We start from the raw sequence: 55939 nt of genomic DNA on the forward strand, positions 1-55939 counted from the left end.
CCGTGGCCGCGCATGTCCCACAGGATCAGCTTGTGCCGCGCCGAAAGCGGCCCGACCTGCCCGGCCCACATCGCCGAGGTGGCGGAATAGCCGTGGCTGAGGAGGAGGGCGGGGCCATGACCCTGTGCCGGGCCGTGGACTTCGTAGTGGAGCTTCATGCCGTCGGGGCGGGTGAGTTGGGGCATCACGCCACCGCCCGGCCGTTGCGGAGCAGCTTGCCGGGCAAGGCGCCCCTGGGATCGACGGCATCCCGGTTGTGCTGACGCAGCGAAGTGCCGTTGACGATCACCGCATCGATGCCGGTCGCGATATGGGAATCGGCCGAAATCAGGCTGCCTGCGAGCACGAGCGTCTCCTCCGCATCACTTCCCTTGTGACGGCCCACCATCCGGCCGGCGTGCTTGGCGCCAGCATAGGGCAGGCAAGCGCCTGCGACCACGCGCGATGCGGCGCCGAACGGGCCAAGGGGCAAGGCCCGAGGTCGCTACAGCCACGGCAGCGCGAGGCCCCAGGCCAGCAGGGCGATGCCGGCGGCGCGGCCGAGCCAGTGGCCGAGCGGCACCATCTTCTCCAGCAGTACGAAGGCGGTCAGGCCGACGATCCAGTACAGGTTCATCACGCCGCCGAAGAACAGCAGCGCCATCAGGAACCAGCAGCAACCGAGGCAGTAGGCGCCGTGCTCCAACCCCATGCGCAGCGCGCCGCCGCGGCCCTGGCGCCAGTTGCCCATCAGGAAGCCGAGCGGGGTTTGGCAGTGCCGCAGGCAGACGGTCTTCAGCGGCGTGAGCTGCCACAGGCCCGCGACGATCAGGATCGCGGCGCCGAGCCGGACATTGCCGGCCTCCAGCATCGGCGACAGCAGGCGTGCCGCCTCCAGCGCCCATTGCAGTCCCGTGGCCACGGCCGAGAAACCGCCCCAGGCGAGCAGGTAGCCGAGCGCGAACATCGTGGTCGGCGCGAACGGCGCGCCGGCTGCCGGATCCTGCCGGGTGACGCGCGCGAACAGCAGCAGCATCGGCGCCGCGCCGGGCAGCATCATCGCCACCATCATCACCCACCACATCGAGAAGATCAGCGCGGCATAGCCGGTCGACCACGCCGCCGGCGTCATCAGCCAGCCATCCATGCCGGCCATCCGCGTCATCTCGATCGCGGTCATGTCCATGCCGGCGCCGAGCAGCAACCAGGCCCAGGCCAGCGTCACCACCACCGCCAGCCCGCCGAGCAACACCGCCCGGTCGCGCCGCAGCACGGCCTCGAGCATGGCGGCGGCGGAGGCGGGCATGGCTACGGCCGCCCGAGCTTCCGCTGGCACGCGGCGCGGCCGTGCAGCGGGCCCTTCGGCCTCCAGGCCTTGGCCGAACGCCACCCTGAACGCCACGCGCGCGGCGCCGCTGCGGCGGAACGGCCCGGCGCCGCCAAGCTAGCCGGCCCAGCTGAACGGCGCGAAATGGCCGTTATTGCCCTTGCCGACGAGGCTGTCCCCGATCCCGAAACCCAGCGCTGTCATCTTGCTGGCCCGCGCAAGCGCGAGCCGCGCATTCGCCGGATGCGAGGTGTTGTCGATGTACATCGGCTCGCCCGGCTTGATACGCGGCTGGACTCCCTCGATCGCGAACGACAGCACCTCCGGAATGTTCACCCAGCGTTTCAGGCCGTCGATGCCGAATTCGATGGGTTTGTAGGCGATGCCGCGATAGTCGGCGACCAGGCCGTCGCGAATGCGCTGGGGAATGCCGCCGGCCTCGCCGGCCACGATCTTCGCCAGCGTGGTGCGCGGCGCTCCCTCGGGGGCATCGACCGCGTTGGCAAAGGTCCAGTTGCCGTCCGCCATCACCGGCCCGGTCTTGATCAGGAAGGCGAACTTGCAACCGGCGAGGTCGACGCCGTCGGCCTGGCCCTCGTCGATGCGGAACGCCATCAGCGCGGTGCAGTGGTCGTGCGTGGCCCGGCCCTGCGGGTTGGTGTAGATGCAGGGGCACAGGTAGTCGCAATTGCAGCTTTCCATGTACTGGCCGCTGATCTTCCACGCCATGGCCGCACCTCCGTTGACCCCGGCATTCCCCGGATGAACGCCGCTTCCGGCCCGCATCGTAGCCAGTCGGCCCCTCGACGACCATTTCGGCGTTGATCGGCCAGGACGGAACGCCGCATCCACCTGGCGGGCCGATTCCGGCGGCGCTCCGGTTCCGCGGGCCGCCCTTTTCCGTGGGCCGCCCTGTCGCCGACCGCCGCCGCGGCGGAATAAGCGTGCGGGTCGTCCGGGCTGTCGCTCGCGCCGTGGCCGCGCATGTCCCACAGGATCAGCTTGTGCCGCGCCGAAAGCGGCCCGACCTGCCCGGCCCACATCGCCGAGGTGGCGGAATAGCCGTGGCTGAGGAGGAGGGCGGGGCCATTCCCCTGCGCCGGGCCGTGGACCTCGTAGTGGAGCTTCACGCCGTCGGGGCGGGTGAGTTGGGGCATGGTGCGGTTCCTCCGGAAGTTCTGTTAGACCGAGAGGAGGGAGCGTGGCGGAATGTCGAGAGGCCAAGCGTGAACGGTCGGCACTGTAGCTGGCAAGCACGAGGCGGTCTTCGGTGGAGCGTCATCCCTCTGGATCGTTCGACGAGATGAGCACGACGTTGGATACGCTGGCTCAACGCAGTTTGAGCGGTTAAGTTGTGATGTGAATCAAATTGGGGGGGCCGCGTGGGCGCGGAGCAGAAGCCGTTCAGGGTAAGCACGGGATTGAAGGATCTCATTGGGCGGGATCTGATTACCGATGATTTCGTCGCTGTATTCGAGTTGGTTAAGAACTCATTCGACGCTCACGCGAGGAGTGTCCGCATCTTCTTTGATCAAGATAGAATCGTGATCTCTGATGATGGGAAGGGCATGTCGCGGGCGGACCTTCTGAACAAGTGGTTATTCGTCGCATATTCAGCGAAACGAGAGGGGACGGAAGACAGCGATTACCGAGACCGAATTGGTGAGCGTAGCAAACCATTTGCAGGAGCCAAAGGCGTGGGCCGGTTTTCTTGTGACCGGTTGGGCGCCGAACTGACCCTGAGCTCGCGGGCTACGCGACAACAAGTGCAGATCTTAGAAATCGATTGGACGCTATACGAGGCGGACCCCAAGAAGGAGTTTGGCGACATCCGCGTGAGACTTTCGGAGGCTCCAGATTTTCCGGATTCGACCCTCAAGCCTCGCGGCGCAACCGGTACGGTATTAGAGATTCGCAAGCTGCGTTCGGATTGGGGTCGTGAGAAACTCCAAGAGTTGAAACGAGAACTAACGAAGCTCATCGATCCTTTTGCCGTTGGCCCACCCAAGTTTCAGATTGAAATTATTGCTCCGGTCGAGCGAGCCTCCGACGAACTTGATGCGCAATACAACTCGAGTCGACGGGAGGACCAACCAGCTAAGCTACTGGTCAACGGCAAGATCGAGAACCCCATCCTTGAGGTTCTGGCCCAACGAACTACTGCCATAAAAATTCGGCTGATCGAAAATGGCGCAACGATCGAGTCTGTGCTTGAGGACCGCGGTGAAACGATCTACCGCATCAGAGAAGCCAATCCGTATCCAGGGCTTCAAGAGACGGAACTCAATGCCGACGTATACTTCTTAAATCGCGGCGCGAAAGTTCTCTTTGCGCACAGGATGGGCCTACCCTCCGTGCAGTTTGGCTCGATCTTTCTCTTCCGCAATGGGTTTCGAGTTTTTCCTATCGGGGCGGAGGATGACGATTTTTTTGGTTTGAATCGGCGGAAGCAGCAGGGCCAACGAAGGTTTTTAGGGGGGCGCGACCTAATAGGCCGTGTCGACATCAAGGGGGTCAAGGGATTCGATGAGGCAACAAGTCGGAATCAGGGTTTAATTCGCACGCCTCAGGTCGATGAGCTGATCAACTGTGTCCGCGACAAATGCGTTCGCCGACTAGAGCGGTACGTGGTCGACATCACCTGGCGCGACAAATTTGACCAGCACGTGGGCGACACGTCGCGCATGAAGCTGGATGAAAGCAGCGCCTTGGTTGCGCAGCTCGTTTCACGCCTTGCCGCAACTGAGGGCGTGGAGCTCGTCGAGTACAATCCGCACTTGGTAAGGATCGTCGACGAAAAGTCTGCGGCGTTCGAATCATCGCTTAAGGCACTCGAGCTGCTTGCTGATCAGACGGGCGACAAGGCGTTGCTCGCTCGTGTTGCTGATGCGAAGGCGCGCATTAAGGCACTTCAATTAGCTGAGGCTGAGGCACGTGAGGCGGAGCGACGAGCCGAGTCCCGCGCTGCCGCAGCTGAGAGCGCCGCGCATGCGGCGCGCGTCAAGTACGGAGAGGAGAGGGAGCGCAATCAGTTTCTCGTCGCTGCGGCATCGCTAGATCAGGACACGATCCTGAACCTGCACCATCAAATCATGATCCACGCATCCGATGTTCATCACGGCGTGAAGCGGATGATGGGCAAGCTGCGTGCTGGCGCGGCAGTTCGGAAGGATGAATGGATCGATTTCCTTGAGCGTGTTTCATATAGAAATAGCCAGATCCTAACGGCCGCTCGCTTTGCAACGAAAGGCGGCTACAAGCAACAATCCGCGGAGGTCAAAGCTGACCTCGCAGTCTATGTGCGTGACTATATTGAGACGATTTCATCGCTTTGGGCTCCGCGCGGGGTGAACCTCCACGTTGAAAGCGACGGCAAGAAGCTGGAGCGCCGGTTTCGACCAATTGAGATTGGAATAGTCATCGACAACCTTGTCTCGAACGCGGTGAAAGCTCGCGCGACCAAAATCGGCTTCTTTCTAGAGATAGCGAAGGGAGCAAAGCCGGTACTCGTCGTGACCATAGCGGATGATGGCGCAGGCTGGCCGCCAACTCTGGATCCGATAGAGCGCGTGTTCGAAAAGGGTGTCACAACAACCGACGGCTCGGGACTCGGGCTCTACCACGTGAAGCAGGTCGTCGAGGGACTAGGCGGCGTCATTGAAGCGCATCGTGAACCTTATTCGAGCACCCTCGATGGCGCTCATCTGACAATGCGGGTGCCGGCGTGAAGCTCGAATTCATGCTCCTCATCGTAGATGACCTTCCCGAAAGTATCGAAGGTGCGCTTAGCATTCTCTCCGACCATCTTGAGGCGAAAGGATTTTCGCTTAAGAGTAAGATCGCACCAGATCTTTCAGAGAGGGGATTGCGAGATCTGGCCCGGAATTCCGGGAAGGAATACGACCTCGTCATGGTGGACTACAACCTCGGCCGCGACGACACTAACGGTGCCGTAGCTGCTCGCAGGATGAGGCATGAGTTGCGATACACGGACATGGTGTTTTATTCGTCTGACCTATCGCTCAATTTATTCGCTGAGTTGGCGAAAGAGCAGGTGGCCGGCGTCTTTGTTGCAGATCGACGGGAACTTAGTGACGCACTAAAGGGTCTAGCCGACACAGTAATTGGCAAGGCCGTCGACCTCAATCATATGCGTGGAATTGCGATGGCCGAGGTCGCAGAGATGGATGTGCTAATGGAGGAAACGCTGGAACGCGTTTTCGAATCCACCGATCGGCAGATGATCGCTAAGGCAGGCGAGACTTTACAGAAGCTGCAGCGCAGCGCAGAGGAAGGACTTGCGCAACTTGCGCCACTCGTGGCGGAAGGCCGCATATTGGAAGTAGTGACTGACAGCCGCTTGTTCTCTTCGGCCCAAAAGTTCATGGCGATGAGAAGAGTGTCTAAAGTGTTGGCAAACAAGCCGCGGGACGCATTGGCGATTCTCGCCACCTATGAGCAAGATATCATACTCAGTCGAAATACGCTGGCTCATGCCAAGGAGGAGGTTGCCGCTGATGGAACGGTGACGCTTCGCTCATTCAAGAGGGGCCAGGCTGCGGTGACCATTGACGACAATTGGATGGTGGAGTTCCGCGGGAAGCTTAAGACGCATAGGCTCGCCCTCAGTACGGTCTGCGACGCGTTGGGGCATCATGTTCGACCTCATGTGGCGGATCGCGATCTGACGAAGAAGTAGCCCGATCTGTTCAGCGAGAAGTGGCGGTACAGCATTTGCCACCTGCGTGAAGCGAGGGACTTCCTTACGACGGAGGTCACCGCCTGTGGTGTACTTGCCCCGAAACACGAACCAGTCCGGAAATGATTGCAGACGTGCATTCTCGCGGACAGTGAGGGTACGAGGTTCGGCATAGTGCAGGAGATCGTCGGGAAGACTGGTGATCGTCGGCGATGCATTTAGCGGATCGAGAACTCTGATCGCCATTTTTTTCAGATTGTGCGCCTTGCGAGTCTCTGCGGAGATCGTGACACTGAGACGTCCTTCCTCACGGCAGGCTCTGATGATCGCGGCAAAGCGGTCTCGAATGTCCGGCCTATGACGCGCTAGTCGCGTATCTGATGGCGGTCCGTCCTGCCCGTCACGCATGACTTCTTGATAGGACGTGCGCGGGCCCCGGTATGCTATTGCATCGAAACCCTCGGTATCAGTGCATGGAACTGTACCATTCCACAGTACTTCTAGATCGCTGATGGCGTCTCGAGCAGTTGGCGTGCGCGATAAACGGCGCTTGCTAAGGAAGCCACCCGCCCCGCGTTCTAGGTCGGAAAAGAATGTTGCGATTCGTTCCCCAGCACCAAGCTGTCGTAGTGCACCAACTAGGAAGAATCTAGGGCGGACCTGCGGTATGCCGAAGTCACTTGCTCGGATGACTGCGCTTGCGATGTCGTAGCGTTCACTAAGCTGATGTTGAAGCGCGACTGCAAAATTCTCAACGATGCCTTCATCTGGTGTTGCGAAGTCTGACTTGAAGCCTCGCACATTCTCAACGAGCACAAAGCGAGGGCGGAGGAGATCGACAAGCTCCAGATACGCTTCTAAGAGCCGATTGCGAGGATCGTCGGCGCGGCGTCGCCCGGCATGCGAGAATCCTTGACAGGGAGGCCCACCCGCAAGCAGGTCGACTCTGTCAACGAGTTCTATCAAGGCGTCGCGACGTTCTGTGAGGAGTTCGCGGATGTCCCACGCCCTTCGTTCAATCGCGACTGGCCAGTCGTAACCGAAGCGATTGCAGCCGGGGGGGAAGTTCGCCGACAATGTGTCGAATGCGAAAGAATCCTTTTCGATGGCGAAAAGGCCTTTCCATCCTGCCCGCTTCAAGCCGAGGCTGAGTCCCCCGCATCCGGCGAAAGCGTCGACGAATAATGGCGCCGACTTTCCGCGGGGGAACGACTTGGGCCCACCAACTCGCTGTTGTTCATTCCGCGGCATACTGCTCGCCTTATGATAGCTCCGTTGCCTTTATGGCAAATTTTGATTCTTTCCGCCAGGCGTCAGCGCTACCTAGTCGGTGTTTGGATTAAGTAAGGTGTTGAGGTGAGCAAGAGCCTTCGAAAGTCGCGTCCACGCGGAATTCAACTATGCGACGACTCCTCTGCGCGCTCGCGAATCATGCGCTCCATACCCCAACGAAACACCAGACCGGAGCTGTTGGTTCGTCGTACGCTGCACGCCTTGGGTGCTCGGTTCCGCCTTCATCGCCGTGACCTACCGGGTTCGCCAGACATAGTGCTGCCCCGATACAAGGCGGCGATACTCGTGCATGGCTGCTTTTGGCATCAGCACGGATGCAAGCTTTCCAACGTTCCCCGCTCGCGTACTGATTACTGGTTGCCGAAGCTTTCCCGCAACGTTGAGCGTGATCTCGAAGCCGTGGCGGCCCTCACGTCCCTTGGCTGGCGTGTTCTTGTCCTGTGGGAATGCCAACTCGGTGATGGCGTCTGGCTAAGCAGCCGGCTCGCGAATTTCTTGTGGGGCTCCAGATAGCCCTTGTGCGTTGCATGGCCTCTTCCCTTTGAAGCAACGCGCCCTTCTGGGGATGCATGGGGCGCGTCGGCGGCGCTGGCACACGCTGCGCATTTGTGTTATAGTACAAATGAAGGTTCCGTGGCCCGATCTTTTAACGTGTGAATACAGTCGAGTGGCCGCAGGACACATGTCTGCGGAAGCGCCTTTCTATTGGCTAAATACGGGTCGGAACGGGCGTACGAGTGGTTTGAAGTGATCCCCGGGTTCAGCCCGAAATCGGAAGTCCTGTAAAACCAGCGGCTTACGTGCCCGATGCGCTCCCCGCCATTGGCTCCCATAGGACACCATAGGCAATCATTGGCTCCCATAGGAAATCATAGGCCGCCATAGGCTCCCGTTGGCTGCCATAGGACGCCATAGGCAGCCATAGGCTTGCCTTCGCCTCGCGGGGCGCGCTCACGCACTCAAGCATCCGGCCACGATCGAAGAGCTGGAAGCGGGGATCGAGACGTCGGAGTGAGGTGTCACGGCCGGCGCTGGGATCGAATGGCGGAACAGAAGCGCCGCCTCTGCCCGTCCGAACCGGAAGGGCGCCGAGGAACTAATGCCCTGCATCCGCCGGATGGACCATGCGGAACAGATACGCCGCCGCTTCCTCATTCCAACTGGAACGGCGCGGAGGAACAGATGCGCCGCCGCATCTGTGCCGGGGCGCCAAGCGGCACCGCCCCCACCCAAACCCTCCCCCACGCTGCGCGCGAGGGAGGGCTTCAGGTGGCGCTACCCGCGCTCGCGGCGCTTCCCCTCAAGCCGTCTTCGCCGCCGTCACCCCGAGCTGCTTCATCATCTCCTCCCGCATGACGAACTTCTGGATCTTGCCGGTGATCGTCATCGGGAACTGGTCGACGAAGCGGATGTAGCGGGGGATCTTGTAATGCGCGATCTGGCCCTTGCAGAATTCGCGGATCTCCTCCTCGCTCGCGCGCTCGCCCTCGCGCAGCTTGATCCAGGCGCACACCTCCTCGCCGTATTTCGGGTCCGGCACGCCGATCACCTGCACGTCCTGCACCTTGGGATGGCGATACAGGAATTCCTCGATCTCGCGCGGATACACGTTCTCGCCGCCGCGGATCACCATGTCCTTCAGCCGGCCGACGATGTTGACATAGCCGGCGTCGTCCATGGTGGCGAGGTCGCCGGTATGCATCCACCCGGCCGTGTCGATCGCCTCGTTCGTCTTCTCCGCGTCGCCCCAATAGCCCCGCATCACCGAATAGCCGCGGGTGCAGAACTCGCCGGTCTCGCCGCGGTTCACGATGCGGCCCTCGGTGTCGACGATCTTGATCTCGATATGCGGCTGCACGCGGCCCACGGTGGAGACGCGCCGCTCCATGCTGTCCTCGGTGGAGCTCTGGGTGGAGACCGGCGAGGTCTCGGTCATGCCATAGGCGATGGTCACTTCCTTCATGTTCATCTTGTCGATCACCCGCTTCATCACCTCGATCGGGCAGGGGCTACCCGCCATGATGCCGGTGCGCAGCCGCGACAGGTCGAACCTGGCAAAGTCCGGGTGGTCCAGCTCGGCGATGAACATGGTGGGCACGCCGTGCAGCGCGGTGCATTTCTCCGCCTGCACGGTTTCGAGGACGCTGAGCGGATCGAACGCCTCCGCCGGATAGACCATCGTGGAGCCATGCGTCAGGCAGGCCAGGTTGCCCAGCACCATGCCGAAGCAGTGATAGAGCGGCACCGGGATGCAGAGCCGATCGTCCGGCGTCAGCTTCATCGCCTCGCCGATGAACCAGCCGTTGTTCAGGATGTTGTGGTGGCTGAGCGTGGCGCCCTTGGGGAAGCCGGTGGTGCCGCTGGTGAACTGGATGTTGATCGCGTCGTCGAATTGCAGGGTGCCGGCGAGCTGCTTCAGGCGCTCGTGCTGGCTGTTGGTGGCACGCGGGGCGACCTCGTCGAAGTTCAGCATGCCCGGCGTCTTGTCCTTGCCGAGGCGGATCACCCAGCGCAGATGCGGCAGCGCTTTCGAGTTGAGTTCGCCCGGCTTGGACGTCTTCAGCTCCGGCGCCAGGTCGTTGATGATCTCCAGATAGTCGGAGGTCTTCAGCGCAGGCGAGGTGATCAGCGCCTTGCAGCCCACCTTGTTCAGCGCGTAGTCCAGCTCGCTCCGCCGATAGGCCGGGTTGATGTTGACCAGCACCAGCCCCGCCTTCGCGGTGGCGAACTGGGTCAGCACCCATTCCGAGTTGTTCTGCGACCAGATGCCGATCCGGTCGCCCGGCTCCAGCCCCAGCGCCAGCAGCCCGGCGGCCAGCGCATCGACCTTGGCCGCCAGCTCGCCCCACGTCCAGCGGATGCCCTGGTGCCGCACCACCAGCGCCTCGCGCTCGCGGTACTTGGCGACGGCCTCGTCGAAGAAATTCCCGATCGTCGCCCCGATCAGCGGCGTGGTCGAAGTCCCATGGTCATAAGAAAGCCGCGAACCCGACATGCACTCCTCCCGTGTTCCGGCCATCGTAATCAAAATTCCTCCCCCGTGGCGAAGCCGCGGGGGAGCCACCCAAATCTCCTCCCCTGCGCTTGCGCGGGGGAGGGTAGGGAGGGGGTCTTTGTGTTTTTCGTCTCCACCCGCACCCCGCCGACGAAAAACACAAAAACCCCCACCCATCCTCCCCCAACTGCGTTGGGAGAGGAGCTATCCCTCCGCTATAACCGCCCCGCCATGAGCCTGACCCGCCGCCTTCTCCTCCTCGCCGCCCTGCTGCTCGCTGCAGTCCCCGCGCTGGCCCAGCCGCAGACCGGCCTGCCGGTCACCGAGATCGTGATCCAGACCGCGACCGGAAAGCACAAGTTCCAGGTCGAGCTGGCGACGACGCCGGACCAGATGCAGCGCGGGTTGATGTACCGGCGCGAGATGGCGGCCGATCACGGCATGCTGTTCGATTACGGCTCGGATCAGGCCGGCATCGCGATGTGGATGAAGAACACCTTCATCCCGCTCGACATGCTGTTCGTGAAGGCGGACGGCGCGGTGCTCAACATCGCCGAGCGCACGGTACCCGGGTCGCTCGTCTCGGTGCCGGCGGCCGGCCCGGTGCGCGCGGTGATCGAGCTCAACGGCGGCACCGCATCCCGCCTCAAGATCAAGCCGGGCGACAAGGTGCTGCACCCGATCTTCGGCAGCAAGCCATGAAACCTATCCCGGAGGGCTTCGAGCTCGTCCCGCCGCGCGGCGGCTTCACCCCCGGCATCGCCGATCTCTACGTCAAGCGCGAGGGGGAGGGGATCGTGCGCGGCGTGCGGGTGGAGCCGCGCCATCTCAACGTGGCGGGGATCGCCCATGGCGGCTTCCTGGCCACCATGATGGATTCGACCTTCGGCAATTCCTTGAGCCATACCGGACGGCGCGGCTTCACCGTGCGCCTCGTCACCGACTATCTCAGCCCGGCCAAGCGCGGCGACTGGCTGGAGGGCCGCGCCCGCATCACCCGCGCCACCCAGACGCTCGCCTTCCTGGAGGGCGAGCTGACGGTCGAGGGCCGCGTCGTCATCAAGGGCCAGGCCGTCTTCGCGCTCCGCCAAAAGAAAGGGCCCGCGGATCGGTGGATCCAGGGGCCCGGAAGTCAGAGTGGAGCAACAACTGAAGCATAAGTTAACACATTCGCGGGCCGCGTCGGTGACCGCGGTCACGTTCGGTTGTTTCGGGGGGCCGCTTGCGGTAAACGCTCGGGCCACTCACCGATGCGGGAAGCGGGGCGTAGCGCAGCCTGGTAGCGCGGCTGCCTTGGGCGCAGCAGGTCGCTGGTTCAAATCCAGTCGCCCCGACCACCGCCAGGTTGCAGAGGAGCATAGGTAGCGAGCCATGCCGCCCGTCGCCCGCATCCACAAGCCGGCCAAGACCGCCATGCAGTCCGGCCGCGGCAATACCCACGACTGGGTGCTGGAATTCGAGGCCGAGGGGGCCCGCTTCGTCGAGCCATTGATGGGCTGGACCGGCAGCCGCACCACGCTCGGCCAGCTCCGTATGAGCTTCCCGACCCGGGAAGCCGCGATCGCCTTTGCCGAGAAGCACGGCATTCCCTACGAGGTCGAGGCGCCGAAATCGCGGGTCATCCCGCGCCGGGCCTATGCGGATAATTTCAGCTACCATCGCGTGCGCTGATTTGCCTGATGATTCGCGCCCTTAGCTCAGTCGGATAGAGCACGCGCCTTCTAAGCGCGGGGTCGCTGGTTCGAATCCAGCAGGGCGCGCCATTTCCGGCCCCTCGCAACCGGCCGCGACTCGTGGGAAATCCTGGCGTTTTGCCGGGCGACAGGCGCGCGGTGGCGAGCGTTCATCGCCGTCTGCGACCTTACGTTGTATCCGGGCTCTGCAAGATGTGGTGCGGTCGCCGGACGCCGCCACGCGATCTGGGCCGCGTCCTGGCCTGCTGTGACCAATTATAGCCAAGCTGCTGTGTTGCTTGACTTCTTTCCCCCATGGCGGTGGCCTTGGCGAGCATGGGGCGCGCGTGGCGGCGCCCCCACAAGGTCGCGAGGGGGATGTCATGCGTAAGTTCGGTTTCGCGTCGCTGACGGTGGCGATGATGGCGGCTGGCCTGCAAGGCGGACCGGCCGCGGCGGCCATGTACCAGTTCATCCCGATGGGCAGTAACCCGACCGGCCTGCCGGTACAGGTCCAGATCGAATTCGCCGGCAGCGCCCTGCCGTCGAGCGGCAGCAAGTTCGACAACGATATCGGCGGCATCGTCAGCTTCCTGTTCCGGGTGGGCAGTTTCGAAGCCGATCTGGCGGACCTTCTGGCGGTCCAGGCCGATTGCGCCAATCCGGGCTCGGCCACCTGCGGCGGATCGCAGCTGGACTACGCCTTCGCGCCCGACAAGGGATCGATCCGCTTCAACAACACCTCCAGCGATTTCGAGTTCGGCTATAACGGCGGCCTCGCCGTCGGGGCGTTCAGCACCGATTTCCTGGGCCCCGCGGAATGCCGCGATGGCGGCGAGTGCGATTTCCGCGGCCTGTGGACCGAGGTCGGCGAGCCGATCGCGGCGCTGTTTCTGATCGGCGGCATCGCCTTCGCCGGCCTGGCGCGCCGCCGCCCGGCCTGAGGCTGCCAGCCCGCCCCAGGCCTGATCGTCTCGACCTTTGCCTGAGATTCCCGCGCCGCCCGCTGCGGGTGTAGGCTCGGGCGTCAGACGGCTGGGAGGAAGCGCGATGACGGCACGGCGGCGCCTCAGGGCGATGCTGCGGGAAGGGCCCATGGTGGTGGCGCCCGGCGCCTGGGACTGCATCACCGCGCGGCTGATCGAACAGGCGGGCTTCCCCGCAATCTACATGACCGGCGCCGGCACCGCGGCAACCCTCGGCTATCCCGATTACGGCCTGATCGGCTTGACGGAAATGGCCGACAATGCCGGCCGCATCGCCGCCGCGGTCGGCGTGCCGGTGATCGCCGACGCCGATACCGGCTATGGCAACGAGCTCAACGTGACCCGCACGGTGCGGGAGTACGAGCGCCGCGGCGTGGCCGGCCTGCATATCGAGGACCAGGGCTTCCCGAAAAAGTGCGGCCATCTCGACAACAAGGAAGTGATCCCGGCGGCGCAGTTCGCCGCCAAGATCCGCGCCGCCGCCGAGGCGCGCACCGATCCCGATTTCCTGATCATCGCCCGCACCGATGCCCGCGCCGCGCTCGGCCTGGACGAGGCGGTCGCACGCGCCAATGCAGCGCTTTCCGCCGGTGCCGACATGGCCTTCGTCGAGGCGCCGCAGAGTGCGGAGGAGATCGCCGCGGTGCCGAAGCGGGTGAACGGGCCCTGCCTGCTCAACGTGGTGCGCGGCGGCAAGACGCCGCCGCTCGATCTCGCCGAGGCCGACCGCCAGGGCTATCGGCTCGCCATCCTGCCGGGCGTGCTGCTCGCCAACGTGGTCGCCGTCTGCGACGACACGCTGGCCGCCATCAAGGCCCAGGGCCGGCATCCCGACCCGATGGGCCGGCAGAGCCTGAAGCAGCTGTTCGGCCGCTTCGGCGCCGACGAATGGGACAAGATTCGCGCGGCCTACGACATGCCGCCGTCGCGCGCGGCGGAATAGGGAGGCGTTATGGCAGAAGCCCTCAGCCTGTTCGAGAAGATCTGGCGCCGCCACGTGGTGATCGCGCGGCCGGACGGCTACACGCTGCTCCATGTCGACCGCCAGCTGCTGCATGACGGCTCCTGGCAGGCCTTCGAGAAGCTCGCCGCCCGCGGCATCAAGATGAGGCGACCCGACCGCCACTTCGCGACACCAGACCACTTCACCTCCACCGCGGCGGAATCGATCGACGCGATCGACGACCCGATCCGCCGCCGCGTGGTGGATGCCATCGTCGCCAACACGGCGCGCGAGGGCGTGCAGCTGTTCGGCCTCGGCGATCCTCGCCGCGGCATCGTGCACGTGGTCGGACCGGAGCAGGGCATCACCCAGCCGGGGCTCCTGATGGTCTGCGGCGACAGCCACACCGCGACGCATGGCGCGCTCGGCGCGCTCGCTTTCGGCATCGGCGCCTCCGAGGTCGCGCATGTCATGGCGACGCAGGCGATCTGGCAGAAGAAGCCGAAGACCATGCGCATCACGGTCGACGGCAGGCTCGGCCCCGGCATCGTGGCCAAGGACGTGATCCTCGCCATCATCGCCAGGATCGGCGCCGGCGGCGGCGTCGGCCATGTGCTCGAATATGCCGGAGCCGCGATCCGCGGTCTCTCCATCGAAGGCCGCCTCACCCTCTGCAACATGTCGATCGAGGCCGGCGCCCGCGCCGGCATGGTGGCGCCGGACGAGAAGACTTTCGCCTATCTCGAAGGTCGGCCTTTCGCGCCGAAGGGTGATGAGTGGCGCAAGGCAATGGACTTCTGGCGCGGCCTGCCGAGCGATCCGGGGGCCATGTTCGATGCCGAGGTGACCCTGGACGGCGATGCCATCGCGCCGATGGTGACCTGGGGCACCAGTCCGGAAGACGCGGCGCCGGTGACCGCCACGGTGCCGGATCCGTCGTCCTACAGCGATGCGGTGAAGCAGGAAGGCGTGCGCCGCGCCCTCGACTATATGGGCCTCAAGGCCGGCCAGAAGCTGACCGATATCGCTGTCGATCGCGTCTTCATCGGCTCCTGTACCAATGCCCGCATCGAGGACCTGCGCGCCGCCGCCGCGGTGGCGAAGGGCCGGCGCGCCGTGGTGCGCGCCTGGGCCGTGCCGGGCTCCGGCCTGGTCAAGCGCCAGGCCGAGGCGGAAGGGCTCGACCGCATCTTCCGCGATGCCGGCTTCGAATGGCGCGAGCCCGGCTGCTCCATGTGCGTCGGCATGAACGGCGACACGGTGGATGCCGGCCAGCGCTGCGCCTCGACCTCGAACCGCAACTTCGTCGGCCGCCAGGGACCCGGCGCCCGCACGCATCTGATGAGCCCGGCCATGGCCGCGGCCGCGGCGGTCACCGGCCGGTTCACCGACGTGCGCAAGCTGGGAGCCGCCTGATGGAGCCCTTCACCAAGTTGACCGCCGTCGCGGTGCCGATCGACATGTCGAATGTCGATACTGACCAGATCATCCCGGCGCGCTTCCTGGCGCTGCCGCGCGAGCAGGCGAAGCTCGGCCTGTTCCACGACATCCGGCGCGACGCGGCGAAGCAGCTCAAGCCGGACTTTCCGCCGAACCGGCCCGAATATGCCGGCGCCGCCATCCTGGTGGCGGCGCGCAATTTCGGCTGCGGCTCGTCGCGCGAGCACGCCGTCTCGGTGCTCAAGGACAACGGCTTCCGCGCTTTCGTGGCGCCGAGCTTCGGTGATATCTTCCACAACAACTGCTATCAGAACGGTGTGCTGCCGATCGTGGTGGGGGAGGAGCGCGCGGCGACGCTGCGGGCACTGCTGGCGGCGCAGCCCGGCGCGACAATGACGGTCGACCTCGCCGCCCAGACGCTGGCCGGCCCCGACGGCATCGTAGACAAGTTCCCGATCGACAGCTTCCGCAAGGATTGCCTGCTGCGTGGCCAGGACGACATCAGCTTCACGCTCGGCCATGCGGCCGAGATCGCGGCATTCGAGGCCGCGCATGGCCGGGAGCTCAGCTGGCTGTAGACGCATGCAGGCGATGCAGCTGGACTGGCCCGGCACGCCGCTGGTGCTGCGCGACCTGCCGGTGCCGCAGCCGGGCCCGGGCGAGATCCTGATCCGCGTGCATTGCTGCGCCGTCTGCCGCACCGACCTGCACGTGGTCGACGGCGAGCTGCCCGACCCGAAGCTGCCGCTCATCCCCGGGCACGAGATCGTCGGCAAAGTGGCGGCGCTCGGCCCCGGCGTCGACCGCTTCGCCGTCGGTGCCCGCGTCGGCGTGCCCTGGCTCGGCCGCGCCTGCGGCACGTGCACCTTCTGCCGCGGTGGCCGCGAGAACCTGTGCGATGCACCCGGGTTTACGGGATACACCATCGACGGCGGCTATGCCGAATGGACCGTCGCGGATGCGCGCTTCTGCTTCGCCATTCCCGACCGGTACGACGACGTCGCCGCCGCGCCGCTGCTCTGCGCCGGCCTGATCGGCTACCGCGCGCTACGCAAGGCCGGCGACGCGCGGCGCCTGGGACTCTACGGCTTCGGCGCCGCCGCCCATATCGTGGCGCAGATCGCCCGCGCCGAGGGGCGCGAGGTCTATGCCTTCGTGCGGCCGGGTGATGCCGCGGCGGCGGATTTTGCGCTCTCGCTCGGCGCCGTCTGGGCCGGCCCGTCGGATGCGCCGGCGCCGGACCCGCTCGATGCCGCGATCCTGTTCGCGCCGGTGGGCGCGCTGGTGCCGGCGGCCTTGCGCGCGGTCGCCAAAGGCGGCCGCGTCGTCGCCGCCGGCATCCATATGAGTGACATCCCGAGCTTTCCGTATTCGATCCTGTGGCAGGAGCGCGAGATCGTCTCGGTCGCCAACCTGACGCGCGCCGATGGCGAAGGCTTCTTCGCGCTGGCCGAGCACGTGCCGATCCGCACCGAGACCGAGCGCGTGCCGCTGGCGCAGGCGAACGCGGCACTCGACCGCTTGCGCGCCGGCCGGCTCACCGGCGCCGCGGTGCTGACCATGCCCGGATTCTGAACCGAGCTGCTTCCGATCAGATCAGCTTCAGCTCGCGATGCGGCTGCGCGGTGCCGTCGGCCAGCAGGTGGATCACTTCGACGCCGCGTTCCGCCAGCGCCGGCGCGACGAGATGCGTACGATGGCAGTCGAGCGGCGCGCGCTCGGCGCACATCATCGCGAGCGGTGCTTCCGTCGCCAGGTCGACGATCGTGTCGAGGCCGTCGCGGAACGATGCCGAGGCGGCGATCTTCGGGTAATCAGGCTTGCCCGCGCGGAGCAGGGCCGGGTCCTTCGGCTTGCCGCCAAGGCGGTCGCCGAGCCAGACATAGTCGATGCCGGCCGCGCCGAGCGACGCCGCCAGCGCCTTGCCGTTGAATTGCGGGCAGAAGCGCGAAGCGGGCACCGAGCGGATATCGGCCAGCCGGCGAATCCCGGCCGCCTGCAGCAGGCCAATGAACCGTTCGATCGGATGGTTGGAATGGCCGATGCTGTGGATCGTGGTCACCGGCAACACGCAAGCGTCGGGCCGCGGGATTGTCGGCACGGTCCGCAAGAGGTTAACAGCAGCATCTTTCGGCCTTTCCGGGGGTGGCGCCGGTGATAGTGTGGCAGGCGGTGATTATCGATCAATGTGAAGTCGAGCGATGCGCGACAGCCATTGGCCGATGACAGGGCGCCGCGGGCCGCCGCTCGGCTTGATGCGGACCTTTGTCGGCGCGGTGCTGCTTTGCGTCGCGTTGGGCGCCGGTTGCGGCATTTTCCTGTGGTTCACCTATCAGGCGGCGATTGCCGAGGGCGAGCGCCTGTCGCGCGTGCTTGCCCGCGTCCTGGCCGACGATACCGACACCGCCTTCGACGAGATTCTCACCGCGATGACCGATGCTGCCGACTTCTCCCGGCGGCTTGACCCGGGGCTGGCCGGCGGCGCCACGGCGGTGGACGGCTATCTTGCCACCGTGGCGAAGTCGCTCGCCAATGTCCGCGGCCTCATGGTGATCGACCGGTCGGGCCGGGTGCGTTACGGCGCGCCGCCGCCGGTGGCCGGAGCGCTGGTCGGCGACCAGCCGTACTTTCTCGCCCTGGTCGGCGGGGCGGCGCGCGAAGTGCATATCGAACCGCCGCCGCCCGTCGCGACGCTCGACGACCGTCCCGCGATCCGCATCGCCATGCCGATCCGCGCGGAGACCGGCGAATTCCTGGGAGCCATCGCAACCGAAGTGGATCCGGCGCTGCTCACCGGCTTTCACAACGCGCTGGAATACGACGACCCCACCATCGTCGGCCTGATCGACATCCGCAGCGCCCGCGTGCTGTCGCGCGTGCCCGGCCTGATCGACACGCTCGGCCGCGAGGTCAGGCCTTCGCCGGTGATCGAGGCGGCTCGCGCCGGCAAGGAGAGCGGCACCTTCGACATCGTGAGCAGCCTGGACGGCGAGCGGCGCGTGCTGAGCTTCCAGCGCCTGCGCACATTGCCGGCGCTCATCACCATCGGGCTCGGCCGCGATTCGGTGCTGGCCGGCTGGTACCGCCAGGCCGCGGTCACCGTCCTGCTCGCCATTGTGCTGATCGTGGCCGGCGTGATCATCGCCCGCAAGGTGCGGGAGACCGCCTGGTCGGTCGAGGCGATGCGCGCGAGCGAGGACCGCTTTCGCCAGCTGTTCGACAACAACCCGAATCCGATGTGGGTGTACGACGTCGAGAGCCTGCGCTTCCTCGAGGTCAACCGCCGCGCCGTCGAGGTCTACGGCTACACGCCCGACCAGTTCCTGCGCATGCGCGTCGTCGATCTTGCGCTGGCGGAGGATGCACGGCGTATGGTCCACACGATCGAGGCGCATCGCGGCACCGGCCACCGCGAGAGCGAATGGCGCCTGCGCACCCGCGGGGGCCGGGTGCTCGACGTGCTGACCGCGACGCATGACATCCGCTTCGACGGCCGGCCCGCCATCCTGGTGGCGACGCTCGACATCACCGGCTGGCGCGCCGCCGAGGCGCAGCTTCTGCAGGCGCAGAAGATGGAGGCGATCGGCCTCCTCACCGGCGGCATCGCGCATGATTTCAACAACCTGCTCACCGTCATCATCGGCAGCAACGACAAGCTGCAGCGGCGCCTGCAGCCGGGCACGCTCGACCATCAGCTGGCCGAGATGGCGCGCTCGGCGGGCGACCGCGCGGCCGAGCTGGTGCGCGACCTGCTCGCCGTAGCGCAGCGCCAGGCGCTGCGTCCGGTCGCCATCGACGTCAATCGGCTGGTCGGCGGCATGATGGGCCTGCTGCAGCGGACCATCGGCGAGGATATCGACATCCAGACCGTACCGGTGGCGGAGCCGTGGCCGATCTTCGTCGACCGGTCGCAGCTCGAAAGCGCCATCCTCAACCTGGTGCTGAATGCGCGCGACGCCATGCCGGAAGGCGGCCGCCTGACCATCGAGACGGCCAACCTGATGGTCGATGCCGCCTTCGCGCGCCGGCATCCCGATCTCGCGGTCGGCGCCTATGTCATGCTGGCGGTGACCGATACCGGCCACGGCATGCCGCCCGAGATCGTGGCGCACGCCTTCGAGCCGTTCTTCACCACCAAGGAGCCGGGCAAGGGGAGCGGGCTCGGCCTCGCCATGGTGTTCGGCTTCGTCAAGCAGAGCAGCGGCCATGCCGAGATCGTGAGCGAGGTCGGCCGCGGCACGTCGGTGCGGCTCTATCTGCCGCGACATACGGCGGAGGCCGCGCCGGAACCGGCCACGCCCGAGCCCGGCCAGGTCGAGGGCGGGGCCGAGCGGATCCTGCTGGTCGAGGACGACGACATGGTGCGCGGCTTCGCGGCGACCCAGCTGCGCGAGCTCGGCTATCACGTCACCCTGGCCGAGAACGGCGTCATCGCCCGCGGCATCCTGCGCGCCGGCCAGCGTTTCGATCTTGTGGTCACCGACGTGGTGATGCCGGGCGGCGTCGGCGGGCGCGAGGTGGCGGAGATCGCCGCGCAGCAGCAGCCGGACGTCAAGGTGCTGTTCATCTCGGGCTATACGCGCGACGCGATCCTGCAGCACGGCCGGGTTGATCCCGGCCTGCGGCTGCTGTCGAAGCCGTTCACCCGCGCCGGGCTCGCGCGCGCGGTGCGCGAGGCGCTTGCCGTGCCGGCGCCCGCCGGCCTGACCTGAGCAGAGCGAACCGCACATGACGATGAGCCGCGCCGATCTTGCCCGCCTGGACGCCGACGATCCGCTGGCCGCGCGCCGCGCCGATTTCGCGCTGCCGGACGGCGTGATCTATCTCGACGGCAACTCGCTCGGCGCGCTGCCGCGGGCGACCGGCCGACGCCTTGCCGAGGTGGTCGGCCATGAATGGGGCGAGGGGCTGATCCGCAGCTGGAACCAGGCCGGCTGGATCGATCTCGGGGTGCGTGTCGCGACGAAGATCGGGCACCTGATCGGTGCCGCCGCCGGGGAAGTGGCGGTCGCGGATTCCACCTCGATCAATCTCTACAAGCTGCTCGCCGCTGCGATCGGGCTGCGTCCGGGCCGGCGAACCGTTCTGACCGAGGAAGGCAACTTCCCGACCGACATCTACATCGCCGAAGGCCTGCTCGGCCAGCTCGGCCCGGACTATCGGCTGCGGCGCGTCCCTGCGGCACGGATCGGCGCCGCGGTGGATGACGACACTGCGGTCGTCATGCTGACCCATGTGAACTACCTGACCGGCGCCATGCATGATGCGACGGCGCTGACCCGCGCCGCGCAGGCCAGGGGCGCGCTGATGCTGTGGGACCTTTCGCATTCGGCCGGCGCGCTGCCGGTGGATCTGGGGGCCGCCGGCGCCGATCTCGCCGTCGGCTGCGGCTACAAGTACCTGAACGGCGGGCCCGGCGCGCCGGCCTGGCTCTATGTCGCGGCGCGCCACCATGCCGGCTTCCGCCAGCCGCTCTCGGGCTGGCTCGGCCATGCCGAGCCGTTCGCCTTCGAGGACGGCTACCGGCCGGCGCCGGGCATCGCCCGCGCGATCTGCGGCACGCCGCCGATCCTCTCGCTCGCCGCGCTGGAATGCGGCGTCGATACCTTCGCCGGCATGGACATGGGCGCGCTCCGCGCCAAGTCGATGCGCATGGGCGACCTGTTCATTGCGCTGGTGGAAGATGCTTGTGCCGGCCAGGGCCTGACGCTTGCCAGCCCGCGCGAGGCGACACGACGCGGTAGCCAGGTCTCGTTCCGGCACGGGCAAGGCTATGCCGCGATGCAGGCCCTGATCGCGCGCGGCGTGATCGGCGATTTCCGGGAGCCCGACGTGATGCGCTTCGGCTTCGCGCCGCTCTATCTCCGCTATGTCGACCTGTGGGACGCGGCCGAGGCCCTGCGCGAGGTGCTGGTCAGCCGGGCCTATGATCGGCTAGAGCATCGCCAACGCGCCGCCGTGACGTGAACAGCGAGACGAAGCATGACCGACGATACCCCCGGCCCCACTTCCCACACCTATTTCTCCCAGCGCCTGCGGCTGCACTATGTCGACTGGGGCAATCCCTCGGCACCGCCGCTGCTGCTGGTGCATGGCGGGCGCGACCATTGCCGCAACTGGGACTGGGTGGCGACGGCGCTCCGGCATGAATGGCACATCATCGCGCCGGACCTGCGCGGCCACGGTGACAGCCAATGGTCGCCCGACGGCAATTACGGCATGTCGGGCTATATCTACGATCTGGCCCAGCTGATCCACCAACAGAAATTGGCGCCAGTCACCATCCTCGCGCATTCGCTCGGCGGCAACATCTCGCTGCGCTATGCCGGCATCTATCCGGAGAACGTCAAGAAGCTGATCTCGATCGAGGGCCTCGGCCCGTCGCCGAAGCTGATCGCCGAGCGGCAGAAGAAGACCATCGACCAGCGCATGCAGGAATGGATCGACGAGCAGCGCGGCCTGTCCGGCCGGCTGCCGCGGCGCTACGCCTCGATCGAGGAGGCCTTCAAGCGCATGCAGGGCGAGAACAAGCACCTCTCGCCGGAGCAGGCGCGCCATCTCACTGTGCAGGGCGTCAACCAGAACGAGGACGGCACCTATAGCTGGAAGTTCGACAATTATGTCCGCGCCTGGCCGCCCTACGACATGACGCAGGCAGAGATGGAGCATCTCTGGTCGCGCATCACCTGCCCGACCTTGATGGTCTATGGCAAGGAGAGTTGGGCCTCCAACCCGCAGGAGGACGGCCGCATCAAGAACTTCAGGAACGCCGAGGTGGTCTCCTTCGAGCGCGCCGGCCACTGGGTGCACCACGACCGGCTGGACGACTTCCTCGCCAAGGCGCGGGCCTTCCTCGCCGCCTGACGGTCAGCCCTCGATCTCCTCGCGCAGCAGCTCGAGGGCGAGCCACTCGTCTTCCGCGGCCGCGAGCGCCGCGCGGGCGGTCTCCAGGGCGGCGGCGGTCCTGGTGAAGCCGTCGGGATCGCGGGCGTAGAGCGTCGGATCGGCGAACTTGGCCTGCAGCGCGGCAATCTCCGCCTGCAGCTTCTCGATCCGGCCGGGCAAGGTCTTCAACGCGTGGCTCTCCTTGAAGCCGAGGCGGCGCTTCGGGCCGGTGCTCTGCCGTGGTGCCGCGGCCTCGCTCCTCGGCTTCGCCGTCTTTGCCGGCGCCGCCGCCGGCTCGCCGCGCTGCGTCAGCATGTCGGAATAGCCGCCGGCATATTCGGTCCAACGGCCGTCGCCCTCGAAGGCGAGGGTCGAGGTGACCACGCGGTCGAGGAAGTCGCGGTCGTGGCTGACCAGCAGCACCGTGCCCGGATAGTCGCCTAGCATCTCCTGCAGCAGGTCGAGCGTCTCGAGATCGAGGTCGTTGGTCGGCTCGTCCAGCACCAGCAGGTTGGACGGGGCGGCCAGCGCGCGGGCCAGCATCAGCCGGCCGCGCTCGCCGCCCGACAGCACGCCGATCGGCGTGCGCGCCTGTTCCGGCGGAAACAGGAAATCCTTCATGTAACTGACCACGTGGCGGCGCTGGCCGCCGACCACGACCGTATCCCCGGCGCCGTCGGTCAGGGCCTGGGCCAAGGTCCAGCCCGGATCGAGCGCGGCGCGGCGCTGATCCAGCGTGACCACCTGCAGGTTGGCGCCGAGCCGGACGGTGCCGGTATCCGGCGCCAGCGTGCCGGTGAGCAGGCCGAGCAAGGTCGTCTTGCCGGCGCCGTTCGGTCCGACGATGCCGATCCGGTCGCCGCGCTGCACGCGCAAGGACAAGTCGCGCACCACGGCGCGCTCGCCGAAGCGCTTGGCGATGTTGGTCGCCTCGATCACGAGCTTGCCGGAAAGCTCGCCTTCGCTGACCGACATCTTCACCATGCCCGCGGCGCGCCGCTCCGACCGGCGCGTCTCGCGCAAGCTGGTGAGCGCGCGCAGGCGGCCCTGGTTGCGCTTGCGGCGGGCGGAGATGCCCTGACGCGACCACTCGGTCTCCGCCTCGATGCGGCGGTCGAGCTTGTGCCGCTCGGTCTCCTCGCGCTCCAGGATCTCGTCGCGCCAGGATTCGAATCCGGCGAAGCCCTGGTCCAGACGGCGGGTGATGCCGCGGTCGAGCCAGACCGTGGCCTGCGACAGGTTCTGCAGAAAGCGCCGGTCGTGGCTGATCAGCACCAGGGCTGAGCGGCTCTGCTGCAGGGTCCGCTCCAGCCATTCGATCGCCGGCAGGTCGAGATGATTGGTCGGCTCGTCGAGCAGCAGGATGTCGGGCTCCGGCGCCAGGGCGCGGGCCAGCGCCGCGCGGCGCGCCTCGCCGCCGGAGAGGCGCTGCGGCGCCTCGTCGCCGGTGAGGCCGAGCGCCTGCAGCAGCTGGCGCGCCCGGTGCGGGTCGTCGTTCGGGCCGAGCCCCGCCTCGACAAAGGCGGCGACCGTAGCGTGCCCGGCAAGATCGGGCTCCTGCGGGAGATAGCGGATGGTGATGCCTTGTTGCGCGATGCGTTCGCCGCGATCCGGCTCGACCAGGCCGGCGGCGATCTTGAGCAGGGTCGACTTGCCGGACCCGTTGCGGCCGACCAGCGCCAGGCGCTCGCCCGTGCCGACGGCAAAGCCGGCGCCTTCCAGCAGCGGGGTGCCGCCGAAGGTCAGATGGATGTCGGTCAGCGCGAGGAGGGGGGCCGTCATGCGGCCGGGTTCTTACCCTCGGGCCGCGCCCCGAGCCAGCCCATCGCGGCCTCCGGCTCGGCATCGGTGGTCCTGAGATAGGGCTTGATGTCGATGAGCGGCGTGCCGTCGACGCAATCGAGATAGCGCACCTTCAGCACGCCCGGCGCCTCCATTCCCTCGAACGCGACGACTGACAAGCCGATCGGATTCGGCCGGCGGGGCGAGCGCGTCGCGAACACCCCGCGCGGCCGGGCGTCGAATGGCGGCGTGAAGACAAGGTCCGGCGTCTCCGCAAGATGCAGCCAATAGACCAGGATCAGGTGGCTGAATCCGTCGATGCCCTGCAGCCCCGGCTGGAAGGCCGGATCGACATGCACGCGGCAGAGCGGCGCCGGATCGAGCGCGCGGCCGTTGCGCGGGCAGTCGCCCGGCGAAGCGAACGGCGTCTCGATCCGCCCGATCGAAGTGAGCGTGGCGTTCAGATGCACCGGCCTCCATCCACTTCCATGCAGACGCCGGTGATGAACTCGGCCTCGTCGGAGGCGAGGTAGAGCGCCGCATTGGCGATGTCGCGCGGCGTCGAGAGGCGGCCGATCGGCACGCTGGAAATGAACCGGGCGCGGATATCGGGTGTGTCCTTGCCGCCCATGAACGCCGCCAGCATCGGCGTGTCGCCGGCCACCGGGTTCAGTGCGTTGACGCGGATCTTCTCTGGCGCCAGCTCCACCGCCATCGACTTGGTCATGGTGATCACCGCGCCCTTGGAAGCGTTGTACCAGACCAGGTTCGGCCGCGGCCGCACGCCCGCTGTCGAAGCGATGTTGACGATCGAGCCGCCGCCTTGCTTCCGCATGACCGGCAGCACGGTCTGTGCGCACCAGTAGATCGACTTCACATTGACGGCGAAGATCTTGTCGAAGGTCTTCTCGTCGGTCCCGAGCATGGGCGCCGCGCGCTGCGGCATGCCGGCATTGTTGACCACGATGTCGATGCGCTTGAACGCCTTGGTCGCGTCCTTCACCAGCTTGGTCCAATCGGCCTTCCTGGTGACGTCGCAATTGACCGCCAGCGCCTTGCCGCCGGCCGTCTCGATCATCTTGGCGACGCCCTTGGCGCCTTTCAGGTTGATGTCGGCGATCACCACCTTGGCGCCTTCCTCGGCAAAGCGCCGGGCAATGCCCTCGCCGAAGCCCGAGCCGCCGCCGGTCACGATCGCCACCTTGCCGTCGAGACGCATGCCTTTCCTCCCGCTTGAGTCGGGCTCTCCATCCCATGCCGGGACGGGTCGCGCAAGCCCGTCAGCGGCCGGCCAGCGCTGCGTTCTCGACACGGATGCGATGCCAGAGCAGCGCGGCATTGAGGGCGGAGAACGCGGCGGCGATCCAGACCGCACCGAAGGCCAGCGGCAGCACGGCGATCTCCAGCGCGACCACCACATAGTTCGGATGACGCAGCCAGCGATAGGGCCCGCGGTGCACCAGCGGCATGCCGGGCAGGGTGATGATGCGCGTGGTCCAATAGGGGCCGAGGCTGGCGATGATCCACACCCGGGCGAACTGAAGCACGAGGAACAGTCCGAGCAACGGCCAGGACCCCGGCGCATCGGCAGGCACCCGGAGCGCCAGGGCGGCAATCCAGGCGGCGTGCAGTGCGACGATCAAGGGATAGTGGCCGCCGCCGACCTCGACCGCGCCCTGAGCCCGCAGCCGCCGGGTGTTGCGCGCGGCCAGGACAAGCTCGGCCAGCCGCTGCAGCACGACCAGCCCCAGCACGAGATGGAACAGGCTCAACCGCCGCCCAGCAGCAGGAAGCCGGTGGTGAAGCCCGGCCCCATGGAGGTGAGGAGGCGCCAGCCGTCGGCGCCGGCGGCGAGGCTGTCGGCCAGCACGAACAGGACGGTCGCAGCCGACATGTTGCCGAACCGGTGCAGCACGTCGCGCGAGCGGACCAGGCCGCCACGCTGCACCTGCAGCACGTCTTCCAGGGCATCCAGCACCTTGGCGCCGCCGGGATGGCAGCAGAACTCGGCGATGTCGCCGAGGCCGAGACCCTGTCGGGCGAGGAAGCCGGTGATCAGCTGGCCGAGATCGTTCCGCACCAGGGTCGGGATGTCGCGCGAGAACACCACCTTCAGCCCGTCATCCGCGACGTCCCAGCCCATCACGTCGAGGCTCGCCTCGAACGTATGCTCGCCCCAGCCGGCGACCGCGGGGCCGACCGGATCGGCGCTCAACAGGCAGGCGGCGGCGCCGTCGCCGAACAGAGCGGTGGCGATCACGTTGCTCTTGGACTGGTCGCCATGGCGGAAGGTCAGGCCGCAGAGCTCGACCACCAGGAACAGCCAGCGCGTGCCGGGCCGCGCCTTGGCCAGCGCGGCGGTGCGGGCGAGACCGAGCACGCCGCCGGCACAGCCCAGCCCGAAGATCGGCAGCCGCTCGACCTCGCGCTTGAGGCCGAGGCGGTCGATCAGCATGGCGTCCAGGCTCGGCGTCGCGATGCCGGTGGTGGAGGCGAGAACGATGCCGTCGACATCCCGGGCGGTCAGGCCGGTACGGGCGAGGACGTCCCGCGCGGCGCGCTCCAGCAGATCGAGCGCGTTCTCGATGTAGAGCCGGTTGCGCTCGGCAAAGCCGTGCGGCTGCTCGTACCATTCGATCGGCACGCAGGAATGGCGGGTCGCGATCTCGGCATGGGCGTAGACCGGCCGCATCCGGTCGAAACCCCGGCCGGTGAACACGCTGCCGGCGCGCGCCGCCACCTCGGATTGATGCAGCAGATGGGGCGGCACGGCGGTCGCCACGGCGTTGATGTGCGGAACCGTCAGGGTCACAGCAACCTCAAATAGGCACGTCGACGGACTAACGCACTACAAGCTTGCGCGATCCATGCCCTTGACCCGGACCGCCCCGGGCCGTCATAGCTTCGTCACGCCCTGGCCAAGCTGATCCATGACCGATCCCGATTCTCCGCCACCCCTGATCCCGCCGCCCGTGCCGCCGCCCAAGCCGCGCGGCGGCCCGATGTCGGCGCTCCGCACCTATTTCCTGACCGGGATCATCGTGGTGGCGCCGCTCGCCATCACGGCTTACGTCGTATGGGCCTTCGTCGACTTCGTCGACCGGCTGGTCACGCCATTGCTGCCGGCGGTCTACAACCCGCGCACCTACCTGCCGTTCGACGTGCCCGGCGTCGGCGTCGTGGTGGCGGCGTTCTCGCTCACCATGATCGGCTTCCTGGCCGCCAACCTGCTCGGCCGCACCCTGGTCCGCGCCGGCGAGCGGGTGCTGGCCCGCATGCCGGTGGTCAGTTCGATCTACAGCGCGCTCAAGCAGGTGTTCGAGACCCTGCTCGGCAGCCGCGCCCAATCGTTCCGCCAGGTCGCGTTGGTGGAGTTTCCGCGCCGCGGGGGATATTCGCTTGCCTTCGTGACGTCGGAGGGCGTGAACGAGGTGTCGCGCAAGCTCGGCGAGACCGATCTGCTGACGCTCTACGTGCCGACCGCGCTCAACCCCACTTCGGGCTACATGATCTTCCTGCCGCGCCGCGAGGTCATCCTGCTCGACATGACGGTCGAGGAGGGGATGAAGCTCGTCATCTCCGGCGGCGTGGTGCAGCCGGGCAAGCCCGTGCCGCATTGAGGCCACGGCTCAGTCGCGCTTGCGCCGCCAGATGTTGTAGCGGTCGAACTCGTAGGCGAAGTCGTAGTTCTTCATCGCCGCCGCGAAGCGCGGATCGCGCGAGAAATAAGCGAGGTAGTCGAACACCTCGGTCGCGCAACGCGGGATGCCGGGAATGCGGTCGACGAACAGGATGTCCGGCTTCGCCTTGATGAAGTCGTCGATCACCGCCGTGAACACCTGCTTCTCGATCGCCGGGGCGGTATCGAGATCTCGATACAAGTGACCGTTGGGCAGGCACTCGGCATACAATCCCTGGATCGGCCACATGGTGGCGAAGCGGCCGGCGAGGTAGGCCTTCTCGTATTCGACAGTCGGAAAGAACGGATAGATGCCGGGCGACAGCGCCATGATGCGCCGGTTCGGCGATTCCACGGCGATGACGTCGCCGAGCTGGCGGGCGATGCTGCCCTCGTAGCGCTGTTGATAGGCGAAGGGCGGGTTGACCAGGAAGTAGGGATAGGCGACCAGCGCCAGCAGCGAACCGGCAAGCGCGGTCACCCGTTGCGGCGCGGCCGCGGCCGTCGCCAGCCAGCGGTCCAGCTGGTCGACGACCAGCGCCGCCAGCAGGATGATGGTGCCGCTCACCGCCGGCATCGCATGGTAGTCCCAACCCTTGCCCTGGGCGACGCAGGAGATCACGCCGCCGACGGCGAACAGGCAAAGCGTCGCGAAGCCGGGTTCGCGACGCAGGAAGAAGGCAATCGGCGTCAGGATCATCAGAGCGATGGTGGTCGCCGCCATGGCCGAGCCGAACAGCACGTCGAGCGGGCCCATGCCGATGGCAAGGTAGGTGCCGACGGCGATCGGGTAGGTGTAGGTCAGGTAGGCCGGGGTGAGGAACAGCATGATTCCGGCATGGACAGCGACCCAGGCGCCGATGATCCAGGGCACTGGATCGCGCAGCGCCGCGCGCGGCCCCCGGCGCAGCAGCAAATAGCCCTCGATCAGCGCCGGAATGACCAGGAAATACGGCTTCAGCGCGAAGCCCAGCCCGGCGGCAATGGCGACCGCCAGTGCCAGCTTGTGTGGCGGCCGGCGATGGGCGCGGATGCCGGCAAGCAGTGCATAGGGGATGCCGGCGAGCAGCATGAAATGCTCGCGCTGGCCGAATTCCTGCGACTGGGCGGCGGCCATGACGAACAGCACCACCAGCGGCACCGCGTCGCGTGCCAGGTGCCCCTTGCCATACGGGGCCAGCGCGACGAGCTGGCGGCAGGCGAGGGCGGCGCTGACCACGGCGGCCATTGTCAGCATCACCCACCAGGTGGTGGCCGCGAGGCCGGTCCAGTGCTCCAGCAGAACCGGGATGGCGTGCAGGATGATGGTCAACGGTGGGTTGACGTCGATCACCTCGGCATAGAGCCGCTCGCCGGCGATCCAGCGCCGGGCGATGTCGATCAGGGTGGCGACGTCATGGTTGATCGGCGGGAACAGGTACCCCGCCATGAACATGATCGGGATAGCGTAGAGCAGGGCGAGGGCGGCGCGGCTGCCGGCCAGCCAGCTGGCGGGCGACCAGGCCCGGTCCAGGCTGCGCGGGCGGTCGACGGCGATAGTCAGGGCCTGAATGGGACGGTCGGGCATTCCGGAACGAGGACTTGGCCGGCTTTCACGGGTGGGCGGTTGGGTGGAAGCGGGACTGGCAGCGCGCGGGTGATCGGACCATATTGGCAAAACGTTACAATACACTCAAATGCCGCTGAATTCGGTCCGAATCATGGCGCCTTGGCGCTATCGGGCCATGAAGGCGCCGGAATCCCGAGGTCCTCTGCACCATCATGGAAGCCCGTGAATACGAGCTTATGCACAGTCTCGAGGACCGCATGTGGTGGTACCGGGCCGTCCACGCCAACGTGTTGAGCCTGCTGGGGCGCTATCTGCCGGGTCGCGAGGCGGTTCTGCTGGATGCCGGCTGCGGCACCGGCGGGCTGCTGCGGCGGCTTGGCCGGGCCCGGCCGGCCTTGATGCTGTTCGGCATCGACACCGCGCCGGACGCCCTGTCGCGGGCGCTGCGCAGCCCCGGCGCCCGCATGGTGGCCGGCGATGTCAACCACATCCCGTTCGCGGACGCGACCTTCGACGCGATCGTCTCGGTCGACGTGCTGTGCCACCGGGCGGTGGCGCCGGACCAGACTTTGGCCGAGTTCCGCCGCTGTCTCGCCCGCGACGGCGTGTTGCTGCTCAACCTGCCGGCCTATGGCTGGATGAAATCGGCGCATGACGACCGCGTGCACAATGTGCGCCGGTTCAGCCGCAGCGATGCCCGCGCCCTGATCGAGGCGGCCGGTTTCCGGGTGGTGCGTGCGACCTACTGGAACACGCTGTTGTTTCCCCTCATGCTGCTGCGCCGCCTGGTGTCGCGCGGCGGCGCCGACAGCGATGTGCGCGAGTATCCGGCCGTGCTCGACCGCGCCTTCACCGCCCTGACCGGGCTGGAGAGGCGCCTGGTCGAGGCCGGCATTAACCTGCCGTTCGGCGGTTCGATCCTATTGGTCGCGGTGAAACATGCCTGATCGCCTTCCCATCCCGAAACCGGCCCTTTCGATCGTGGTGCCGGTCTATAACGGCGCCAGCAGCGTCGGCCCGTTGGTCGAGGCGATCGCCGCGCTCGACGTGAAGGGCGGCCACGAGATCGTGCTGGTGGTGGACGGCAGCCCCGACAACAGCCTGGAAGTCTGCCGCGGCCTGATCGGCCGGCACCGGGTGCCGGTGACGGTGCTCGACCTCGCGCGCAATTTCGGCGAGCACAATGCCGTCATGGCCGGGCTCCGCCAGGCCGCGGGCGACTATGTCATCACCATGGACGACGACCTGCAGAACCCGCCGGAAGAGGTCGTCCGCCTGTTCGAGCATGCCCGCGAACACGAGCTCGACGTCGTCTACACCTACTATGCCCGCAAGGAGCATGCGGCCTGGCGCAATCTCGGCAGCCGCTTCGCCAATTGGTGCGCCGATCAGGTGCTGGACAAGCCGAAGGGGCTCTACCTCTCGAGCTTCCGCTGCATGAGCGCCTTCGTGGTGCAGCAGGTGATCCGCTATGCCGGGCCGTATCCCTATGTCGACGGCCTGCTGCTGCAATCGACCAAGCGCATCGGCACGCTGCTGGTCAAGCACCTGCCGCGCGCCGAGGGGCGCACCAATTATACGCTGCGCCGCCTGGTCAGGCTGTGGCTCGCCATGTTCCTCAACTTCTCGGTCATGCCGCTCCGCATCGCGACCGTGGCCGGGATGGCGATGAGCGGGCTCGGCCTGCTCGGCTTCCTCGCCGTGCTGATCGAGGCGGTGACCGGCGGCACGCCGCCGGGCTGGGCCTCGCTGATGGCGACCTCGCTGCTGCTCGCCGGCGTGCAGTTCGTCATGCTCGGCATCGTCGGCGAATATCTCGGCCGGCTCTATCTGACCGCCAACGGCAAGCCGCAATCGATCGTGCGGCAGATTCACCGCGACCCGCGCGCGGGGGCGCCGCGCGAGGCGGTGCCGATGCGGGCGGTCGCCAACGACTGACGGAGTTCCTATGGGGGGTATCGGAGCCTATCTTGCGCTCGCCGCGGCCATTCTGGCGGGCGTCATCGGCCAGACCTTGCTGAAGAGCGGCGCCGGCGCGGCGACGCTGGTCGAGCAGTTCCTGCATCCGCGCACCATCATCGGCATCGGCGCCTATGGCACCGGGGCGATCTTCTATGTGCTGGCGCTGCGCACCATCCCGCTTTCGGTCGCCTTTCCGAGCGTGGCGGTTTCCTACGTGGTGGTGGCGGGCCTCGGCGTCTTCATGTTTCACGAGCCGTTCAGCCTGATCCAGGGTGCCGGTCTCGCCTGCATCTGCCTCGGCGTGGTGCTGCTGCAGATGGGGTAGCGCGGCTCAACCCACCGCTCGCCGAACCTCCGCAATCACCCGCAGGACATCCGCGTCCGTCATCTGCGGATACATCGGCAGGCTCAGCACCTGCGGCAGCAGCCTTTCGGTGACCGCCATGCCGGTCGGGCCGATCGGCGTGCGGCCCTGATAGGCCGGCTGGAGATGTACCGGCGCGGGGTAGTGCACGTTGGTGCCGATGCCGGCTGCCTTGAGGCGCTCGCGCAGGCCCTCGCGGTCGGGATGGCGGACCACGTATTGATGATAGACATGTGTGGCCGTCGGGCGAACGGCCGGCGTGATCAGGCGCGGAAGATTGCCGAGGCCCTCGTCATAGGCGCGGGCGATCGCCTGGCGGCGCGCATTGTCGGCGTCGAGGTGCTTCAGTTTCACCCGCAGGATCGCCGCCTGCAGCGGATCGAGCCGGCTGTTCATCCCGGCCTCGGCGCTGATATAGCGCTCGCGCCAGCCGTATTCGCGCAAGGCCCGGAGCCGCTCCGCCATGCCGCGATCGTCGGTCGCGATCACGCCGGCATCGCCGAGCGCGCCGAGATTCTTGGTCGGATAGAGACTGAACGCCGCGATGTCGCCGATGGCGCCGATCTTCTTGGCCCCGATGGTTGCGCCATGTGCCTGGGCGCAATCCTCCAGCACCTTCAGCCCATGCGCGCGGGCGAGCGCCAGGATCCGGTCCATCGCCGCCGGCTGGCCGTAGAGATGCACGGGGATCACGGCGCGGATGCGCGTGGCTCCGGGTGCCTTCAGCGCCGCTTCCAGCGCCGCCGGATCGAGACAGTAGAACTCGTCGATATCGATCAGCACGGGCTCGGCGCCGGCGATCTCGATCGCCGCGACGGTGGCGACGGCAGTGTGCGAGACGGTGGCGACGCGGTCGCCCGGCCTAAGGCCGAGACCCTTCAGCGCCAGCACCAGCGCGTCGGTGCCGCTGCCGCAGGCGACCGCCTCCGCCGTCCCGGCCCAGGCGGCGAATTCACGCTCGAAGGCCTGCACCTCGGCGCCGCCGATATACCAGCCGCCGTCGAGCGCGCGGGCGATGCCGGCGTCGATCTCGGCCTTGTGGGCGAGATAGCCGGCTTTGGGATCGGTCTGCGGGATGGTCTGCATGGCTTCACAGATAGTGCGGGAGGTTCTCGCGGTAGAAGGCGATGGAGCGGCGCAGCGCCTCGTCCAGCGGCACGCGCGGGCGCCAGCCGGTGGCCTGGCGGAACTTGGCGTCGGTCGCGTAGTAGTCGCCGATATCGATCTTCTTGCGCTCCGGTGGGAAGCTCTTGATGGCGTAGCTGCCGCTGCCATTCGCCGCGACCACGAGGTCGGCCAGATCCTTCAGCGAGATCACCCGGTCGCCGCCCAGGTTGAAGATGCCGCCATCGACCGCCTTCGCGTCCGCGGCCGCCAGCAGGGCATCGACGCAATCGTCGACATAGGTGAAGTCGCGCAGCTGCTCGCCGCCCCAGACTTCGAAGGCGCGCCCCTCGACGGCGGCGCGGATCCACACGCCGAGGAAGGTCTGCCGCGCATCCTTCACCCGCATGCGCGGGCCGAAGGTGTTGGTCAGGCGCAGCGCGGTGGAGCGCAGCCCGTAAACGTTATTGTAGAGGATGTGGTACCACTCGCCGGCCATCTTGTTGATGCCGTTGACATCGGTCGGGCGCAGCAGGTGCTTCTCGTCGACCGGCAGGTAGTCCGGCTTGCCGTAGATCTGCCGGGTCGAGGCGAAGACGATCTTCACGCCGGGATTGTGGTGCCGGCAGACCTCGAGCAGGCGCAGCTGCGCCACGCAGTTGATCTCGAGATCGGTGACCGGGTCGGCCATCGAATCCATGTGGCTGGTCTGGCCGGCCAGGTTGAAGATGACCTCGCGGTCCTGCACCAGGTGGCGCAGGCTGTGCGGGTCGCGCACATCCGAGATGTTGACGCGGACGCGATCCTCGATGCCGGCGACGTTGAACAGGTTGCCGCCATATTCCGGGATCAAGCTGTCGACCAGGACGACGTCGGCGCTGCGTTCGACCAGCGCGCGCGCCAGGTTCGATCCGATGAAGCCGAGTCCGCCGGTGACCAGCACCCGCCGCCCCGCCCAGGCCTTCTCCAACTGTTCCACGATGGTCAGGTCTCCGCCACGCCCGCCCTCATAGAGCCTGGCCCAGGCGGCGGCAATGTGGCCGACCGGCGGCGCTCAGACGGCATCGGTGCCGTAATAGAGCATCACCGTATGGCGGGCCTCGGCGAAGAACAGCCAGCGTTCGACCAGCAGGCCGCCCAGCATGGTTACCGCCGCCAGGATCGCCGCCAGGGCGGCGATCCAGCCGCTGGCGGCCAGCGCCAAAGCCACGAATGCCGCCGGCAGGGCGAAGCCGTAGATCAGCGCGATCCGGCGCAGCTTGCCGGCATGCTTGCGGGCGATGCGGAAGCCCATCTCCTTCAGCAGGTAGTTCTCTTCCGTATGCGGCGGGTCGAGCGGGCGCACCTTGCCGATGGCGCCGAGGCCGGTTGCCGTTTCTGCCGTCGCGGCCGGATGTGCGCGGTCGATATGCCGCCAGTAGCCGAGCTTCACTGCCACCGCGACCACGGCGAAGACGAGCGTCGCATAGCCGCCCGGCGGCGCCACATAGCCGAAGCCGCGCAGGCAGGCATAAGCGATCGCCGCGCCGCTCATCAGCGCGAACAGCAGGTGCGCCACTGGCGTCCAGGCGTTGTGCCAGCGCGGCACCGGCTTGAGGCTCGCATAGATCATCGCGGTCACCCACACGGTGAGCGGGCAGAGCACCACCAGGATGCCGGCGACAACGCGCCACCAGGGCGCGGCGCGGTCCTCGCCGAACCAGCCCGCGGCGAGTGCGAGGCCGAACGGCATCACGGCAGCCATCAGCACGCCCTCGCGCGATAGCCAGGACGACCGCCATTGGCTGAAGGCGCGCCAGGCCCGCTCCGGCCGGCCGAGATGGAAGCCGGAGGAGAGCGCGCCGGCGCCGATCAGCGCCAGTGCGATCAGTGCCGTGCTGGCGCCGAACAGATCCGTCCCCGGTACATGGCCGGCCAGGATCATGACGCTGAGCAGGAACAGCAGGCCAAGCCCCGCGCCGGACAGCACGGTGAAGAAGATGACGGAATAGGCGGGATGCATGGGGTTACAGCTCCCGCGCCGAAAGCTCGTTCATCGCGACAGCACCCGGTCGACCCATTTGAGGAAGCGGCTCTCGATCGAGGCGGGGGCAGGCTCAGGTGCGGCTGAGCAACTTGGCGCGCTCGTCTTGCGCCGCGGCGGCAGGTACTTGTTGGTGGGCTGGTAGCCCATCTCCGGCATCAGGTCGAAGCCGCCGCGCGCCGCCACCAGCTGCGAGACCTTGGACGAAGCATCGCCGAGATCGCCGAAATGCCGCGCGCCGGCCGGGCAGGTCGAGACACAGGCCGGAATGCGCTCGGCCTCCGGGATCGTCTCGTTGTAGATGCGGTCGACGCAGAGCGTGCATTTCTTCATCACCCCGGCATCGTCGTCGAACTCGCGCGCGCCGTAGGGGCAGGCCCAGGAGCAGAGCTTGCAGCCGATGCACTTGTCCTCGTCGACCAGCACGATGCCGTCGCTCGCGCGCTTGTAGGAGGCGCCGGTCGGGCAGACGGTGACGCAGGCCGGCGTTTCGCAATGCAGGCAGGAGCGCGGGAAGTGCACTGTGCGGCCCTCCGTGCCCTCGCCGGCCTCGAAGGAATGCACCCGGTTGAACCAGACGCCATGCGGTGCTGCGCCATAGGGGTCGTGATCGGGCAGCGGCCCCGCGATGCCGCCGGAATTCCATTCCTTGCAGGCGACCGCGCAGGCATGACAGCCGACGCAAGTATCGAGGTCGATGACCAGGCCAAGTTTCTTGGCGCTTTCTCCCTTCGGCAGATCGGTCATGCGACGCGGAACCTCGCCCCCTGGCGCAGGATGTCCGGCCGCCCGGCCATCCCGTCCGGCGGCCGCAGCGCCTCGAAATCGCCGCTCGCGTCCGCGATCTCGTCGGCGGCGCATTTCTCGATGCGGACGCGGAGATCGTACCAGGCGGCCTGGCCGGTGATCGGATCGGCATTGGCGATCTCCTCGCCGGGCAGGCGCTCGGTGATCAGGTGGTTGAGCAGGAAGCCGCGCACCGCCTCCGGCGCGTCGGGTGCCAGGTTCCAGGCGCCCTTGCGCTTGCCGATCGCGTTCCAGGTCCACACCGTCATGCCGTTGACGCCCTCCATCGGCCGTGCCTCGGCCTGGATGCGGCCGTGATGGCTGGTCACCCAGACGCGGTCGCCTTCCTCGATGCCGAGCGAATTGGCGAGCGCGCGCGGCAGGTACAGCTTGTTGTGGCTCAGGATCTGCCGCTGCCAGGCGTTCTGCGAATCCCAGGCGTGGTACATGATCATCGGCCGCTGCGTCACCGCATGCAGCGGGAACTCGCTCTCGCTCACGCGTGCGCCCTCGAAGGGCGCGTACCAGATCGGCAACGGATCGAAGGCGCTCGTGATCCGCGCGCGCAGCCGGTCCGGCGGCTGGCGCGTGCCATGCCCCTCGGCGGCGAGGCGGAAGCGCTGCAGCGGCTCCGAATAAAGCTGCATGACGATCGGCTCCGCCTTGTCGAGGAAGCCCATCGCCACCGCGTAGTCGAGATAGGCCTTGTTGGCGTGCTTGAAATAGCGCGCCTCCTTCGGGATCTCGTCCTTCCAGAAGCAGCCATTGGCGATATAGGCCTCGATCTGGTGCGGGTTCGGCGCGCCCTTGCCGGATGTCCTGCCGTTGGCGCCGCGGAACCCGGCCAGCATGCCGACACCCGGCCGGCGCTCGTGCCGCGCCATGTAATCGGGGAAGCCGCCGGGATAGAGCGCGCTGCCGTCCTGCGCCGCGAGGCCCGGCAGGCCGAGGCGCGCGCCCAGATCGATCAGCACGTCCTGGAACGGCCGCACGTCGCGGTCCGGCGTCAGGATCGGCTGGCGGATCGAATCCGCCGGGCCGTCGGCATCCGAGATCGGCCGGTCGAGCAGCGAGATGCAGTCGTGCCGCTCCAGATAGGTCGTGTCCGGCAGCACCAGATCGGCATAGGGCACCATCTCGGAGAAGAAGGCGTCCGAATAGATGATGCGCGGGATGCGGTACTCGCCGGTGCCTTCGTCCTTCGCCGTCAGCATGGCGATGGTCTCCGGCACGTTCATCGACGAGTTCCAGCTCATATTCGCCATGAACATCATCAACGTGTCGATCGGGTAGGGCTTGCCCTCGAAGGCCTGGCGGATCACCAGATGCATGGCGCCGTGCGCGGCGAGCGGCGCCTCCCACGAGAACGCCTTGTCGATGCGCAAAGGCTCGCCGTCGGCGTCGACCAGCAGATGCTCCGGCCCCATCGGGAAGCCGAGCGGCGGGCCCTTCAAGGTGTCGCCGGCCAGCACCGGCCCGGCCGGCGGCGGTCCCGGCGGGCAGGGCTTGGGGAAGGGCGGCTTGAAGCGGAAGCTGCCGGGCGCATCGACGGCGCCGAGCAGCATCTGCAGCACGTGCAGCGCGCGGCAGGTCTGGAAGCCGTTGGAATGCGCCGAGATGCCGCGCATGGCATGGAAGCTGACCGGCCGGCCGATCATCTTCTCGTGCCGCCGGCCGGCCCAATCGGTCCAGGGCTGGTCGATGACGACGGGCTCCTCGAAGGCGACGCGCGCCAGCTCGGCGGCCAGCGCGCGGATGGTCGCCGCCGGCACGCCGCATTGTTCGGCGACGGCCTCCGGCGCATAGGCATCGTCCATGTATTTGCGCGCCAGCAGCTCGAAGACCGGCACCGCCTTGCGGCCGTCCGGCAGCACGCGCTCGCCGATCAGCGCCGGCACGATGTCGGGCAGCAGGGCGTCGACCACGGCGCCGGCGTGGCGGTCGAAGGCGAGCGGCTTGCCATCGGCGTTGCGCGCGAACAGGCCGTGATCCGCCGCGCCGGGATTCTGCACGACCAGCCAGGGCGCGTTGGTCACCCGCACCAGGAAGTCGAGATCGATGCGGTCGTTGATCAGCAGTTCGCGGATCAAGGACAGGACCAGCAGCCCGTCGGTGCCCGGCCGGATGCCGATCCACTCGTCGGCGATGGCGGAATAGCCGGTCCGAACCGGATTGACCGACACGAATTTCGCGCCATGCGCCTTCAGCTTGCCGAGGCCGATCTTGATCGGATTGGAGGCATGATCCTCGGCGACGCCGAACATCACGAACATGCGGGTGCGCTCGAAATCCGGCTCGCCGAATTCCCAGAACGAGCCGCCGATCGAATAGAGCCCCGCCGCCGCCATGTTGACCGAGCAGAAGCCGCCATGCGCGGCATAGTTCGGCGTGCCGAACATCTGCGCCCACCAGCCGGTCAAGGCCTGGGACTGATCGCGGCCGGTGAAGAAGGCGAGCCGCTTCGGATCGGTCTCGCGGATGCGGCCGAGCCATTCGGTGGCGAGGCCGAGCGCCTCCTCCCACTCGATCTGCTTGAACTCGCCCTTGCCGCGCTCGCCGACGCGGAGCAGCGGCTTGGTCAGCTTGGCGGGCGACAGCTGCTTCATGATGCCGGCGGCGCCCTTGCCGCACAGCACGCCGCGGTTCACCGGGTGATCCTTGTTGCCCTCGATGTAGCGCAGCTCGCCGCCCTTCAAGTGCACCTTGATGCCGCAGCGGCAGGCGCACATGTAGCAGGTCGTGGTGCGCACCTCGTCCGAGACCGGCACCGACAACGGAAGCGGCCGGTCCAGGATTTTGTTGTCACGCAACGGCCCTCTCCTCCCCGAACAGCAGACCCATCACCACCACGTCGTCGTAGTACTCGTCGACCTTGAAGGCGCGGCGCATCACGCCCTCGAACCTGAAGCCGAGCTTCTCGTAGAGCTTGCGCGCACGCTCGTTGTTGGCATGGACATGCAGCGTGATGCGCTCGAAGCCGCGCGCGCGTGCGGCTTCGAGCGCTGTCTCCAGCAAGCGGCGGCCTATGCCGCGGTCGCGATAGGGCGGCAGCAGGCCGATTCCCAATATGCCGATATGGCTTTGGGTCGGCCGGTTCGTCTGGCTCAGATCGCACCAGCCGACCACCTCGCCGCCGTCCAGAACGACGAAGAACGGCAGCCGGTTGGCCAGCATCCATTCGATGTACTGCTTCGTCTCCGCGGGCGGCGGCATGTCGGTGAAGGCGATCCAGCGCTTCTCCCGTGCCACGGCGCCGACGCACCGGCGGAAGCCCTCCAGGTGCTCCGGCGCGAAGGGAAGAATCGTGATTTCCGACCCATTCATGACGTCGACGCTAACACACTCGGCCCGGTGTGGAACCCGTCAGTGGGGCTTTGGCATCTTGAGGCGGAAGGCATAGAGGCTGAGCCCGGCCAGCAGCACCGCGCTGACGCAGAAGACGAGCAATGGCTGCACCTGGTAGAGCGCCGAGCCGAGCAGCGGGCCGATGGCAAAGCCGAGCGGCGGGGCGGAGCCCATCACGCCGGCCAGCCGGCCCTGTTCCTCCGGCCGGACGCTGAGCGAGGCGCCGCTCATCACCCCGGGGGTCAGGAGGCCCAGCGCGCCGCCCATCACCGCATAGCCTGCGAGCAGCAGCGCGGCATCGCGGCCGGCGATCAGCAGGATCATGGCCGCGAGCCCGAGCGGCAGGCCGATGCGGATCAGCCTGAGCGGCGGCAGGCGCAGGCGGCGCACGATGAAGATCTGCGCCAGGATCGCCGCGGCGGCCGAAAGCGCCAGCGCGACGCCGACCACGCGCGGTGCCTCCCGCGTGTCGAGGCCGAGCCGATCCTGCAGGAAGAAGCCGCAGGTCTGCTGCACCATCGCCGCGACGACGAAAGTGGCGAAGGCGAGAATGGCGAAGGGCATGATGCGCGGATCGCGCGGGCTGATGCGGCCGACCGCATGCGCGGTCGGCAGGGTCTCGGTCTCCGGCAGCCGGCGCCAGATCACCCCGGTCATCAGCGCCGAGAGCGCGGCGGCGACGAAAAGCGGCGCCACCAGGTCGACGGTCGCCAGCGCCGCGCCCAGCGCCGGCCCCAATATGGTGCCGATATTCATCGCCGCGCCCAGCATGGCGGAGGCGCCGGTGCGCTCCTGCGTCGTGGTGGAATCGGCGATATAGGCGCCGGAGCCGGGATGGATCGCCATCGCCAGCATGCCGAACAGCACCCGCGGCACGACCAGCGCCATATAGGCGGCGAAGCCGGCGAGGACGCCTTTCAGGCCGAGCTCCAGGCCGAGCGCGAACAGCGCCGTGAAGATCGCATAGGAGAGGTGGCCGAAGATGATGACCTTCTTGCGGCCCCAGATGTCGCTGCGCCGGCCCCAGAACGGCGCTGCCAGGAAGGCCATCACCGCCGAGGCGGTGATGACGGATCCGATCTGCGTCTCGTTCAGTCCCAGCGCCCGCCCGCCCGACGGCAGGATGGCGAACAGCATGGTCTGGCCCATGCCGAACACGACGAGGCCGAGATAGAGCAGCCGGTGCGCCGCGCGTTTCTGCGCGGCCGGCCAGCTCTGCGCGGCATTGGGACGATGAGCGGGGCGATCGTTCACGGGATGCGAAGATGAATGGCGCGAAGCTGATGACAGCCTTCACGCATGCGATGCGGGAAAGCTTAGATCAGCGTATCACCTCAACGGTGACGCCAGCATCGAGCCTGGACCAGTTTCGATCCGTGGTCACTGCCGGCACGCCGCGCTGCCTTGCCAGCGCAAGGCAGGCACGATCACCGAGCGAGAGGCCGAGATGGCGCGTCGATGGCAGCATTCCGCCGACGGTCCTTGCCTGCGCGAGATCGAACGGAACGATTTCGAGGTCCAGCCGCTGGATGGCGGCCCAGGCCACGTCCTCCGGCACGCCGCGCTGTGTCAGTTTGCCGTGAACCTCCGCCAAATTGACCGTGCTGATCGCCGAGCGGCCGAGCAACTCGGCAACCCGCGCTTCACCAGGCTCGCGGTGGATCAGGGCCAGGACGGCCGAGGCGTCGAGGACGTGCTCACTCACGCCTTGCCTCGGCGCGCCGGTCCGCGATCAGCTCATCGGCCAGATCCACATCGGCCGGCAGATATTTGCGTACTTGTTCGAGCGCGGCTTCCAGGGCCGCACGCCGGCTGGCCAGCCGAACCTGGCCCGCCTCGACCTCCACGAGCAATTCGTCCGGGCCCTCGATACCCAGGGCGCGGCGCACCGGTGCGGGCAGGACCATCCGCCCGCTGCCGTCGATCTTCACGGAGTGCACTGTCATGGCATGTTCCTACAATATGGCATTTCTACTTTCAATGCCATTTCCTTCGTGGCTGCCATAGGCAAGCAGGCTTGTCGAAAAGCTCGGTCGGCTCTGTTCTCGCGGCGGCGCGCATGGCATAACGCGCCGCCGCAAGGGACGGGGAGGACGGCCAATGCTACTGGCCCAGCGCATGTCGATGCTCGGGACGGAAAGCGCCTTCGAGGTGCTGGCGCGGGCCAAGGCGCTGGAAGCCAAGGGCAAATCGGTCATCAACCTCGGCATCGGGCAGCCCGATTTCCCGACCCCGCCGCATATCGTCGAGGCCGGCCGCAAGGCCCTGGCCGACGGTCATCACGGCTACACCCCGGCGAACGGCATCGCGGAGCTGCGCGAGGCGGTGGCGGCCGACATGGAGCGCCGCCGCGGCGTGAAGATCGATCCGGCCCAGGTGGTCTGCGTGCCGGGCGGCAAGGTCACCATGGCCTTCGCCATGCTGATGTTCGGCGAGGCCGGCGCGGAGATCATGTATCCGGACCCGGGCTTCCCGATCTATGCCTCGGTGGTGCGCTTCTCCGGCGCGACGCCGGTGCCCTATCCGCTCTACGAGGCGAACGGCTTCTCCTTCTCGGCCGACGAGGTGCTGGCCAAGATCACGCCGCGCACCCGGCTGCTGATCGTCAACAGCCCGGCCAACCCGACCGGCGGCGTGGTGCCGAAATCCGAGCTCGACCGGCTGGTCGAGGGCCTGGCGCAGCATCCGAACGTTGTCGTCATGTCGGACGAGATCTATGCCCGCATGGTCTACGGCAACGCGCCGCATGCGAGCCTTTTGCCCTACGAGGCGATCCGCGACCGGCTGATCCTGCTCGACGGCTGGTCGAAGACCTATGCCATGACCGGCTGGCGGCTCGGCTGGGGCGTCTGGCCGGGGGCGCTGGCCGAACACGCCACGCGGCTCTCAATCAACGTGCATTCCTGCGTCAACGCCGCCACCCAATGGGCCGGCGTCGCGGCGCTGAACGGCCCGCAGGATTCGGTCGACAGCATGATGCGGGCCTTCGGCGAGCGGCGGACGGTGATCGTCGAGGCGCTGAACCGCCTGGCCGGCGTGCGCTGCGTCATGCCGGGCGGCGCCTTCTATGCCTTCCCCAACATCACCGGCACCGGCTTCACCGCGCGCGAGCTGCAGGACCGCTGGCTGGAGGAGGCGGGCGTTGCCACTATCGCCGGCACCAGCTTCGGCGAGCAGGGGGAGGGCTATATCCGGTTCTCCTACGCCAACTCCACCGACAACATTCGTGAGGCGATCCGGCGCATCGAAGGCTGGCTCTCCGCCAACCGCTCGTCTGGCAGGCAGAAAATTGCCTAAAATATCGCCTGTTCGTCTAAAACATGGGCGAAGAGGGGTGGGGAGCCACGCTCAATTGGGGAGAAGTGCTTGGCCGGACGGGTGGTGCCAACCCGGGGGCCTTGGCATGAACCCTGCTAACCACAGCGGCACGGCCGTATGCGCAGGCCCGGCGTCGCAGTTCAGGTGACCCAGAGATGAAGAAGATCGAAGCCATCATCAAGCCATTCAAGCTCGACGAGGTGAAGGAGGCCCTGCACGAGATCGGCCTCCAGGGCATCACTGTGACCGAGGCGAAGGGTTTCGGCCGCCAGAAGGGCCATACCGAGCTATATCGCGGCGCCGAATACGTGGTCGACTTCCTGCCCAAGGTGAAGATCGAGGTCGTGCTGGAGGACCACCTGGTCGAGCGCGCGGTGGAGGCGATCCAGAACGCCGCCCGCACCGGCCGCATCGGCGACGGCAAGATCTTCATCTCCACCGTGGAGGAGGTCATCCGCATCCGCACCGGCGAGAGAGGGGCGCAGGCGATCTAGGCGCACCCTCGACGCGAGCCGCCGGCCTCGCGGGATGATCGCCGGCATATGACTGAGACGATAATCAACCTCAACGACACAAACCGACGACGAGCAGGAACCATCCCATGTCCGATCCGAAGGAAATCCTGAAGCTGATAAAGGACAAGGAGGTCAAGTATGTGGACCTCCGCTTCACCGATCCGCGCGGCAAGTGGCAGCACCTCGCGATGGACGTCCGCATGATGGACGAGGCCGCCTTCGAGGACGGCATCATGTTCGACGGCTCGTCGATCGCCGGTTGGAAGGCGATCAACGAAAGCGACATGACCTTGATGCCCGATTGCAGCTCGGTCGCCCTGGATCCGTTCTCCGCCCAGACCATGCTGGCCGTCTTCTGCGACGTGCTGGAGCCCTCGACCAAGGAGCAGTATTCGCGCTGCCCGCGCTCGGTGGCCAAGCGCGCCGAGGCCTATGTGAAAGCCTCCAAGGTCGCCGACGTCGCCTATTTCGGCCCCGAGGCCGAGTTCTTCGTGTTCGACGATGTGCGCTTCAAGGTCTCGATGAACGAGAGCTACGTCTATCTCGACGACGTCGAAGGCCCCTACAACACCGGCAAGGCCTATGAAGGCGGCAATATGGGCCATCGCCCGCCGATCAAGGGCGGCTATTTCCCGGTGGCCCCGGTCGACCAGGGCTCCGACCTGCGCGGCGAGATGCTCTCGACCATGGCCGAGATGGGCCTCGACGTCGAGAAGCACCACCACGAGGTGGCGCCGTCGCAGCACGAGCTCGGCATCAAGTTCGGCACCTTGCTGCAATGCGCCGACGCCATGCAGATCTACAAATACGTGGTGCACAACGTCGCGCATTCCTACGGCAAGACGGCGACCTTCATGCCGAAGCCGGTGAAGGGCGATAACGGCTCGGGCATGCACGTGCACCAGTCGCTGTGGAAGGCCGGCAAGCCGCTCTTCGCCGGCAACGGCTATGCCGACCTGTCGGAGATGGCGCTCTTCTACATCGGCGGCATCATCAAGCACGCCAAGTCGATCAACGCCTTCACCAACCCGACCACCAACTCCTACAAGCGGCTGATCCCGGGCTTCGAGGCGCCGGTGCTGCTCGCCTATTCGGCGCGCAATCGCTCGGCGTCGTGCCGCATCCCGTTCGGCTCCGGCCCGAAGGCCAAGCGCGTCGAGGTGCGCTTCCCCGATCCGCTCGCCAATCCGTATCTCGGCTATTCCGCGATGCTGATGGCGGGCCTCGACGGCATCGCCAACAAGATCCATCCCGGCGACCCGATGGACAAGAACCTGTACGACCTGCCGCCGGAAGAGCTGAAGAACGTGCCGCAGGTCTGCGGCAGCTTGCGCGAGGCGCTGGAGAATCTCGACAAGAACCGCGAGTTCCTGAAGAAGGGCGGCGTGTTCTCCGACGACCTCATCGACAGCTATATCGAGCTGAAGATGGAAGAGGTCTGGAACCTCGAACACACCCCGCATCCGATCGAGTACCTGCAGTACTACAGCTCCTGATCGATCGTCGGTTAAGTCCCACTCGCCGTTTCCCAAGGCAACCCCGCCGCGCTCTCGCGGCGGGGTTTTTCTTTGCGCTGCAATCAGTCTTGAACTCGAGGGGGCTCTTCGAAGTCCGGAGGTTCAAGGGTTGGCTTGCGCGGCGGCAGGTCAAGCTCGATTCCGCCGAGCGGCGCGAAGAGCTCCCGAATGGCGGCACCAAGTCCCTTGAACTCAGGATCTTTGCAAGTGTCGTTCAGCTTGACGTTGCAACCTCCGCCCTGAGCCTGAGCAGGGCGATCACCGTGTCCAGCGTCGGTGTGGCGATGCCGGCGGCGCGCGCGAATTCCTGCGGCACCACGAACTGGGCGTCGAGCTCGATCGGCTTGCCGGCCTCCAGGTCCTGCAGCATCGAGGGCTTGTGGCCGCTGACCGGGGAGCTCAACGAGGCCTGCACCTGTTCCGGCGAATAGCCGGGCTTGAGATAGATGCCATGCGCGGCGGCGATCTGTACCGCCTCCTCGTTGATTCGCCGCGCCACCTTCACCGCATCGGCGTCGCGTAGCATCTGGCCCACGGTCGCGCCGGTCAGGCAGCAGCCGGCCGAGTTGCCCATATTGACCAGCAGCTTCGACCACACCTCGCGGCGGATCTCCGGTGCAACTGGCGCCTCCAGCCCGGTCTCGGCGAGCAGGGCGGCGATCTTCTGCACCCGCGGCGATCCCGCATCGTCCGGCTCGCCAAGCACGAAACGGTTGCGCTTCGGCGTCACGCTGCGCACCACGCCCGGCGCCGGCACGGTGTTGGAGGAATAGATCACCGCGCCGATCACCCGCTCGCGCGGCACCTGCGCCTCGATGGCGCCGCCCGGATCGAGCCGGTCGATCCGCGTCCAGGGCCGATTGCCGAAGCGGTGGAAGTACCACCACGGCACGCCGTTGATGGCGAAAACGACCGGCGTGTCGGGGCCGAGCAGCGGCGGCACCTCGGCGGCAAGGCCCGGCAGGTGCTGCGCCTTGCCGGCGACGATTACGAGGTCCTGCGGGCCGAGATCGGCGCCGCGCGCACTGGCGGCCAGCTTGGCGACATGGCGCTCCTCGCCGGCCTCGAAGACCAGGCCGTTCGCCTGTATCGCCTGGAGATGCGCGCCGCGCGCCACCACCGACACCTGATGCCCGGCGCGGGCCAGCCGGGCGGCGAGATGGCCGCCGACCGCGCCGGCCCCGACCACGGCGATGCGTTGCGTCATCTCGCGGGTCCCTCAGAGCATGTCGAGCGATGCCGGCTTGCGCGGCGGCGGGAAGATCTGGTCCAGCTCGGCGCGGTCCGCGTCGCCGAGCGTCGCGTTCAGCGCGCCGAGGTCATCATTCAGATGTTCCTCGCGCACCGCCTTCGGAATGACGCAGATATTCGGCTTGTCGAGCAGCCAGGCGAGGCAGACCTGCGCGGGCGTGAGCCCGCGCGCCCGGGCGAAAGCCATCAGCTTGCGGTCGCCGAGCACCCGTCCCTGCTCGACCGGCGAATAGGCCATCACCGGCACCTTGTGCCGGCGGCAGAGGTCCAGCAGCCGCCACTCGCAGGCCCGGCGGGTCAGGTTGTAGAGGATCTGGTTGGCGCCGCAGGCCGTGCCGCCCGCCTGCTCCAGGTCGGCCATGTCGGCGACGTCGAAATTGCTGACGCCCCAATCGCCGATCTTGCCGTCCTGCTTCAGCCGCTCGAAGGCCTGCACCGTCTCGGCCAGCGGCACGTTGCCGCGCCAGTGCAGCAGGTAGAGCTCGATCCGCTCCGTCTTCAGCCGCTTCAGGCTGCGCTCGCAGGCGGCGATGGCGGCCTTGCGGCCGGCATTGTGCGGATAGACCTTGCTGACCAGGAAGACCTCGGGGCGGCGCTGGCCCAGCGCCTCGGCGATCACTTCCTCGGCGCCGCCTTCGCCGTACATTTCGGCGGTATCGATCAGCCGGATGCCGGCGTCGAGGCCGCGCTGCAGCGATTTCACCTCCTCGGCGCGCCTGGCCTTGCTCTCGCCCATGCGCCAGGTGCCGAGCCCGAAGCGCGGCAGGCGCGCGCCGGAGGGAAGCGTAAGGGATGGGGCAAGCGGAGAGGTCACACTGCAAGATTAGCGCGCTTGCCCGGCCGAGGCCACGCGGCGCCGGTTCCCGTCCGGCGGAAACCATGAATCCCGGCCGATCGGCCGGGCGGATGGCTTGACGGCGGCCCGGGGCGGACATACCTACGGTCTGCCATGGCCCTGCTGCCCATCATTCACGCCCCGGATCCCCGGCTGAAGGTTAAATCCGCGCCGGTGGAGAAGGTCGATGCGTCCATCGCCAAGCTGCTCGACGACATGCTGCAGACGATGTACGCCGCCCCCGGCATCGGGCTCGCCGCCATCCAGGTCGGGGTGCCGAAGCGCCTGCTGGTGATCGACCTGGCGAAGGACGACGAGCCGAAGCAGCCGCTCAAGATCATCAACCCCGAAGTGATCGACCTCGCCGAGACCGACAAGATTTGGGAGGAGGGTTGTCTCTCGCTGCCGGAACAATACGCCGAGGTGGAGCGCCCGGAATGGGTCGAGATCAAGTATCTCGACGAGACCGGCGCCGAGCGGCGATTGAAGGCCGACGGCGTGCTGGCGGTTTGCCTGCAGCACGAGATGGATCACCTGGACGGCATCCTGTTCGTCGACCATATCTCGGCAGTGAAGCGCAACATGATCCTGCGCAAGCTGGTCAAGCAGCGCCGCATGAAGGCAACCGGTTGACCGCGAGGGCATCATGCCCGGTACCGATCTGATCCCCTACGATCCGGCCAGGCTCGCCGAGGACGAAGCCAAGGTGCGTGGCGGCTTCTGGCGCAAGCTGAAGCGCGTCGTCGCGCAGATCCCCTTCGCCGAGGACCTGCTGGCTGCCTATTACTGCGCCATGGACCGCGCGACGCCGGCCTATGTCCGCGCCGTGCTGTTCGGCGCGCTGGCCTATTTCATCCTGCCGGCCGATGTGGTGCCCGATATTGTTGCCGTGGTCGGCTTCACCGACGATGCGGCGGTGCTCGCCGCCGCCATCGCCGCCGTGCGGGCACATTTCCGGCCCGAGCATCGCGAGCGCGCGCGGGCGGCGCTCGCCGAGGGGTTGCGGGACGGCGCTTCGGCCTAGGCTTCCTCCGCCGGCTTGACGTGCCGGAAGGTCCAGAGCAAGGCGAGGTCGTACAGGATCTTGAGCACGCCGCAGATGATCAGCGGCCAGGCGGCATGGCCGGCGGCGAACAGCGCCCCGGCTATGGCCGGGCTCGCCGCGGCGGCCAAGCTGCGCGGCACCGATGTCACGCTGGCCGCGGCCGGGCGCTCCGCTGGCGTCACGACGGCCATCACATAGGACGACCGGGTCGGCACATCCATCTGCGACAGCGCCGCGCGCACGAGCAGCAGGGCGAGCGCGACTTCCAGGTTCGGCACCAGCGCCGCCGCGATCAGGCAGAGGCTGGAGGGGATGTGGGTGAACACCATGGTGTTGATCAGGCCGATCCGCCCCGCCAGCCAGGCCGCGACCGGAAACGAGAACGCCGCCAGCACGCCCGACCAGAAGAAGAAGGCGCCGGCAGTCGCCAGCGACAGGCCGAACCGGTCGAACAGCCAGAGCGCCATCAAGGACTGCACGGCAAAGCCGCCGGCGAAGGAATCGACACTGAACAGGGCCGCCATCTTGTAGACGATGCGCCGCGAGGGGCCGAGCGCGGTAACGGGCTTCCGATCCTCGGGCGTGCCGTCGCGCGGAATGCGCGCGTAGAACAGGCCGCCGACCAGGCCGAGCGCCGCGTAGGCGACGAACATCGCCTTCAACGCCGCGATCCGCGAGATGCCGAAGGCGTCGAGCAGTTCCGGGCTCGCGGCGGCGAGCGAGCCGCCGGCGGCGGCGAGGGCGCCGACCAGGCTGTAGCGCGCGAACATGCGCGTCCGCCCGGTGGCGCCGACCGAGCGCGATAGGACGGTATGTTCCAGCGGTACGAAGATGCTGACGCTGCCGGACGAGGGATTGATCGTGCCGATCAGGGCGACCAGCAGGACGACGGCGAGCGTTTCGGAAGCCGCGAAGGCGAGGCCGGTCGCGACCATCAGGGCGGAAGCCGCGAGCAGCAGGTGGCGTTGGTCCGCTCGCGCTCCGATGAAGCCGATGCCGAGAGTCATCATCGCCGAGCCCAACAGCGCCAGCGTCGCCACCAGTCCGACCTCGAAGGCGCCGAGCCCGATCGCGGTCAGATAGACGGGCAGCAGCACGGCAACAAAGCCGTCGCCGAAGTCCCGCGCTGCCCGTGCGGCATAGATGGCGCGGATGGCGGCGTTCTGCGGTGTCGCCATGGCGCCGAGCTCGGCCTGCTGCTTCAGCGACATTGGATTTTCTAGAATCTGCTCGGCCATGCTTGCGATCACGATCTTATTGCCAGAACCGCTTTTCCGCCTCTCTGATGGCCGCCGCGCGCGAGATCCCGATATCCGCGAGCAGATGGTCGTCCAGGTTCCGCAGTGCCTGCCGCTGCCGAATGCGGCAGGAGCATCGCCAAATCCACGCGATCGCGTCCAAGGCGAGGTCGAACGCCGGGCTGACAGCGTGGCGCAGGCGATCCGCATTGGCGGTCCGACTTTGATCCAGGCCGAATGGGGGTGTCGGCGACATCGGTTTGCCTCCGGTTTGCCGGCGATACGCCGCGTCAGGCGAACAGCTTCGTCTTGCCTTTGATGGCCTTCCAGGCGTGGTGGCCGCCGGCCATGTAGCGGGCATCGAAACCGGCCTCGCGCAATGCCGTCGCCGTCTGGCAGCCGACATGGAAGCCATAGACGCAGAAGGTGACGACAGGCTCGGACTTGGAAAGCTCGCCGATCCATTCCTGCACCCGGTCGGGATCGCGCCAGACGGCGCGCTCCATGATCTCGTGCGTCTTGGCGGCATAGTGCCGGGGCCTGACATCGATGATCTGGACCGGCGCGCCGGATTCCAGCATCGCCTTCACCTCCTCGGGCGCGATCGCCGGCACGCCGGCGAATTCCGGCTGCTCGAGCTGGCTCGGCCGCGGCGCCCTCTGCGCGTCGAGATAGCGCCCCTGCACCGCCTTCCAATCGATGTTGCGCAGGAAGGCCGCGATATAGGCGGCGGCGTTGGCGCCGAAATCGATGTGATAGGCGTGCTCGTACATGTCGAGCGCCAGGATCGGGATGCCGCCCGCGATGCTCTGCCCGTGATCGCCGCCGACCTGGTTGAGCAGGCGGCCGTCGCGCGGCAGATAGGTCAGCAGCACCCAGCCGGACCCGCCGGCGATCGCCTGCCCCAGCGCCGAGAACTCGTCCTGCCAGCGCACGACGGAGCCGAAATCGCGGTCGAACGCCTCGGCCATCGCCTGCGGCACGGCGCGGCCGTCGCCGCCGAGGCTCGCGAAATAGAGCTCGTGCAGGAGAGTGGAGTTGAGGGCGATGAGCTCGTCCCGCTTCAGCCGGTTGATCGCCACCGCCGATGTCGCGGTGGGCGCCAGCGTCGCCAGCTCCTCCGTGATCGCGTTCAGGCGCGCCACCGCGCCGCCGTAATTCACCTCATAATGGCTCTCGATCAGCCGGGCCGAGAGGCCGGCCAATGTCCAGGGCCGGCAGTAGAGTGGGGCGAGGCGATATGGCATGGTGGGCTCCGCGCTGGGCAGAAATCTCGCTCGGGATCGAGCCGATGGCGTGATCTCTAGGGCTGGCCGCCCATCGCCCGCAAAGCATGGTTTCTCGCGCCTGCCTTAGTTTTTCTCATGATGTCGGGTGCCTCTGATGCCGCGCCGCATGCCGCCGCTGAACGCGCTCAAGGCCTTCGAGGCGGCGGCCCGGCACGAGAGCTTCACCCGCGCCGCCGAGGAGCTCTGCGTCACCCAGGGCGCGGTCAGCCATCAGGTGAAGGCGCTGGAGGTGGAGCTCGGGCTGAAGCTGTTCCATCGCGAGCGCCAACGCCTGGTGATCTCGGACGCCGGGCGGACCTATCTCGAAGTGGTGCGCGACGCCTTCGACCGCCTCGCCGCGGGCACCGAACGGTTGCTGCAGCGCCAGAGCTCCGGTGTGCTGACGGTCAGCACCTCGCCCGATTTCGCCGCGAAGTGGCTGGTGCACCGGCTCGGCGCCTTCGCCGAGGCGCATCCCGAAATCGACCTTCGGGTGTCTGCGACCATGCACCATGTCGATTTCGCACGCGAGGATGTCGATCTCGCCGTGCGGCACGGCGAAGGCAACTGGCCCGGGCTCGATGCGGTGCGGCTCGCCGCCGAGCAACTGTTCCCGGTATGCAGTCCCAAGCTCGCCGCCCGGCTGAAACAGCCCGCGGATCTGCTGCGGGTGCCGCTTCTGCATATCGACGACCGCAAGCGATGGCAGCAATGGCTCGATGCGGTGGGCGTCACCGGGCGGGAGCTGTCGGGCGGCCCCGTGCTGAACCGCGACAGCATGGTGATCGACGCGGCGGTCGACGGTCAGGGCGTCGCCCTGGCCCGCACCACGCTCGCCGCCACCGACCTGATCAACGGTCGTCTGGTCCGCCCGTTCGCCGACACGATCGCGATCGCGAAGACCTATTGGATCGTCTGTCCCAAGGCGACCGCCGCCCTGCCGAAGATCGTGACCTTCCGCGGCTGGCTCCTGGCCGAGGCCAAGCGCGACGAGAAGGCGATGGCGAAACTGGCAAGACCGCGCGGGACGGCGCCTATCCGCCGCGCTTCTGCCGGCTGAGCTCGGCCTCGCGATAGGCGATGTAGAGTGTGGAGGCGACGATGATGGCGGCGCCGATCCAGGTCCAGCCGTCCGGCAGCTCGGCGAAGAAGAGCCAGCCGAGAACGCCCGAATAGATCAGCCGTATGTAGTCGAACGGCGCCACCAGGGTCGCCTCGCCGCAGAGATAGGAGCGCACCGTCGCGCCCTGGCCGGCGGCGCCGAGCGCGCCGATGGCGATCAGCAGGCCGAATTCCCACCATGTCGGCTGCTGCCAGAACCAGATCGCCGGCAGCAGCGCGATCACGGTCGAGACCAGGCCGAAATAGAACAGGATGGCGATCGGCTGCTCGGTGCGGGTCAGGTCCTTGACCATGATGACGACGCCGGCGACGGCGAAGGCGGCGCCGATGCCGACCAGCGCCGCCGGCTCCACCGTGCCGGCGCCGGGCCGCAGCATGATCAGCACGCCGATGAAGCCCGCGACGGTGGCGCTCCAGCGGCGGATGCGCACCTTCTCGCGCAGGATGATGACCGCCAGCACGACGACGAAGAGCGGCCGGGTGAAGCTCAGCGCCGTCGCATCGGCGAGCGGCAGGTAGACCACCGAGTAGAAGCCGCCGAACATCGCGATCATGCCGAGCATGCCGCGCAGCAGATGCGCCGGCAGCCGCCGGGTGCGCAGGTTGCGGGTTCCGGCGGCGAGCGCGAAGGGCAGGATGCAGGCGAAGCCGAAGCCGGCGCGGAAGAAGGCGATCTGGAAGCTGTCCAGCCGCTGGCCCAGGAACTTGACCAGCACGCCCATGATCGAGAACAGCAACCCGCCGAATAGCATCCACAGTGCGCCGCGAATCACCGGCGAAAGCGTCAGCCAGCGCCGCTCCATCGGTATCAGGAAGGCCGGCAGCATCGGGTTGTGGGCCGGGCTCTCCGGCGGCTCGATCACGCGAGCAGCGCGAAGAGCGGGCGCAGATCTTCGAGCTCCGCGACGCGGTCGACCAGCGCGATCAACGCTTCGCCATCGGCGGCGCGGCCGGGCCTTGCGTGGTTCCAGCAGGCGCGGAACTTGGCGAGATGGCGCTCGCGGCCGAGCGGCGCGGCGGGGCTGCCCAGCACCTGCGGCAGGTCGACGGCAAGGCGCCGCCCGTCCGTCAGGTCGACCTCCAGGCGCTGCGGCGTCAGCGCGTTGGGATCCGGATTGCCGTCGTCGACGACGGCAATCCGTGCGGCCAGCGCCTGAACCTCGGCATCGGCGATGCGTTCCGGCGTGAAATCGTCGAGCCAGACGCGCCCGCGGAGCAGCGCCACCGCCGCCGCATAGGCAAGGCAGAGCCGCGCATAGGCCGGCGACATGCCGGGCGAGGGCCGTCGCCCGACCAGATGGCCGATCAGTGGCGGCGCCTTCAGCCGCATCGCCGCCACATCGGCCGGCACGAAGCCATGTTCGCGGCGCAGCCGGTCGAGGCCGTCCAGCCCGCCATGCGCCGCGCGGCCGGTGGGGAAGGGCTTGTGCGACACCTCGGCCATGCGCCAGCTGCGGCCGAGGCTCGGCAGCACGGCGCGGATATCGCCTTCCGCCTCGAACAGGTGGAAATAGCCGAACGGGCCCTCCAACGAATGCGCAAGGCCTTGCAGGCCGGCCGCCGCCAGGTCGCAGGCCGTGACCGCGTTGCGCGCGTTGAAGCCGACCTGCGCCGGCAGCGCGGCCGAGCCCTCGGTATGCGCCTGCATGGTGCCGCAGAGCTGCGCGTAGGCGAGGCCGAGCGCCTGCTGCGTCCGTTCGGCATCGAAGCCGCGCAGCTTCGCCGCCGCGGCGGAGGCGCCGAACGCGCCCGCCGTGGCGGGGCGGAAGAAGCGCAGGCCCTGCCGCGCCGCCACGCCGATTGCCAGCGCCACCTCGACGCCGGCCACCACCGCCTCCATCAGCCGGCGCCCGCTCACCTTGCCCAGTGTCTCCGCGGTGGCGAGCGCGACCGGCAGCACCACCGCCATCGGATGCACCACGGCGCCCTCGTGGATGCAGTCGAATTCCTGGCCGTGCAGGGCGATGGCATTAACCATGGCGGCGCCGGCCGGGTCGGCGCGCCGCCCAGCGCCCCAGATCGCCGCCGCCTCACCTTTGCCGGCCGCCGCCGCCATCGCGCGGGTGGCCGGCAGGGCGGCGCCGGCCAGCGCTACGCCGAGCGAATCGAGCACGAAGGTCCGTGCCGCCGCCCGCGCCGTCTCCGGCACCTCGTCCCAGGCGAGCGCCACCGCGAAGGCGGCCAGCTCGGCGCTCGCATCTCCCATCGCCTGCCTCGTCATTCCACTGTCGGCACAGTATCCTCAAGCGCATGGTGGAGGAAACCGAGACCGCGGTCCTGACCTTCGTGGTGGCCGACGATCACCCGATGGTGCGCGACGCGCTGGGCCAGGCGCTGCGCTCGGTGTTCCAGGGCCTGCGCATCCATGCCGTCGCCGATCTTGCCGCCGCCGAGCGCGCCGTGGTCGAGCACGAGCCGGTCGACCTCGCCATCCTCGATATCGACATGCCCGGCATGAACGGCCTTGCGGGCCTCGGCGAGTTCCGCGCCCGGCACCCGACCGTGCCGGTCGCGGTGCTCTCCGCCTTGCGCGATCCCGGCGCCATGCGCCGCGCCGTCGATCTCGGCGCCAGCGCCTTCATCCCGAAATCGGCGCCGCTCGAGAAGATCGCCGGCACCATCCGCGCCGTGCTGGAGGGCGAGATCTTCCTGCCGCCGGAAGCGAGCGCGCCGCAATCCCTCGCCGCCGGCAGCTTCGACCTGACGCCGCAGCAATGGCGCGTGCTGTCGCTGATGCGCGAGGGCAAGCTCAACAAGCAGATCGCCCACGAGCTCTCGATCGGCGAGGCGACGGTGAAGGCGCATGTGACGACCATCCTGCGCAAGCTCGGCGTCCGCTCGCGCACCCAGGCGGTGATCGAGGCCCAGCGCCTCGACCTCGATCCGGGGAAGCCCGCCGGCTAGCGCGCGACGTTGGCGCTGCGCTTGGGCACGCCGAACTCGCGGTGGCAGATCTCGGCCAGCCTGGCGACGCCTTCGCGGATATTCGCCGGCTCCGCATTGGCGAAGCAGAGCCGCAGGCGGTGCCGCCCCGCCGCCGCATCGGCCGACCACTCGGCGCCGGGATTGAGCGCCACGCCTTCGGCGAGCGCGACCTGGCCGAGCCGCGTGGTGTCAACCTGCTTCGGCAGGGTGATCCAGATGAAGATGCCGCCGCTCGGCCGCGCGAACTCGGCGGCGGCGCCGAACTGCTCCTCCAGCGCCGCGGCCATCGCTTCCGCCTTGCCCTTCAGCACCTGATTCAGTTCGGCGACATGGGCATCGAAATGCCGGCTCGCATATTCCGCCACCACCATCTGCTCCAGCGCGCCGCTGCCGGCATCGGTCTTGAGCGCGAGGATGCGGCTCATCACCGGCCAGTCGGCGACCAGGTAGCCGATGCGCAAGGCCGGCGCGATCGACTTGGAGAACGAGCCGCAATAGATCACCTGTCCCCGCGTATCGAGCGCCCGGATCGCCTTCGGCCGCGTGCCTTCCCACAGCAGGTCGGCATAGCAATCGTCCTCGAAGATCGCCGTGCCGTAGCTTGCCGCGATCCTCAGGAGCTCGAGCCGCCGTGCCTCCGGCATCACCGTGCCGGTCGGGTTCTGCACCGTCGGGATGGTGTAGATGAATTTCGGCCGGACACCCTTGGCCTTGAGGTCGTCGAGCACGCGGACCAGCTGGTCCATGCGCATGCCGTCCCGGTCGAGCTCGACGCCGACATACCTGGCGCCGAGCCGCTGCAGGCGGGTCAAAGTGCCGCCATAGGTCGCCCCTTCCAGCACCACCGTGTCGCCCGGCGCCAGGAACAGGGCGTTGACCAGGTCGAGCGCCTGCAGCGAGCCCGAAGTGATCAGAATCTCGTCGGCCGCGCATTGGATGCCGGCGCGCGCCTTCAGCGCGCCGGCGATGAACGCGCGCAGCGGCTTGTAGCCGAGCGGCCCGCTCTCCAGCCCATAGGTCGCAAGCGTGCGGCCCTCGCGCCGCAGCACGTTGGTCGAGGCCTCGACCAGCGCCTCCACCGGCACGCTGCCGGCATCGTTGTGGCCGCCGATGAAGTTGTAGCGCGGGAAGCCGTTGAAGCGCGCCGCCGCCGGCGGCAGCCCGGCGCGGAACAGAGCCGCGTGATCGAATGTCGTCATGGGCCGGTTTCCTCCCCTTGTGCGATTTCTAGGCCAGCCGCTTCACCATGTGCATGCAATTGGCGCTCATCACCAGCTGGCCGTCCTGATTGTAGAGGTCGTGGCGCATCCAGACGACGCCGCGATCGGGCTTGGATTGCGAGGCGCGCGCGGCGGTGACCTCGGCGATCATGTGCACGGTGTCGCCGGGGCGGAGCGGGCGCACCCAGCGCACCTCCTCCATGCCGGGCGAGCCGAGATTGCTGTCGCGCAGGATGTCGAGCCGGAAGAACAGGGCGAAGCCGAGCGACAGCGTGTGGAAGCCGGAGGCGATCAACCCGCCGAACTGGTTCGCCGCGGCCGTCTCGGCATCGAGATGCATCGGCTGCGGGTCGAAGCGCAGCGCGAATTCGGCGACGTCGCGGTCGGTCACCGTGGCGGCCCTGGTCTCGACCTTGAAGCCCGGCTGCAGGTCTTCGAAATAGAGCGAGCGCGTCATCACGTCTCCGAATTCAGCCGCTGCGGGTCAGGCGCAAGCCCGCCAGCACCACGACGATGCCGGCGCCCTGCACCCAGCCCGGCACCTCGCCCAACCATAGAAGCGAGATCAGGATGGCGAACAGGGGGATGGTGTAGGAATAGGCGACGCCGCGGGCGAGGCCGAGCAGGCGCACCCCCTCGTTCCACCAGACCACGCCGAGCCCGGCGCAAACGATGCCGAGGAACAGGAAGGCCGCCCAGGCGCTGGCCGGCACCGCTGCCCAATCGGTGCCGATTCCCTGCCAGATGCCGAACGGCAGCATGGCCGCCGTTCCGATCAGGCTCGACCAGGCGATCGGCACCAGGGCGCCGTGCCGCTGCACCAGCGGCGCCATGCCGACCGTGTAGATCGCCCAGAAGACCGAGCCGAGGA

55 protein-coding genes, 2 tRNA genes and 3 pseudogenes (1 of these 60 cut by a window edge) are annotated in these 55939 nt (G+C 67.5%); 27 read left to right on the forward strand and 33 right to left on the reverse strand.

The window, feature by feature from the left end; genetic code table 11:
• From DT074_RS16235 to DT074_RS28710, 5 genes and pseudogenes are all read right to left on the reverse strand, one after another.
• Positions 1 to 185, reverse strand: a pseudogene (locus DT074_RS16235) (alpha/beta fold hydrolase); the annotation flags it as partial.
• On the reverse strand, positions 185 to 346 hold the full coding sequence (locus DT074_RS28105; RefSeq protein WP_162914951.1) for a hypothetical protein: 162 nt from the start codon (positions 344 to 346) through the stop codon (positions 185 to 187). The pseudogene DT074_RS16235 and the gene DT074_RS28105, both read right to left, overlap by 1 nt.
• 138 nt (positions 347 to 484) lie before the next feature.
• Entirely contained in the window at positions 485 to 1285 is an 801-nt protein-coding gene (locus tag DT074_RS16245) for a DUF2182 domain-containing protein (RefSeq protein WP_119420908.1), read from the reverse strand.
• Between the two features lie 138 nt (positions 1286 to 1423).
• Entirely contained in the window at positions 1424 to 2035 is a 612-nt protein-coding gene (locus tag DT074_RS16250; protein WP_162914952.1) for a DUF1326 domain-containing protein, read from the reverse strand.
• 176 nt (positions 2036 to 2211) lie between these two features.
• A pseudogene (locus tag DT074_RS28710) lies at positions 2212 to 2463 on the reverse strand (alpha/beta fold hydrolase); the annotation flags it as partial.
• Between the two features lie 225 nt (positions 2464 to 2688).
• Here DT074_RS28710 and DT074_RS16260 point away from each other — a divergent pair.
• On the forward strand, positions 2689 to 5034 hold the full coding sequence (locus tag DT074_RS16260; protein WP_119420910.1) for an ATP-binding protein: 2346 nt from the start codon (positions 2689 to 2691) through the stop codon (positions 5032 to 5034).
• Positions 5031 to 6005, forward strand: coding sequence for a response regulator (locus DT074_RS28550; RefSeq protein WP_368744717.1), 975 nt, complete (start codon positions 5031 to 5033; stop codon positions 6003 to 6005). The genes DT074_RS16260 and DT074_RS28550 overlap by 4 nt, the downstream gene beginning before the upstream one ends.
• 12 nt (positions 6006 to 6017) lie before the next feature.
• On the opposite strand, the pseudogene DT074_RS16265 reads toward DT074_RS28550, so the two are convergent.
• A pseudogene (locus DT074_RS16265) lies at positions 6018 to 7256 on the reverse strand (DNA cytosine methyltransferase); the annotation flags it as partial.
• 105 nt (positions 7257 to 7361) lie between these two features.
• Between DT074_RS16265 and DT074_RS16270 the strand changes: the two are divergent.
• Positions 7362 to 7811, forward strand: coding sequence for a very short patch repair endonuclease (locus tag DT074_RS16270; RefSeq protein WP_368744718.1), 450 nt, complete (start codon positions 7362 to 7364; stop codon positions 7809 to 7811).
• Between the two features lie 787 nt (positions 7812 to 8598).
• Here DT074_RS16270 and DT074_RS16275 read toward each other — a convergent pair.
• Entirely contained in the window at positions 8599 to 10293 is a 1695-nt protein-coding gene (locus DT074_RS16275; RefSeq protein WP_119420913.1) for an AMP-binding protein, read from the reverse strand.
• A 231-nt stretch (positions 10294 to 10524) separates the two neighbouring features.
• On the opposite strand from DT074_RS16275, the gene DT074_RS16280 reads away from it, so the two are divergent.
• From DT074_RS16280 to DT074_RS16325, 10 genes are all read left to right on the forward strand, one after another.
• Positions 10525 to 10995 (forward strand): DUF192 domain-containing protein, encoded by a 471-nt coding sequence (locus DT074_RS16280; protein ID WP_119420914.1) that lies wholly within the window; start codon positions 10525 to 10527, stop codon positions 10993 to 10995.
• On the forward strand, positions 10992 to 11453 hold the full coding sequence (locus DT074_RS16285; RefSeq protein WP_119420915.1) for a PaaI family thioesterase: 462 nt from the start codon (positions 10992 to 10994) through the stop codon (positions 11451 to 11453). Before DT074_RS16280 ends, DT074_RS16285 begins: the two co-directional genes overlap by 4 nt.
• Before the next feature lie 100 nt (positions 11454 to 11553).
• Positions 11554 to 11630: transfer RNA gene (locus DT074_RS16290), tRNA-Pro, on the forward strand.
• Positions 11631 to 11664: 34 nt separating this feature from the next.
• Positions 11665 to 11964: an ETC complex I subunit gene (locus DT074_RS16295; RefSeq protein WP_119420916.1), complete on the forward strand. Its 300-nt coding sequence runs from the start codon at positions 11665 to 11667 to the stop codon at positions 11962 to 11964.
• 15 nt (positions 11965 to 11979) lie between these two features.
• Positions 11980 to 12056: transfer RNA gene (locus tag DT074_RS16300), tRNA-Arg, on the forward strand.
• Positions 12057 to 12349: 293 nt separating this feature from the next.
• Positions 12350 to 12910 (forward strand): hypothetical protein, encoded by a 561-nt coding sequence (locus tag DT074_RS16305; RefSeq protein ID WP_119420917.1) that lies wholly within the window; start codon positions 12350 to 12352, stop codon positions 12908 to 12910.
• 106 nt (positions 12911 to 13016) lie between these two features.
• Positions 13017 to 13895, forward strand: a complete 879-nt coding sequence (locus tag DT074_RS16310; protein ID WP_119420918.1) for an isocitrate lyase/PEP mutase family protein — start codon at positions 13017 to 13019, stop codon at positions 13893 to 13895.
• Between the two features lie 9 nt (positions 13896 to 13904).
• Positions 13905 to 15311, forward strand: coding sequence for a 3-isopropylmalate dehydratase large subunit (gene leuC / locus DT074_RS16315; RefSeq protein WP_119420919.1), 1407 nt, complete (start codon positions 13905 to 13907; stop codon positions 15309 to 15311).
• A complete protein-coding gene (gene leuD / locus DT074_RS16320) occupies positions 15311 to 15913 on the forward strand; it encodes a 3-isopropylmalate dehydratase small subunit (RefSeq protein WP_119420920.1) in 603 nt (200 codons plus the stop codon). Before leuC ends, leuD begins: the two co-directional genes overlap by 1 nt.
• A gap of 4 nt (positions 15914 to 15917) precedes the next feature.
• Complete coding sequence (locus tag DT074_RS16325; RefSeq protein ID WP_119420921.1) at positions 15918 to 16910, forward strand: zinc-dependent alcohol dehydrogenase family protein; 993 nt, start codon at positions 15918 to 15920, stop codon at positions 16908 to 16910.
• Between the two features lie 16 nt (positions 16911 to 16926).
• Here DT074_RS16325 and DT074_RS16330 read toward each other — a convergent pair whose 3' ends face one another.
• Entirely contained in the window at positions 16927 to 17397 is a 471-nt protein-coding gene (locus DT074_RS16330) for a DUF488 domain-containing protein (RefSeq protein ID WP_162914953.1), read from the reverse strand.
• A gap of 139 nt (positions 17398 to 17536) precedes the next feature.
• Between DT074_RS16330 and DT074_RS16335 the strand changes: the two genes are divergently transcribed.
• Genes DT074_RS16335 through DT074_RS16345 form a run of 3 tightly spaced genes read left to right on the forward strand, consistent with a single transcriptional unit; the run spans position 17537 to position 22199 of the window.
• Positions 17537 to 20047 (forward strand): ATP-binding protein, encoded by a 2511-nt coding sequence (locus tag DT074_RS16335; protein WP_119420923.1) that lies wholly within the window; start codon positions 17537 to 17539, stop codon positions 20045 to 20047.
• A gap of 16 nt (positions 20048 to 20063) precedes the next feature.
• Complete coding sequence (kynU, locus tag DT074_RS16340) at positions 20064 to 21302, forward strand: kynureninase (protein ID WP_119420924.1); 1239 nt, start codon at positions 20064 to 20066, stop codon at positions 21300 to 21302.
• Between the two features lie 15 nt (positions 21303 to 21317).
• The gene (locus tag DT074_RS16345) at positions 21318 to 22199 is read left to right on the forward strand and encodes an alpha/beta fold hydrolase (RefSeq protein WP_119420925.1); all 882 of its coding nucleotides are present in this window, start codon (positions 21318 to 21320) and stop codon (positions 22197 to 22199) included.
• A 3-nt stretch (positions 22200 to 22202) separates the two neighbouring features.
• Here DT074_RS16345 and DT074_RS16350 read toward each other — a convergent pair whose 3' ends face one another.
• From DT074_RS16350 to DT074_RS16370, 5 genes are all read right to left on the reverse strand, one after another.
• Entirely contained in the window at positions 22203 to 24002 is a 1800-nt protein-coding gene (locus tag DT074_RS16350; RefSeq protein ID WP_119420926.1) for an ABC-F family ATP-binding cassette domain-containing protein, read from the reverse strand.
• A complete protein-coding gene (gene tsaA, locus DT074_RS16355; protein ID WP_368744719.1) occupies positions 23999 to 24472 on the reverse strand; it encodes a tRNA (N6-threonylcarbamoyladenosine(37)-N6)-methyltransferase TrmO in 474 nt (157 codons plus the stop codon). Before tsaA ends, DT074_RS16350 begins: the two co-directional genes overlap by 4 nt.
• The gene (locus DT074_RS16360) at positions 24463 to 25221 is read right to left on the reverse strand and encodes a glucose 1-dehydrogenase (RefSeq protein WP_119420927.1); all 759 of its coding nucleotides are present in this window, start codon (positions 25219 to 25221) and stop codon (positions 24463 to 24465) included. The genes tsaA and DT074_RS16360 overlap by 10 nt, the downstream gene beginning before the upstream one ends.
• Before the next feature lie 61 nt (positions 25222 to 25282).
• Positions 25283 to 25774 carry an isoprenylcysteine carboxyl methyltransferase family protein gene (locus DT074_RS16365; protein WP_119420928.1) on the reverse strand — a complete coding sequence of 164 codons (492 nt, stop codon included), beginning with the start codon at positions 25772 to 25774 and terminating at the stop codon, positions 25283 to 25285.
• Positions 25771 to 26814 carry a type III polyketide synthase gene (locus DT074_RS16370; protein WP_119420929.1) on the reverse strand — a complete coding sequence of 348 codons (1044 nt, stop codon included), beginning with the start codon at positions 26812 to 26814 and terminating at the stop codon, positions 25771 to 25773. Before DT074_RS16370 ends, DT074_RS16365 begins: the two co-directional genes overlap by 4 nt.
• Positions 26815 to 26932: 118 nt before the next feature.
• Here DT074_RS16370 and DT074_RS16375 point away from each other — a divergent pair, with 118 nt between their 5' ends.
• A complete protein-coding gene (locus DT074_RS16375) occupies positions 26933 to 27622 on the forward strand; it encodes a DUF502 domain-containing protein (RefSeq protein WP_368744720.1) in 690 nt (229 codons plus the stop codon).
• Positions 27623 to 27631: 9 nt separating this feature from the next.
• Here the strand turns inward: DT074_RS16375 and DT074_RS16380 are convergent, their stop codons facing one another.
• Positions 27632 to 29248: a glycosyltransferase family protein gene (locus DT074_RS16380; RefSeq protein ID WP_119420930.1), complete on the reverse strand. Its 1617-nt coding sequence runs from the start codon at positions 29246 to 29248 to the stop codon at positions 27632 to 27634.
• Between the two features lie 218 nt (positions 29249 to 29466).
• Here DT074_RS16380 and DT074_RS16385 point away from each other — a divergent pair, with 218 nt between their 5' ends.
• The 3 genes from DT074_RS16385 to DT074_RS16395 are packed head-to-tail and all read left to right on the forward strand — an operon-like array spanning position 29467 to position 31517.
• Positions 29467 to 30177, forward strand: coding sequence for a class I SAM-dependent DNA methyltransferase (locus DT074_RS16385; RefSeq protein ID WP_368744721.1), 711 nt, complete (start codon positions 29467 to 29469; stop codon positions 30175 to 30177).
• Positions 30170 to 31168 carry a glycosyltransferase family 2 protein gene (locus DT074_RS16390; protein ID WP_119420932.1) on the forward strand — a complete coding sequence of 333 codons (999 nt, stop codon included), beginning with the start codon at positions 30170 to 30172 and terminating at the stop codon, positions 31166 to 31168. Before DT074_RS16385 ends, DT074_RS16390 begins: the two co-directional genes overlap by 8 nt.
• Before the next feature lie 10 nt (positions 31169 to 31178).
• On the forward strand, positions 31179 to 31517 hold the full coding sequence (locus DT074_RS16395) for a DMT family transporter (protein ID WP_119420933.1): 339 nt from the start codon (positions 31179 to 31181) through the stop codon (positions 31515 to 31517).
• 6 nt (positions 31518 to 31523) lie between these two features.
• Here the strand turns inward: DT074_RS16395 and DT074_RS16400 are convergent, their stop codons facing one another.
• From DT074_RS16400 to DT074_RS16440, 9 genes are all read right to left on the reverse strand, one after another.
• Complete coding sequence (locus tag DT074_RS16400) at positions 31524 to 32642, reverse strand: DegT/DnrJ/EryC1/StrS family aminotransferase (RefSeq protein WP_119420934.1); 1119 nt, start codon at positions 32640 to 32642, stop codon at positions 31524 to 31526.
• A gap of 4 nt (positions 32643 to 32646) precedes the next feature.
• The gene (locus DT074_RS16405; RefSeq protein ID WP_119420935.1) at positions 32647 to 33639 is read right to left on the reverse strand and encodes an NAD-dependent epimerase/dehydratase family protein; all 993 of its coding nucleotides are present in this window, start codon (positions 33637 to 33639) and stop codon (positions 32647 to 32649) included.
• A 75-nt stretch (positions 33640 to 33714) separates the two neighbouring features.
• Positions 33715 to 34662 (reverse strand): dimethyl sulfoxide reductase anchor subunit family protein, encoded by a 948-nt coding sequence (locus DT074_RS16410; RefSeq protein WP_119420936.1) that lies wholly within the window; start codon positions 34660 to 34662, stop codon positions 33715 to 33717.
• Between the two features lie 30 nt (positions 34663 to 34692).
• Complete coding sequence (locus DT074_RS16415; RefSeq protein ID WP_119420937.1) at positions 34693 to 35430, reverse strand: 4Fe-4S dicluster domain-containing protein; 738 nt, start codon at positions 35428 to 35430, stop codon at positions 34693 to 34695.
• A complete protein-coding gene (locus DT074_RS16420; RefSeq protein WP_368744722.1) occupies positions 35427 to 38279 on the reverse strand; it encodes a molybdopterin oxidoreductase family protein in 2853 nt (950 codons plus the stop codon). The genes DT074_RS16415 and DT074_RS16420 overlap by 4 nt, the downstream gene beginning before the upstream one ends.
• Positions 38272 to 38793 (reverse strand): GNAT family N-acetyltransferase, encoded by a 522-nt coding sequence (locus tag DT074_RS16425; RefSeq protein ID WP_119420938.1) that lies wholly within the window; start codon positions 38791 to 38793, stop codon positions 38272 to 38274. The genes DT074_RS16420 and DT074_RS16425 overlap by 8 nt, the downstream gene beginning before the upstream one ends.
• A 39-nt stretch (positions 38794 to 38832) precedes the next feature.
• Positions 38833 to 40068 carry an MFS transporter gene (locus tag DT074_RS16430; protein ID WP_119420939.1) on the reverse strand — a complete coding sequence of 412 codons (1236 nt, stop codon included), beginning with the start codon at positions 40066 to 40068 and terminating at the stop codon, positions 38833 to 38835.
• Positions 40069 to 40135: 67 nt separating this feature from the next.
• Positions 40136 to 40519: a type II toxin-antitoxin system VapC family toxin gene (locus DT074_RS16435; protein ID WP_119420940.1), complete on the reverse strand. Its 384-nt coding sequence runs from the start codon at positions 40517 to 40519 to the stop codon at positions 40136 to 40138.
• A complete protein-coding gene (locus tag DT074_RS16440; RefSeq protein WP_119420941.1) occupies positions 40512 to 40760 on the reverse strand; it encodes an AbrB/MazE/SpoVT family DNA-binding domain-containing protein in 249 nt (82 codons plus the stop codon). The genes DT074_RS16435 and DT074_RS16440 overlap by 8 nt, the downstream gene beginning before the upstream one ends.
• Positions 40761 to 40914: 154 nt before the next feature.
• On the opposite strand from DT074_RS16440, the gene DT074_RS16445 reads away from it, so the two are divergent.
• The 3 genes from DT074_RS16445 to glnA all read left to right on the forward strand — a co-directional run bounded on the left by DT074_RS16445 (position 40915) and on the right by glnA (position 44143).
• Positions 40915 to 42111 (forward strand): pyridoxal phosphate-dependent aminotransferase, encoded by a 1197-nt coding sequence (locus tag DT074_RS16445; RefSeq protein WP_119420942.1) that lies wholly within the window; start codon positions 40915 to 40917, stop codon positions 42109 to 42111.
• Between the two features lie 176 nt (positions 42112 to 42287).
• The gene (locus DT074_RS16450; RefSeq protein ID WP_119420943.1) at positions 42288 to 42626 is read left to right on the forward strand and encodes a P-II family nitrogen regulator; all 339 of its coding nucleotides are present in this window, start codon (positions 42288 to 42290) and stop codon (positions 42624 to 42626) included.
• Between the two features lie 107 nt (positions 42627 to 42733).
• Complete coding sequence (glnA, locus tag DT074_RS16455) at positions 42734 to 44143, forward strand: type I glutamate--ammonia ligase (protein ID WP_119420944.1); 1410 nt, start codon at positions 42734 to 42736, stop codon at positions 44141 to 44143.
• A gap of 235 nt (positions 44144 to 44378) precedes the next feature.
• Here the strand turns inward: glnA and DT074_RS16460 are convergent, their stop codons facing one another.
• Both DT074_RS16460 and DT074_RS16465 read right to left on the reverse strand, forming a co-directional pair.
• Positions 44379 to 45371, reverse strand: coding sequence for a ketopantoate reductase family protein (locus DT074_RS16460; RefSeq protein ID WP_119420945.1), 993 nt, complete (start codon positions 45369 to 45371; stop codon positions 44379 to 44381).
• Positions 45372 to 45383: 12 nt separating this feature from the next.
• Positions 45384 to 46229 carry an aldo/keto reductase gene (locus tag DT074_RS16465; protein ID WP_368744723.1) on the reverse strand — a complete coding sequence of 282 codons (846 nt, stop codon included), beginning with the start codon at positions 46227 to 46229 and terminating at the stop codon, positions 45384 to 45386.
• 135 nt (positions 46230 to 46364) lie between these two features.
• Between DT074_RS16465 and def the strand changes: the two genes are divergently transcribed.
• Positions 46365 to 46883, forward strand: coding sequence for a peptide deformylase (gene def / locus DT074_RS16470; RefSeq protein ID WP_119420947.1), 519 nt, complete (start codon positions 46365 to 46367; stop codon positions 46881 to 46883).
• A 13-nt stretch (positions 46884 to 46896) separates the two neighbouring features.
• Positions 46897 to 47274: a YkvA family protein gene (locus DT074_RS16475; RefSeq protein WP_119420948.1), complete on the forward strand. Its 378-nt coding sequence runs from the start codon at positions 46897 to 46899 to the stop codon at positions 47272 to 47274.
• On the opposite strand, the gene DT074_RS16480 is transcribed toward DT074_RS16475, so the two are convergent.
• The 3 genes from DT074_RS16480 to DT074_RS16490 form a co-directional block, all read right to left on the reverse strand.
• The gene (locus DT074_RS16480) at positions 47271 to 48473 is read right to left on the reverse strand and encodes an MFS transporter (protein ID WP_438503690.1); all 1203 of its coding nucleotides are present in this window, start codon (positions 48471 to 48473) and stop codon (positions 47271 to 47273) included. The two genes, DT074_RS16475 and DT074_RS16480, sit on opposite strands and share 4 nt — an antisense overlap.
• Positions 48474 to 48549: 76 nt before the next feature.
• Entirely contained in the window at positions 48550 to 48789 is a 240-nt protein-coding gene (locus DT074_RS16485; RefSeq protein ID WP_119420950.1) for a DUF1127 domain-containing protein, read from the reverse strand.
• A 34-nt stretch (positions 48790 to 48823) separates the two neighbouring features.
• Positions 48824 to 49780 carry a Fe-Mn family superoxide dismutase gene (locus tag DT074_RS16490; protein ID WP_119420951.1) on the reverse strand — a complete coding sequence of 319 codons (957 nt, stop codon included), beginning with the start codon at positions 49778 to 49780 and terminating at the stop codon, positions 48824 to 48826.
• 136 nt (positions 49781 to 49916) lie between these two features.
• Between DT074_RS16490 and DT074_RS16495 the strand changes: the two genes are divergently transcribed.
• Positions 49917 to 50861 carry a transcriptional regulator GcvA gene (locus DT074_RS16495; protein ID WP_119420952.1) on the forward strand — a complete coding sequence of 315 codons (945 nt, stop codon included), beginning with the start codon at positions 49917 to 49919 and terminating at the stop codon, positions 50859 to 50861.
• Here DT074_RS16495 and DT074_RS16500 read toward each other — a convergent pair.
• A complete protein-coding gene (locus DT074_RS16500) occupies positions 50836 to 51786 on the reverse strand; it encodes a DMT family transporter (protein ID WP_119420953.1) in 951 nt (316 codons plus the stop codon). The genes DT074_RS16495 and DT074_RS16500 overlap by 26 nt on opposite strands.
• Positions 51783 to 53129: an MmgE/PrpD family protein gene (locus DT074_RS16505; protein WP_162914954.1), complete on the reverse strand. Its 1347-nt coding sequence runs from the start codon at positions 53127 to 53129 to the stop codon at positions 51783 to 51785. Before DT074_RS16505 ends, DT074_RS16500 begins: the two co-directional genes overlap by 4 nt.
• Before the next feature lie 44 nt (positions 53130 to 53173).
• Between DT074_RS16505 and DT074_RS16510 the strand changes: the two genes are divergently transcribed.
• On the forward strand, positions 53174 to 53827 hold the full coding sequence (locus tag DT074_RS16510) for a response regulator transcription factor (protein WP_119420955.1): 654 nt from the start codon (positions 53174 to 53176) through the stop codon (positions 53825 to 53827).
• Here the strand turns inward: DT074_RS16510 and DT074_RS16515 are convergent.
• The 3 genes in view from DT074_RS16515 to DT074_RS16525 are tightly spaced (at most 28 nt apart) and all read right to left on the reverse strand, a layout consistent with a single transcriptional unit that may run on beyond the window.
• On the reverse strand, positions 53824 to 55047 hold the full coding sequence (locus tag DT074_RS16515; protein ID WP_119420956.1) for an aminotransferase-like domain-containing protein: 1224 nt from the start codon (positions 55045 to 55047) through the stop codon (positions 53824 to 53826). The two genes, DT074_RS16510 and DT074_RS16515, sit on opposite strands and share 4 nt — an antisense overlap.
• A gap of 28 nt (positions 55048 to 55075) precedes the next feature.
• A complete protein-coding gene (locus DT074_RS16520) occupies positions 55076 to 55525 on the reverse strand; it encodes a MaoC family dehydratase (protein ID WP_119420957.1) in 450 nt (149 codons plus the stop codon).
• Between the two features lie 13 nt (positions 55526 to 55538).
• Positions 55539 to 55939 carry the end of a DMT family transporter gene (locus DT074_RS16525; protein WP_119420958.1) on the reverse strand. 466 nt of this gene lie beyond the right edge of the window, so the window shows 401 of its 867 coding nt (coding positions 467–867); its start codon lies beyond the right edge, outside the window — the gene reads right to left on this strand; the stop codon is at positions 55539 to 55541.

This window comes from Desertibaculum subflavum (genome assembly GCA_003576705.1).
Taxonomy (GTDB): Bacteria; Pseudomonadota; Alphaproteobacteria; order Ferrovibrionales; family Ferrovibrionaceae; genus Desertibaculum; species Desertibaculum subflavum.

Bases quoted from the DNA above. Each gene is read 5' to 3' on its own strand.
- DT074_RS16375 (WP_368744720.1), top strand. From the start codon at position 26,933: ATGACCGATCCCGATTCTCCGCCACCCCTGATCCCGCCGCCCGTGCCG.
- DT074_RS16390 (WP_119420932.1), top strand. From the start codon at position 30,170: ATGCCTGATCGCCTTCCCATCCCGAAACCGGCCCTTTCGATCGTGGTG.
- DT074_RS16305 (WP_119420917.1), top strand. From the start codon at position 12,350: ATGCGTAAGTTCGGTTTCGCGTCGCTGACGGTGGCGATGATGGCGGCT.
- DT074_RS16360 (WP_119420927.1), bottom strand. From the start codon at position 25,221: ATGCGTCTCGACGGCAAGGTGGCGATCGTGACCGGCGGCGGCTCGGGC.
- DT074_RS16325 (WP_119420921.1), top strand. From the start codon at position 15,918: ATGCAGGCGATGCAGCTGGACTGGCCCGGCACGCCGCTGGTGCTGCGC.
- DT074_RS16520 (WP_119420957.1), bottom strand. From the start codon at position 55,525: ATGACGCGCTCGCTCTATTTCGAAGACCTGCAGCCGGGCTTCAAGGTC.
- DT074_RS16280 (WP_119420914.1), top strand. From the start codon at position 10,525: ATGAGCCTGACCCGCCGCCTTCTCCTCCTCGCCGCCCTGCTGCTCGCT.
- glnA (WP_119420944.1), top strand. From the start codon at position 42,734: ATGTCCGATCCGAAGGAAATCCTGAAGCTGATAAAGGACAAGGAGGTC.
- DT074_RS16450 (WP_119420943.1), top strand. From the start codon at position 42,288: ATGAAGAAGATCGAAGCCATCATCAAGCCATTCAAGCTCGACGAGGTG.
- leuC (WP_119420919.1), top strand. From the start codon at position 13,905: ATGGCAGAAGCCCTCAGCCTGTTCGAGAAGATCTGGCGCCGCCACGTG.
- DT074_RS16350 (WP_119420926.1), bottom strand. From the start codon at position 24,002: ATGACGGCCCCCCTCCTCGCGCTGACCGACATCCATCTGACCTTCGGC.
- DT074_RS16445 (WP_119420942.1), top strand. From the start codon at position 40,915: ATGCTACTGGCCCAGCGCATGTCGATGCTCGGGACGGAAAGCGCCTTC.
- DT074_RS16510 (WP_119420955.1), top strand. From the start codon at position 53,174: ATGGTGGAGGAAACCGAGACCGCGGTCCTGACCTTCGTGGTGGCCGAC.
- DT074_RS16460 (WP_119420945.1), bottom strand. From the start codon at position 45,371: ATGACGCAACGCATCGCCGTGGTCGGGGCCGGCGCGGTCGGCGGCCAT.
- DT074_RS16295 (WP_119420916.1), top strand. From the start codon at position 11,665: ATGCCGCCCGTCGCCCGCATCCACAAGCCGGCCAAGACCGCCATGCAG.
- DT074_RS16250 (WP_162914952.1), bottom strand. From the start codon at position 2,035: ATGGCGTGGAAGATCAGCGGCCAGTACATGGAAAGCTGCAATTGCGAC.
- DT074_RS16495 (WP_119420952.1), top strand. From the start codon at position 49,917: ATGCCGCGCCGCATGCCGCCGCTGAACGCGCTCAAGGCCTTCGAGGCG.
- DT074_RS16515 (WP_119420956.1), bottom strand. From the start codon at position 55,047: ATGACGACATTCGATCACGCGGCTCTGTTCCGCGCCGGGCTGCCGCCG.
- DT074_RS16275 (WP_119420913.1), bottom strand. From the start codon at position 10,293: ATGTCGGGTTCGCGGCTTTCTTATGACCATGGGACTTCGACCACGCCG.
- DT074_RS16310 (WP_119420918.1), top strand. From the start codon at position 13,017: ATGACGGCACGGCGGCGCCTCAGGGCGATGCTGCGGGAAGGGCCCATG.
- DT074_RS16505 (WP_162914954.1), bottom strand. From the start codon at position 53,129: ATGGGAGATGCGAGCGCCGAGCTGGCCGCCTTCGCGGTGGCGCTCGCC.
- DT074_RS16415 (WP_119420937.1), bottom strand. From the start codon at position 35,430: ATGACCGATCTGCCGAAGGGAGAAAGCGCCAAGAAACTTGGCCTGGTC.
- DT074_RS16410 (WP_119420936.1), bottom strand. From the start codon at position 34,662: ATGCATCCCGCCTATTCCGTCATCTTCTTCACCGTGCTGTCCGGCGCG.
- leuD (WP_119420920.1), top strand. From the start codon at position 15,311: ATGGAGCCCTTCACCAAGTTGACCGCCGTCGCGGTGCCGATCGACATG.
- DT074_RS16480 (WP_438503690.1), bottom strand. From the start codon at position 48,473: ATGGCGACACCGCAGAACGCCGCCATCCGCGCCATCTATGCCGCACGG.
- DT074_RS16335 (WP_119420923.1), top strand. From the start codon at position 17,537: ATGCGCGACAGCCATTGGCCGATGACAGGGCGCCGCGGGCCGCCGCTC.
- DT074_RS16385 (WP_368744721.1), top strand. From the start codon at position 29,467: ATGCACAGTCTCGAGGACCGCATGTGGTGGTACCGGGCCGTCCACGCC.
- DT074_RS16475 (WP_119420948.1), top strand. From the start codon at position 46,897: ATGCCCGGTACCGATCTGATCCCCTACGATCCGGCCAGGCTCGCCGAG.
- DT074_RS16380 (WP_119420930.1), bottom strand. From the start codon at position 29,248: ATGCCCGACCGTCCCATTCAGGCCCTGACTATCGCCGTCGACCGCCCG.
- def (WP_119420947.1), top strand. From the start codon at position 46,365: ATGGCCCTGCTGCCCATCATTCACGCCCCGGATCCCCGGCTGAAGGTT.
- DT074_RS16485 (WP_119420950.1), bottom strand. From the start codon at position 48,789: ATGTCGCCGACACCCCCATTCGGCCTGGATCAAAGTCGGACCGCCAAT.
- DT074_RS16425 (WP_119420938.1), bottom strand. From the start codon at position 38,793: ATGAATGGGTCGGAAATCACGATTCTTCCCTTCGCGCCGGAGCACCTG.
- DT074_RS16245 (WP_119420908.1), bottom strand. From the start codon at position 1,285: ATGCCCGCCTCCGCCGCCGCCATGCTCGAGGCCGTGCTGCGGCGCGAC.
- DT074_RS16345 (WP_119420925.1), top strand. From the start codon at position 21,318: ATGACCGACGATACCCCCGGCCCCACTTCCCACACCTATTTCTCCCAG.
- DT074_RS16400 (WP_119420934.1), bottom strand. From the start codon at position 32,642: ATGCAGACCATCCCGCAGACCGATCCCAAAGCCGGCTATCTCGCCCAC.
- DT074_RS16490 (WP_119420951.1), bottom strand. From the start codon at position 49,780: ATGCCATATCGCCTCGCCCCACTCTACTGCCGGCCCTGGACATTGGCC.
- DT074_RS16395 (WP_119420933.1), top strand. From the start codon at position 31,179: ATGGGGGGTATCGGAGCCTATCTTGCGCTCGCCGCGGCCATTCTGGCG.
- DT074_RS16285 (WP_119420915.1), top strand. From the start codon at position 10,992: ATGAAACCTATCCCGGAGGGCTTCGAGCTCGTCCCGCCGCGCGGCGGC.
- DT074_RS16440 (WP_119420941.1), bottom strand. From the start codon at position 40,760: ATGACAGTGCACTCCGTGAAGATCGACGGCAGCGGGCGGATGGTCCTG.
- kynU (WP_119420924.1), top strand. From the start codon at position 20,064: ATGACGATGAGCCGCGCCGATCTTGCCCGCCTGGACGCCGACGATCCG.